This window comes from Butyricimonas sp. Marseille-P3923 (genome assembly GCF_900184685.1).
In the GTDB taxonomy this organism is placed as follows: domain Bacteria; phylum Bacteroidota; class Bacteroidia; order Bacteroidales; family Marinifilaceae; genus Butyricimonas; species Butyricimonas muris.
This window is the reverse complement of record NZ_FXXL01000007.1, coordinates 807,401-865,071: the sequence shown is the minus strand read 5'-3', so window position 1 is coordinate 865,071 and position 57,671 is coordinate 807,401. Positions and strand designations below refer to the sequence as shown.

47 protein-coding genes and 3 tRNA genes (2 of these 50 running past the window's edge) are annotated in these 57,671 nt (G+C 41.7%); 37 read left to right on the top strand and 13 right to left on the bottom strand.

The annotated features are described in order from the left end of the window. Together CS948_RS15225 and CS948_RS15220 are read right to left on the bottom strand one after the other, a co-directional pair. Positions 1-2,238, bottom strand: the 5' portion of a protein-coding gene (locus tag CS948_RS15225; protein WP_099292549.1) for an efflux RND transporter permease subunit. The gene continues 936 nt to the left of window position 1, outside the view; the window shows 2,238 of its 3,174 coding nt (coding positions 1-2,238); its start codon is at positions 2,236-2,238; its stop codon lies off the left edge, out of view. Positions 2,239-2,266: 28 nt separating this feature from the next. Continuing rightward, positions 2,267-3,457: an efflux RND transporter periplasmic adaptor subunit gene (locus tag CS948_RS15220; protein ID WP_176555075.1), complete on the bottom strand. Its 1,191-nt coding sequence runs from the start codon at positions 3,455-3,457 to the stop codon at positions 2,267-2,269. A 239-nt stretch (positions 3,458-3,696) separates the two neighbouring features. Between CS948_RS15220 and CS948_RS15215 the strand changes: the two genes are divergently transcribed. Beyond that, a complete protein-coding gene (locus CS948_RS15215) occupies positions 3,697-4,227 on the top strand; it encodes a GNAT family N-acetyltransferase (protein ID WP_099292547.1) in 531 nt (176 codons plus the stop codon). A gap of 100 nt (positions 4,228-4,327) precedes the next feature. Beyond that, positions 4,328-5,302: a hypothetical protein gene (locus CS948_RS15210; RefSeq protein WP_141560964.1), complete on the top strand. Its 975-nt coding sequence runs from the start codon at positions 4,328-4,330 to the stop codon at positions 5,300-5,302. Between the two features lie 39 nt (positions 5,303-5,341). Here CS948_RS15210 and CS948_RS15205 read toward each other — a convergent pair whose 3' ends face one another. From CS948_RS15205 to CS948_RS15185, 5 genes are all read right to left on the bottom strand, one after another. Further along, the gene (locus CS948_RS15205; protein WP_099292545.1) at positions 5,342-6,373 is read right to left on the bottom strand and encodes a hypothetical protein; all 1,032 of its coding nucleotides are present in this window, start codon (positions 6,371-6,373) and stop codon (positions 5,342-5,344) included. 88 nt (positions 6,374-6,461) lie between these two features. Continuing rightward, positions 6,462-6,534, bottom strand: a tRNA-Met gene (locus CS948_RS15200). Between the two features lie 168 nt (positions 6,535-6,702). Then, positions 6,703-8,733, bottom strand: coding sequence for a transketolase (locus CS948_RS15195; protein ID WP_099294563.1), 2,031 nt, complete (start codon positions 8,731-8,733; stop codon positions 6,703-6,705). A gap of 214 nt (positions 8,734-8,947) precedes the next feature. Beyond that, positions 8,948-9,430: a CYTH domain-containing protein gene (locus tag CS948_RS15190; protein WP_099292544.1), complete on the bottom strand. Its 483-nt coding sequence runs from the start codon at positions 9,428-9,430 to the stop codon at positions 8,948-8,950. A 64-nt stretch (positions 9,431-9,494) separates the two neighbouring features. After that, positions 9,495-12,044: a prolyl oligopeptidase family serine peptidase gene (locus CS948_RS15185; protein ID WP_255302030.1), complete on the bottom strand. Its 2,550-nt coding sequence runs from the start codon at positions 12,042-12,044 to the stop codon at positions 9,495-9,497. Between the two features lie 470 nt (positions 12,045-12,514). On the opposite strand from CS948_RS15185, the gene CS948_RS15180 reads away from it, so the two are divergent. The 7 genes from CS948_RS15180 (at position 12,515) to CS948_RS15150 (ending at position 22,219) form a co-directional block, all read left to right on the top strand. Then, entirely contained in the window at positions 12,515-13,699 is a 1,185-nt protein-coding gene (locus CS948_RS15180) for a FecR family protein (RefSeq protein WP_099292542.1), read from the top strand. 88 nt (positions 13,700-13,787) lie between these two features. Continuing rightward, positions 13,788-17,114 (top strand): SusC/RagA family TonB-linked outer membrane protein, encoded by a 3,327-nt coding sequence (locus tag CS948_RS15175; RefSeq protein WP_099292541.1) that lies wholly within the window; start codon positions 13,788-13,790, stop codon positions 17,112-17,114. A 17-nt stretch (positions 17,115-17,131) separates the two neighbouring features. Beyond that, entirely contained in the window at positions 17,132-18,622 is a 1,491-nt protein-coding gene (locus tag CS948_RS15170) for a RagB/SusD family nutrient uptake outer membrane protein (protein WP_099292540.1), read from the top strand. Between the two features lie 6 nt (positions 18,623-18,628). Continuing rightward, positions 18,629-19,444 carry a DUF4843 domain-containing protein gene (locus CS948_RS15165; protein WP_099292539.1) on the top strand — a complete coding sequence of 272 codons (816 nt, stop codon included), beginning with the start codon at positions 18,629-18,631 and terminating at the stop codon, positions 19,442-19,444. A gap of 16 nt (positions 19,445-19,460) precedes the next feature. Next, positions 19,461-21,056 (top strand): PKD-like family lipoprotein, encoded by a 1,596-nt coding sequence (locus tag CS948_RS15160; RefSeq protein WP_176555074.1) that lies wholly within the window; start codon positions 19,461-19,463, stop codon positions 21,054-21,056. A gap of 84 nt (positions 21,057-21,140) precedes the next feature. Continuing rightward, positions 21,141-21,497 (top strand): DUF4369 domain-containing protein, encoded by a 357-nt coding sequence (locus CS948_RS15155; RefSeq protein ID WP_141560963.1) that lies wholly within the window; start codon positions 21,141-21,143, stop codon positions 21,495-21,497. A gap of 14 nt (positions 21,498-21,511) precedes the next feature. Beyond that, positions 21,512-22,219: a peroxiredoxin gene (locus tag CS948_RS15150; RefSeq protein WP_099292536.1), complete on the top strand. Its 708-nt coding sequence runs from the start codon at positions 21,512-21,514 to the stop codon at positions 22,217-22,219. Positions 22,220-22,368: 149 nt separating this feature from the next. Here CS948_RS15150 and CS948_RS15145 read toward each other — a convergent pair whose 3' ends face one another. Further along, positions 22,369-22,917, bottom strand: a complete 549-nt coding sequence (locus CS948_RS15145; RefSeq protein ID WP_099292535.1) for an RNA polymerase sigma-70 factor — start codon at positions 22,915-22,917, stop codon at positions 22,369-22,371. Positions 22,918-23,272: 355 nt separating this feature from the next. Here CS948_RS15145 and CS948_RS15140 point away from each other — a divergent pair, with 355 nt between their 5' ends. Then, positions 23,273-23,728 carry an SPOR domain-containing protein gene (locus tag CS948_RS15140; protein WP_099292534.1) on the top strand — a complete coding sequence of 152 codons (456 nt, stop codon included), beginning with the start codon at positions 23,273-23,275 and terminating at the stop codon, positions 23,726-23,728. A 63-nt stretch (positions 23,729-23,791) separates the two neighbouring features. Here CS948_RS15140 and CS948_RS15135 read toward each other — a convergent pair whose 3' ends face one another. The 4 genes from CS948_RS15135 to CS948_RS15120 form a co-directional block, all read right to left on the bottom strand. Next, on the bottom strand, positions 23,792-27,040 hold the full coding sequence (locus CS948_RS15135) for a S41 family peptidase (protein ID WP_099292533.1): 3,249 nt from the start codon (positions 27,038-27,040) through the stop codon (positions 23,792-23,794). A 10-nt stretch (positions 27,041-27,050) separates the two neighbouring features. Then, on the bottom strand, positions 27,051-27,926 hold the full coding sequence (locus CS948_RS15130) for a cell division ATP-binding protein FtsE (protein ID WP_099292532.1): 876 nt from the start codon (positions 27,924-27,926) through the stop codon (positions 27,051-27,053). A 61-nt stretch (positions 27,927-27,987) separates the two neighbouring features. Next, a complete protein-coding gene (rpe, locus tag CS948_RS15125; protein WP_099292531.1) occupies positions 27,988-28,647 on the bottom strand; it encodes a ribulose-phosphate 3-epimerase in 660 nt (219 codons plus the stop codon). A gap of 68 nt (positions 28,648-28,715) precedes the next feature. Beyond that, the gene (locus CS948_RS15120; RefSeq protein WP_099292530.1) at positions 28,716-29,228 is read right to left on the bottom strand and encodes a gamma carbonic anhydrase family protein; all 513 of its coding nucleotides are present in this window, start codon (positions 29,226-29,228) and stop codon (positions 28,716-28,718) included. 211 nt (positions 29,229-29,439) lie between these two features. Here CS948_RS15120 and CS948_RS15115 point away from each other — a divergent pair, with 211 nt between their 5' ends. The 6 genes from CS948_RS15115 (at position 29,440) to CS948_RS15090 (ending at position 31,839) form a co-directional block, all read left to right on the top strand. Next, entirely contained in the window at positions 29,440-29,871 is a 432-nt protein-coding gene (locus CS948_RS15115; protein WP_176555073.1) for an Hsp20/alpha crystallin family protein, read from the top strand. 133 nt (positions 29,872-30,004) lie between these two features. Further along, positions 30,005-30,077 (top strand) — tRNA-Gly (locus CS948_RS15110). A 9-nt stretch (positions 30,078-30,086) separates the two neighbouring features. Beyond that, positions 30,087-30,159 (top strand) — tRNA-Gly (locus CS948_RS15105). Between the two features lie 158 nt (positions 30,160-30,317). Then, positions 30,318-30,521, top strand: coding sequence for a helix-turn-helix transcriptional regulator (locus CS948_RS15100; protein ID WP_099294559.1), 204 nt, complete (start codon positions 30,318-30,320; stop codon positions 30,519-30,521). After that, the gene (locus tag CS948_RS15095; RefSeq protein WP_099292529.1) at positions 30,518-30,838 is read left to right on the top strand and encodes a HipA N-terminal domain-containing protein; all 321 of its coding nucleotides are present in this window, start codon (positions 30,518-30,520) and stop codon (positions 30,836-30,838) included. The genes CS948_RS15100 and CS948_RS15095 overlap by 4 nt, the downstream gene beginning before the upstream one ends. Then, a complete protein-coding gene (locus CS948_RS15090; protein WP_099292528.1) occupies positions 30,835-31,839 on the top strand; it encodes a type II toxin-antitoxin system HipA family toxin in 1,005 nt (334 codons plus the stop codon). The genes CS948_RS15095 and CS948_RS15090 overlap by 4 nt, the downstream gene beginning before the upstream one ends. Here CS948_RS15090 and CS948_RS15085 read toward each other — a convergent pair. Beyond that, a complete protein-coding gene (locus tag CS948_RS15085) occupies positions 31,836-32,138 on the bottom strand; it encodes a Dabb family protein (protein ID WP_099292527.1) in 303 nt (100 codons plus the stop codon). The two genes, CS948_RS15090 and CS948_RS15085, sit on opposite strands and share 4 nt — an antisense overlap. 118 nt (positions 32,139-32,256) lie before the next feature. Here CS948_RS15085 and CS948_RS15080 point away from each other — a divergent pair, with 118 nt between their 5' ends. The 21 genes from CS948_RS15080 to CS948_RS14980 all read left to right on the top strand — a co-directional run. Further along, the gene (locus CS948_RS15080; RefSeq protein WP_099292526.1) at positions 32,257-35,706 is read left to right on the top strand and encodes an AAA family ATPase; all 3,450 of its coding nucleotides are present in this window, start codon (positions 32,257-32,259) and stop codon (positions 35,704-35,706) included. Then, positions 35,703-37,019: an MATE family efflux transporter gene (locus CS948_RS15075; protein WP_099292525.1), complete on the top strand. Its 1,317-nt coding sequence runs from the start codon at positions 35,703-35,705 to the stop codon at positions 37,017-37,019. The genes CS948_RS15080 and CS948_RS15075 overlap by 4 nt, the downstream gene beginning before the upstream one ends. Positions 37,020-37,599: 580 nt before the next feature. Next, on the top strand, positions 37,600-38,130 hold the full coding sequence (locus CS948_RS15070; protein ID WP_099292524.1) for a UpxY family transcription antiterminator: 531 nt from the start codon (positions 37,600-37,602) through the stop codon (positions 38,128-38,130). A 93-nt stretch (positions 38,131-38,223) separates the two neighbouring features. Continuing rightward, positions 38,224-38,976, top strand: a complete 753-nt coding sequence (locus CS948_RS15065) for a hypothetical protein (protein ID WP_099292523.1) — start codon at positions 38,224-38,226, stop codon at positions 38,974-38,976. Between the two features lie 232 nt (positions 38,977-39,208). Continuing rightward, positions 39,209-39,979 (top strand): polysaccharide biosynthesis/export family protein, encoded by a 771-nt coding sequence (locus tag CS948_RS15060; protein ID WP_255302029.1) that lies wholly within the window; start codon positions 39,209-39,211, stop codon positions 39,977-39,979. Between the two features lie 17 nt (positions 39,980-39,996). After that, positions 39,997-42,303, top strand: a complete 2,307-nt coding sequence (locus tag CS948_RS15055; protein ID WP_255302028.1) for a polysaccharide biosynthesis tyrosine autokinase — start codon at positions 39,997-39,999, stop codon at positions 42,301-42,303. A gap of 9 nt (positions 42,304-42,312) precedes the next feature. Beyond that, positions 42,313-42,990: a tyrosine-protein phosphatase gene (locus CS948_RS15050; protein WP_099292522.1), complete on the top strand. Its 678-nt coding sequence runs from the start codon at positions 42,313-42,315 to the stop codon at positions 42,988-42,990. Positions 42,991-42,997: 7 nt separating this feature from the next. After that, the gene (locus CS948_RS15045) at positions 42,998-43,966 is read left to right on the top strand and encodes an SDR family oxidoreductase (protein ID WP_099292521.1); all 969 of its coding nucleotides are present in this window, start codon (positions 42,998-43,000) and stop codon (positions 43,964-43,966) included. Between the two features lie 14 nt (positions 43,967-43,980). Beyond that, positions 43,981-45,246, top strand: coding sequence for a nucleotide sugar dehydrogenase (locus CS948_RS15040; RefSeq protein ID WP_099292520.1), 1,266 nt, complete (start codon positions 43,981-43,983; stop codon positions 45,244-45,246). 101 nt (positions 45,247-45,347) lie between these two features. Further along, positions 45,348-46,319, top strand: coding sequence for an acyltransferase family protein (locus CS948_RS15035; protein ID WP_099292519.1), 972 nt, complete (start codon positions 45,348-45,350; stop codon positions 46,317-46,319). Positions 46,320-46,343: 24 nt separating this feature from the next. Continuing rightward, the gene (locus CS948_RS15030) at positions 46,344-47,822 is read left to right on the top strand and encodes an oligosaccharide flippase family protein (protein WP_099292518.1); all 1,479 of its coding nucleotides are present in this window, start codon (positions 46,344-46,346) and stop codon (positions 47,820-47,822) included. Beyond that, entirely contained in the window at positions 47,822-49,066 is a 1,245-nt protein-coding gene (locus tag CS948_RS15025) for an EpsG family protein (protein ID WP_099292517.1), read from the top strand. Before CS948_RS15030 ends, CS948_RS15025 begins: the two co-directional genes overlap by 1 nt. Before the next feature lie 7 nt (positions 49,067-49,073). After that, positions 49,074-50,201: a hypothetical protein gene (locus CS948_RS15020; RefSeq protein WP_099292516.1), complete on the top strand. Its 1,128-nt coding sequence runs from the start codon at positions 49,074-49,076 to the stop codon at positions 50,199-50,201. A gap of 37 nt (positions 50,202-50,238) precedes the next feature. Beyond that, a complete protein-coding gene (locus CS948_RS15015) occupies positions 50,239-51,156 on the top strand; it encodes an ATP-grasp fold amidoligase family protein (RefSeq protein ID WP_099292515.1) in 918 nt (305 codons plus the stop codon). Between the two features lie 4 nt (positions 51,157-51,160). Continuing rightward, positions 51,161-52,288 (top strand): hypothetical protein, encoded by a 1,128-nt coding sequence (locus CS948_RS15010; protein ID WP_099292514.1) that lies wholly within the window; start codon positions 51,161-51,163, stop codon positions 52,286-52,288. Further along, a complete protein-coding gene (locus tag CS948_RS15005) occupies positions 52,288-53,370 on the top strand; it encodes a glycosyltransferase (protein WP_099292513.1) in 1,083 nt (360 codons plus the stop codon). The genes CS948_RS15010 and CS948_RS15005 overlap by 1 nt, the downstream gene beginning before the upstream one ends. Next, positions 53,370-54,281 carry a hypothetical protein gene (locus CS948_RS15000; protein WP_099292512.1) on the top strand — a complete coding sequence of 304 codons (912 nt, stop codon included), beginning with the start codon at positions 53,370-53,372 and terminating at the stop codon, positions 54,279-54,281. Before CS948_RS15005 ends, CS948_RS15000 begins: the two co-directional genes overlap by 1 nt. A gap of 152 nt (positions 54,282-54,433) precedes the next feature. Further along, complete coding sequence (locus CS948_RS14995) at positions 54,434-55,120, top strand: acyltransferase (protein ID WP_099292511.1); 687 nt, start codon at positions 54,434-54,436, stop codon at positions 55,118-55,120. 31 nt (positions 55,121-55,151) lie between these two features. Continuing rightward, entirely contained in the window at positions 55,152-56,465 is a 1,314-nt protein-coding gene (locus CS948_RS14990; RefSeq protein WP_099292510.1) for a UDP-glucose/GDP-mannose dehydrogenase family protein, read from the top strand. Continuing rightward, a complete protein-coding gene (locus CS948_RS14985) occupies positions 56,465-57,601 on the top strand; it encodes a glycosyltransferase family 4 protein (protein ID WP_099292509.1) in 1,137 nt (378 codons plus the stop codon). Before CS948_RS14990 ends, CS948_RS14985 begins: the two co-directional genes overlap by 1 nt. A gap of 5 nt (positions 57,602-57,606) precedes the next feature. Continuing rightward, on the top strand, positions 57,607-57,671 hold the 5' end (the start) of the coding sequence (locus CS948_RS14980) for a sugar transferase (RefSeq protein WP_099292508.1). It continues 550 nt past the right edge of the window; 65 of the gene's 615 nt are visible here — the first part of the coding sequence; its start codon is at positions 57,607-57,609; the stop codon falls past the right edge of the window.

Here is a 57,671-nt window from a genome sequence, read left to right as displayed (position 1 = left end):
TAGTAACATATTCGGGGTTAGTCCCGCTTCTTTACATTTGGCTACGTCGATGTCTACCATATACTGGGGATAGTTCGGGTTGAAAGAGGTACGTGCGGTGGCTATTTCCGGACGTTCATTCAATTTTTCGAGGAAGTTTTGTGCTACACTATAAAAGTCGTCCAGACTACCTCCGGTTTTATCCTGCAGGTTGAACTCGAAACCGTTCGTGATACTGTAACCCGGAATCATGGGAGGTGCGAATAGAAGTACCCGTGCATCCTTTATCAAACCTTGCGTTTGCATGTAGAGTTGTCCGATAATACTATTAATATCTTCGCCTTTACCGCGCTCGTCCCAAGGTTTCAACCGGCATATAAATGTTCCGTAGGAACTACCTTGCCCGGCAATGAAACTATAACCGGCAACTTCCGTGCGTCCGTCGACAGCCGGGTTGCTTGCAATCAAACTGTCCACTTGAGCCAGTGCTGCCCGTGTTCTTTCCAAAGAAGTGGCAGGAGGGAGGTCTACAATAGCAAAGAAGGTTCCGGTATCTTCGTTAGGTACTAAACCTGATGGGGTAGACCTCATCAAGAGAATCAATATAACAATACTTACGGCAACACTTATAAAGCTGATAACCTTGTGGTTGATAAAGAAATTGACACCTTTTTTGTATTTCTCGAGAGTTACGTCGTAAGCGGTATTGAATGCCGCATGGAAACGATTGATCAATCCTTTTTTATGCCCTTGTTTATTTTTATCATGCGGTTTCAGAAATATGGCACACAAGGCAGGACTCAATGTCAGTGCGTTGATTGCCGACAAACCGATAGCAACAGCCATGGTCAGACCGAACTGACGATAAAAAGTTCCGGAAGTACCTGTCATGAAACTCACCGGGATAAACACGGCCATCATCACGAGGGTAATGGATACGATAGCACCGGAGATTTCACTCATGGCATCGATAGAAGCTTTAAGAGATGATTTATACCCTTGGTCGAGCTTGGCATGTACCGCTTCAACGACGACGATAGCATCATCGACGACTATGGCGATGGCCAACACGAGCGCGCAAAGAGTCAGCAAGTTCATACTGAACCCGATTAATTGTAACACGAAGAACGTACCGATTAACGCCACGGGTATCGCTATGGCAGGGATTAACGTGGAACGGAAGTCCTGCAAGAAGATGAATACAACGAGGAATACCAAGATGAATGCTTCGATCAAGGTTTTCAGCACTTCGTGGATGGAGGCAAACAGGAAATCATTTGCGTTCAACAGAATACTGTATTCCACACCCGGGGGAAAATCCTTGGAGGCATCTTTCAGTAAGGCCTCGATATTATTGATAATTTCCGTGGCGTTTGAACCTGCAGTTTGGAAAATCATACCCGTTACTCCCGGGTGCCCGTTTGAACGGGTGGCAAAACCATAACTCAAACCTCCCAGTTCGATGCGGGCTATATCTTTCAGTCGAAGGATTTCTCCGTCGGACGTGGCACGAATTACGATATCTTCAAATTCTTCGGTCGTTTGTAGACGACCTTTGTATTTCATGATATATTGAAAAGATTGATCTCCATTTTCTCCGAACTGCCCCGGGGCTGCTTCGATGTTCTGTTCTGCCAGAACGGCGGTTACATCCGAAGGCATCAGTTTGTATTGAGCCATCACGTCCGGCTTCAACCAGATACGCATGGAGTAATCGGCTCCCAGCACCATGGCGTCACCCACACCGGGTACACGTTGAATCTGGGGGATTAGATTAATCTTCACGTAGTTTTGTAGAAAGGTTTCATCGAATTTATCATCCGAGCTAAAGACAGTAAATCCCAGCAACATACTCGTTTGCCGCTTGCTCGTGATAACTCCGACTTGAGTAACTTCGGCAGGCAGGAATCCCTGTGCTTTCGCTACGCGGTTCTGCACGTTCACTGCCGCCATATCGGAGTCCGTACCTTGTTTGAAATACACGTCAATAGTAGCTTCTCCGGTGTTGGTGGCGGTGGATGTCATGTACATCATGTTTTCTACACCGTTGATTTGTTCTTCCAACGGGGCTATGACACTGTTCAGTACCGTTTGGGCATTTGCGCCCGTGTAAGTAGTGCTCACGTGTATCGTGGGGGGAGCGATATCCGGGTATTGGGTTACGGGAATGGATACCAACCCCAGTATACCCAAGATCACGATGATAATGGATATAACCGTAGAGAGTACGGGACGTTTTATAAATCTATCTAATTTCATAATTTCTCATTCATTTTAGTGCGTGGTTCTAGTGCTTGGAGCCTTGTTGGGCGATAACCTGCTGACGTTTAGCGGTGGCCTCTGCCACGGTAATGGGTTTTACGGTCATTCCGTCTCTCACGGTTGTTCCGACTCCTTCTACCACGATACGGTCTCCCGTGTTAAGCCCCGAGGTTACCACGTAAGTTTTTCCGTCGTTCACGGGAAGGATTTTTATCTCTGTCATTTTCACGATAGAACTGTCGTTTACCACGAACACGAATTTCTTGTCTTGTATTTCCATGGTTGCTTTTTGGGGAATAATAATGGCCTTGTCATCTTCTTCGGGTAACAAAATTACTCCAGACCCTCCGCTACGCAATATGCCGTTCGGGTTCGGGAAAGTAGCTCGCACGCTGGCTGCTCCGGTTGTCTGGTCGATAACTCCGCTTAAAGTTTCGATTTTACCTTTTTCATTGTAAATAGAACCGTCGACCAATTGAAGTTCCACTGCCGGCATTTGATTCAAGGCACCTTGAGTAGCCCCGTTGCTTTCACGCGTCAATTTGAGGATATCTTTTTCATTCATGGAGAAGTAGACATACATTTCCGAGTTGTCGGAAACCGTTGTCAAGGCTGTAACAGAACTCGGGCTTACAAGACTTCCCACGCGGAAAGGTATTTTCCCGACAACCCCGTTAGAAGGACTCGTCACGTTCGTGTAAGAGAGGTTTTTCTCCGCGTTGATTAATTGAGCTTCCGTTTGGGCTAGGGCAGCTTTTTGTGAGGCGAGCGTGTTGTTCGCCATTTGCAGTTCGTACAAACTGATAATATTTTTCTCTGCCAGTTTCTCTTTGTTTTTCGCTGTTAATTCCGCGGTTGCCACGTTTGCCTTGGCTACGTTCACTGCCGCACGAGCTACATTGACAGCTTCTTCGTATTGAACGGGGTCAATGACAAACAGGGTTTGCCCTTTTTTCACTACCGCTCCTTCATCCACGCATAATTTCGTGATGAATCCACTCACGTTCGGACGAATTTCCACGTCTTGACGTCCTTTGATTGTTGCCGGATAAGCGTTGTTCAACTTAGACACGCTTGTTTCAATGGTCATTACGGCGTATTCCGGTGCTCCGGCTTGTTGACCTTGCTGTTGACCTCCACAAGCAAAAAGGGTTATCCCCAATGCGATTCCAAAGAATCGTTGAGATAAAGTAATCATTGACTTTTGCATTTTCATATACTGTCTTTATTTAATTGTGTTCAATCTTGTATATATTTTGCGCTAAATAGGCAAACGCCGTACCAAATTGATGTGATAAAAAATTATTTTTTGCTCTTTTTGCGAAAAAGGCCTGCAGAAGAGGGCAGTTAAATATTTTTACACATTGATGATACGTGATAACATAAAATCGGGTTCGGGAAATTTAAACTTGATAGAGAATTATTATATTTGTAAATATTTTATATGGAAACGTGATGATGAACTTGATAAGAATAACAGAACCCGGGGATATCCGGTTACAAAGATTGATACCGCTTTACGAGGAGGCTTTCCCGGAAAATGAAAGAAGGGATATCAAGCAATTGCAATGCTTGATTCTTGAAAAACCGGAGATGCATTTCAACGCGATAGAGTGTGACGATACGCTGGCAGGATTGTTTATTTATTGGGACTTGCATGATTTTTATTACATGGAGCATCTTGCCGTGTTTAGCCAAATGCGTAACCTGAAAGTCGGACAGCAGGTGCTGGATTATATTGCGGAACATTTGAGCGGTTTACGTTTGCTTGAAGTGGAACCCACCATGGATGAAATGACCACCCGTCGGGTGAAATATTACGAGCGAAATGGTTACGAGATACTGGATAAATCTTATATACAGCCGTCATACCGGGATGAGCGTGATGCCGGTAATTTATGGATTATGGGGAATCACCGGACAGAGCGTTTGCAGGAATTTATCGAACGGATAAAACAGGTGATTTATAGGGACAATTATAGATGATATTAGTTAGGGTGATGTAAAACGGTGTTTAAAAGAGTATTTGTAGCTATTACATTAATAATCAAATGAAAATGAAATAGTATGAATTAATAGTCGGATTATGAAAAGAGTACTTGTCTTCGTTTTTCTTTTAGTGTGTATTCATGTAAGTGCCCAAATAACAAAAGTTGGGGATTGTAAAGTATCTCCCGATGGTAAAATGATAGCTTTTATATGTTATATGGGAATGCAACAAGATATTTTTCTTTATAGTTTACAGCGGGATACTTTAATTCAATTAACACATTCGGCGAATTTGGATTTTGATGCACAATATAAAAAATCGTTGAATTGGCTAGATGATCATCGGATTTTATTTTTATCAAAACATAACGGCTTGGTACAGCAGTATATATTGGATATTTTAACAAATACATTAAAGACAAACGGTTCATCGGCTTCTCATGAGTATTGGTTGAAGTATTCGGGGGTGAATGACGAGGTGTATTATATTTCATCACGTAGAGGTAGTCAACCGGCTGTGTTTAGAAAAAAAATGAATGCCGAGAAAGAAATGAAAGTTTCGAAAGGTAATATTAATTGTATTCTAAGTTCTATATCTCCCAATGGAGAATATTTGACGTACAAGGAGATGCCATTGGGGAAAACGGTTTTAGTATCCTTGAAAGACAATAAAATTATCAAATCAAAACTGCCTGTGAAAAATACGAATGTGCTTGCTTGGGCTCCGTCCTCGGAAGAGTTCATATATACGCATGGAACTTTCGTGGATGATGATGTCGTTAAGATAGAGCTGGTGCTTTATAATATAGTTACTCAAGTTAGTGAAACTATTGTAAAAGATGCAGATTACATATCGGGATGTGTATGGGCTCCATCTAAAGATAAGTATTTATATACTTTATTGAAGAAGTCTTATTTAGTCGATCATAAATCCAAGGAAACAAAAGAATATGACGTTTTTGGAGCCCCGAAAATTTGGTTGCGGGATGAGAAATCTATTTTGTTTGTTCAGGATGCGAGAGCCTATATTTTTAATTTATCAGATAAAAGTATCAAGCGAATAATAAATTAAGTTGATGAGGATTAATGTATTTTTATTTCAAGAAGAGGATTAATTTGTTTTTATAAAGTGTATGTAGATTTCATTAGGAACGACTTCTATAAAACCATATTGTTCTTCGGTATTGGTGGTATTGTGTTCATAATCAGAACCGAATAATTCAAACGAATTTACCGTAAAAAAACGATATAGTTGATATTTATTTGCTATTTGTTGCTGAAGCTCCGGATAAATATGAATCCCAAGAGCGAGAATTTTATGGAGTTTATTATCTCTAAATTCGGTAAAGCAGGTACTGTTTTGATAAAAGCACATATGGAGGAGTTTGTTTTTATGGATGAAAGAAGCGACAGGTACTGGATTATCCCAATAGAATAATGTGTTCATCCCTTGTCGGGAGTTCGTTTCATTCATATTATAGCTTTGTTCATTCCTATTTGTATCAGATAATAACATTTTTCGGGGATTCGGTATTTCAATAACAGCGGAGGCACCATTGCCATGTGGCATGAAATAAGTTATGTAATATTTGCCATTCATTTTGTTGACGATTGTGGTATAATTTGTCCAGCCTTCATATCTCAATCCTGTGGCTTTATCTCGAAAAAATACAGTACCACCGAATTCTCCACTAACACTCGTCGTAACCCGATAATCTTTATCTTCATAGATTGGGAATGTAAATGGTTTTACTAACTCCCATTTAAAATTATTCTGGTTAAATAATAACATTGTTTTATAGAATTCATTTATGGCTATAATGCTGTCATTTTGTACGTGTAACTTGACGTTATGAGTGAAATGTTCGGGAGCTATTGATTGATGAATAATATTAAAATTTGAATCTGTTATAACAATGTAGGGTTCATCATTTGCTCTGTAATTGTATTTTGCAGATAGAAAATAATAATTTCCAGCATATTTAACAATAGACTCTATGCGACCTTTTATATCTAATTCTAATGTGTCTATCTTGATTGATACGTGGGAAGTATTAATTTGATAAATCTGTTTTTGAGATGGAATATCCCGGCATCCATTACAGATAACAATAGCTACTATAAAAGCGGACAAAACTCTCATAAGTATACATTATAGGTTATCTTGTAAAAGTAAGGAAAATGAATTAGGAATAAAAGAAAAAGGATCGATTTCTCGATCCTTTATTTTGTAGCGGGAGCCTGACTCGAACAGACGACCTTTGGGTTATGAGCCCAACGAGCTACCAACTGCTCCATCCCGCAATGTTAGTCAAAACTATTACCGTTTTGCGTGTGCAAAGATAGTATGTTTTTATTAGACATGCAAGTGTTTCTGCTTTTTTTTAGAATAAATAAAATTAAAAGGAAGGAATGAGGTATAAAAAAAGGAATAGTTCAAACTATTCCTTTTGATATTGAGAGGATTGTGGGTTATTTGCCCAACATTTCGCAAATCTCGTTGAACACGTATTCTCCCGTGAACCCGAATTTCTCGTCGAGTACTTTCGCGGGTGCGGAATACCCGAAGTGATTTACACCGTGGATACGACCGTTGCAACCGACCAATCCTTCCAGTGTAACGGATAATCCTGCTGTCAAGCCGAATTTAGGTTTGTCAGCGGGGATTACTTGTTCTTGGTATGATTTATCCTGATGACGGAACAATCCTTCCGAAATCACGGATACGACACGTGAAGTGATACCCTTGCGCTCTTGGAGTAGTTTTGCACCCTCAACCAAAGTAGAAACTTCAGAACCGGAAGCGATTAGTACCACGTCGGGGTTCTCGGCAGTCGCACATACCACGTAAGCACCTTTCTCGGCTTGTAAAGCCTCATCGTAACGGTCTTTCCCCGGGAGATCGGTAATATTCTGACGGGAAAGAATCAACGCGGTAGGAGTGGAGGTGTTTTCCATGGCCATTTTCCATGCAACAGAGGTTTCGGCAGCGTCAGCCGGACGTAATGCCAGTAAACTCATTTTACCGGAATGGTTATCCATTTTCTCCATCAAGCGCAATTGTGCTTCATGCTCTATCGGTTGATGTGTCGGTCCGTCTTCTCCCACGCGGAAGGCATCGTGCGACCATACGTATTTTACCGGTAATTCCATTAATGCGGCAAGACGTACAGCCGGTTTCATGTAATCGGAGAACACGAAGAAAGTTCCGCAAGCCACGTGTATCCCGCCGTGGAGAGCGATACCGTTGCAAATAACAGCCATCGTCAACTCGGCAACACCCGCTTGTAAGAAGGCTCCGCTGAAATCGCCTTTCACGAGGTCACGTGCACCACCCTTGATAAACCCGTCCGTCTTGTCCGAGTTGCTCAAGTCTGCGGATGATACAATCATGTTTTCCACCTGTTGAGCCAATGCTACCAGTACATCTGCTGATGCGGCACGAGTGGCGATATTGGGTTTGTGTTGAATAGCTTTGTAATCAATCTCGGGAGCCGCACCGGATAAGAATTTATGCAATTTAGTTGCCAGTTCCGGGTTTGCTTTTTCCCATGCTGCTTGTTCTGCTTTCTTTGCTTTCGCGTAAGCCCGTTTCTCGTCAAGTACTTTAGCGTAGAACTCGGCTACTTCCGGGAATATCACGAATGGATTTTGAGGATCACCGCCCAAGTTCTCGATTGTCTTTTCGATAGAAGCTCCCGCACCCGTTAAAGGTTGCCCGTGAGTGGATACTTTATCGGAGAAATCTTCCCCATTGGGTCCCATGGCACCTTTACCCATCAAGGTTTTACCGATAATCAGCGTGGGACGCTCTTTTTCTTCATTAGCGGCTTTCAGTGCGGCTATAATTTCCCCAGCGTTGTTCCCGTTAATCGTGAGCACGTTCCAGCCCCAAGCCTTGTATTTGGCGGCAGTATCCTCGCAAGTCACTTCGTTCACGCGGGTGGATAATTGTACCTCGTTGGCGTCGTAGAACATGATTAAGTTGGACAATCCCAGCGTTCCGGCAATACGTCCGGCACCTTGAGATATCTCTTCTTGGATACCCCCGTCGGAGATAAACGCGTAAGTCTTGTGAGCCATCCATTCCCCGAAACGGGCAACCAGAAAACGCTCTGCAATAGCGGCACCTACAGCCATGGCATGACCTTGACCGAGAGGTCCGGAAGTATTCTCCACGCCTCGTTTGTGGTCCACTTCCGGGTGACCGGGAGTCACGCTGCCCCATTGACGGAAGTTTTTCAAATCTTCCATGCTGTACGTGCCAATCAAGCTTAACATGGAATACAACATTGGCGACATATGTCCCGGGTCAAGGAAGAACCTGTCACGGTTTGCCCATGTCATATCATCCGGGTCGAAGTTTAAGAATTGAGAATACAACACGTTAATGTAATCAGCACCACCCATGGCTCCGCCCGGGTGACCCGATTTAGCTTTTTCAACCATAGAAGCTGAAAGAACGCGGATATTGTCCGCTGCTCGATTAAGGATTTTCTCCATGCCTGTATTTTTTTGATGATAATTTTTAATTTTCGGCAAAGGTATGTTTTTCACTTGGGAATTCAAAGTCTTATAGTTCATAAAGTTCATAAGGTTTGTAAGGTTTAAAAGGTTTATAGACCCCCGCAGGGCGCTTTGTCTACGGCAGCTTTTTTTGCCGATAAAATCACCCGTAATTCTTATAACTTTATGAACCTTATGAACCTTATAAACTTTATGAACCTAACGTATTCCACTTCGTGTAAGGATTTTTACTCAACATGGCATTGTAATATCTTTCGTCGCCGGTAACTTCTTCGCCTAACCATGCGGGGTGTTCGAAATGCTCGCTTTCGTTTGCCAGTTCAATTTCCGCGAGTACCAATCCGGCATTTGCCCCGTGAAATTCATCGACTTCGAAAAGATGATTCCCGTGGGGAACGAGATAGCGGGTTTTGTCGATGATTCCCGGTTCACAAAGTTGCAATAATTCTTTTGCTTCTTCCGCGGGGATTTCCTTTTCCCACTCGTATCGGCTGGCTCCGGATTCATTTCCGGCGCCTTTGACGGTAAGGTATCCTTTATCCCCCTTGAGCCTCACACGTACGGTACGCTCCGGAACCGAGGAGAGATACCCTTGCGTGATTCGGGAAGATTTTGACGCGTCGGTCTTGTAATCTCCTTTTACCAGAAACTTGCGTTCTATTTCTAATCCCATTTTATTCATTATTTAATAGAAAGATTCGGTGATTGCCAAATCGACAATCACCGAATCACGGAATTTATAAATTCTTGTCCTTGTACATGTTTTCCCACCACGCGGGTTCGCCTTTCAGGTATTTGGCGAAATACGCCATGATAGTGTTACCCCAGATGATGCGTTGGTTGTAGTCAACCACGGCATGGTCGGCGTTTTTGATTAGCACCAACTCGGCATCTTTGCCCAAGAGTTTCAATGCCGTGTAGAACTGGATACTTTCGCCCGTGGGTACATTCACGTCGGCAGTACCGTGTAATAACAGGATAGGGGTATTTACTTTGTCCGCATTGAACAAGGGGCTTTGGTCCACGTAGATATCCTTGCGGTTCCACGGGAAGGAATGTCCCGATGCATTTGTGCTGTAACTGTATCCCCAGTATCCTTCCCCCCAGTAACTTGACACGGATGAAATGCCGGCGTGAGAGATGGCACAGGCGAAGATATCCGTGCGGGTCTGCAAATACATGGTCGTGAAACCACCGTAGGAAGCACCCATGCATCCCACCCGCTTGGAGTCCACGAAAGGATGTGCTTTCATGAAAGCTTTGGTGCAGGCGATGATTTCGTCGGCGGTGATTTTACCCCAGTTGTTCTGGTGGCGTGCGGAAAATTCTTGCCCGAATCCGGTACTACCAGAGGGTTGCATCACGTAAACAACATAGCCATTCGCTGCGTACAGGTTGAAAGGCCATCTTCCGCCGAAAGTTCTTTCCACGGGGGATGTACCACCGTAATAATATACAATCATCGGGTATTTCTTGTTCGGGTCAAAATCGGCGGGCAGGTAGTAACGACCGTCGATGGTGGTACCTTTCTTGTAGACGTAATCCCAGTCTTTCACTTGCCCGAATTCAATATTCTTGTATTGCTCGCCTTGCGGGTTAGCCCATTCCCGTGCTTTCAGGTCTGTCAGGTTCAGCGTGTAAACCCGTGTCGGGTAACTCTCGTCGGAAGCGGTATATACCCCGGTATTGCCGTCTTCTGCCAGACTGATTCTTTGCACGAGGTCACCCGGGCAATTTATTTTCGTTATCTTGCCGTCTTGCCCGTGGCGGAACAGGTGGACGTAGTCCGTGTCCTCGGCAACGATGTAAATATTACCGTCCTTGTGCCAAACGTAATTCGTCACGTTCGGGTTGAAATCTCTCGTGATAGGGGTTACCTCTTTGGTCTTCAAGTCGTAAATGAACAATTGGGTATCGTACCCGTTGACCATTTGTCCTTTGGCGATATTCACGCCGAGTTTGCCGAAAGCGTCGGCAGAACCACTGATTAACAATCGGGAATCGTCCGGCGAGAATGAACATTGTATATCTTGCAAACGGTTTTCCCAAAGCGTGTCCACCTCGAAAGTGCGGGCATTCAGCATGTACACGGATTGTTTCCGGTAGGGATACTCGTTGTAATCCGGTCTGCTCGTGCCAATCAGGATATAATCCCCGTTGTGGCTGATATCCATCATAGAGGTCGTTTGGTTACCCCAAGTCATACGGGTGTGTATGCCCGTACCGAGGTCATATTTGCACAGGAAGTAACGGTTACGGTAGTATGCCTGTCTATCCTCGATACCGTCTAATTTACGCAATTCCCACTCTTTTTCCGTGTAGTTTTCGGTTTTGTAATATACCAGATAGCTACGGTCGGGCGACCAGTTGTAGGAACTGATATTCCGGTCCGCCTTGAACAGGCGTTTTTGTTCACGGGATTCGATATCGTAGGTATAGAGGGAATTACCGTTTCCTTCTTTCAACAGGAACGAGAGTTTGTCCTGTCCGGGAATCCAAGTCAGCGAGGACGCGTCATTCCCGTAGAACGAGTACACGACTTCCTTGTCGGCAAGGCGGTACACGTTCGTCATGCGACTGTTTTTACCGTTGATGATATCGTTTTCCGACATCAGGAGATATTTCCCGCTGGGAGAAATTTGAATTCTCTCTACCCGTTTCCCGTTCAGCACGTCCAAGATATTTTTACCTCTTTTCGGGGAGAGGGTAAAATGAACCGGGGCTTCCGAGAAAGCGGCGTCGGCGGTGTAGCTGGCAGAGAAGAGTTTATCGTTATTGCCGGTAGCGAGGCTTTTCACGATGATGACGTGCTTGCCCGGAACCCATTCAAGGGAACAATCCCGTTTCGCGGCTTCCGTGCCGTTGTGTCCCGTGTAAGTGATTTTTTTCACCCCGTCGACATACACTTCGGCATCCCCGTGAAAATTGAATTCCAGTTTCCCGCTCATCCATTGCGTGTTGGCGGCATAAACAGCACTTACGACGATTGCCGGGGTATTGCCCGTGTACCCGGAAGTTACCACGCCTTCGTTCACCACGGCTTCTTGCCATACCAACGAGTGGAATTGCAATTCCCGGGAATCGGCTTCCGGCGTGAAATTCTCGATATTAAACACGGATGATGTCAATAATTTTGACGACGTGAATGTTTTGCCTTCCACGTTCTTCACGCTCCCGAATGCAGGCATCTCCACGGGAACGGGCGGGAGAGCCAGCCATTCCCCGATAGTCTGCGCCTGCAAACGGAACGAGCAGACTATCATGAACAAAAAGATTAATTTTCTCATTTTATCGTATTTGGTTATTTTGAACTCGTTCGTGCAAAAGTATGGAATAGATTTTAAATATTAGATTTATGATTCCAGATTTATGATTTTCATCGCGTGAATCATCAAAATAGGATACATGGGCGATAATATCCCTTGATTATCAACGGACACATCCCTATGCTCCCGTGTTCACTGTCGATTGATTGTTTAAAGGTACAGGAGAAAAGGGGATTATGGAGGTTAAATTTACTTATACTTCGTTAAAACGTGGGCGATGAGTGGGCTAAGTGTGGGCTATAAGTAGGCGAAGCCGCCTAATAGTCGCCCAAAAGTCTGGCAAAACTCACCCGTGAAGGTAGGAATAGGATAGTAGTGGGATTTATAAACACTTGATAATTTGTGGTTAATAAAAAAACTTTGAAAAAAGTCACTTTTTTTATTACACCAAACGCGTATGAAATCGCTTTAGTTATAAAAGCGAAAATAATATGCTGAAGAGAGAAGAACATATTGCACGATTAATATTCCTGCACATCCGAGGATTAGCGGATGAGATACAGGAAAAAGAATTGACCGAATGGAGGGCGGAATCCTCCCGGCGCGAGGCTCTTTTTCAACGTATGTTGTCGGGGGAACATATCGAGAAGAGTTTATCCCGTTTCGTGAAGACGGAAGAAGAGAATGCACGTGATTGGCAGATTTTACAAGAAGAAATGAAGAAACGGCGTGGGATGGAACCTGTAAAACGGGTGAAGTGGTTTTACAGGGTGGCATGTGCCATTATATTGCTGTTGTCGGTCGGAGGGCTTGCTTTATATTACGCGGGGGATAAGTCCGGTTCGGGGAACGAGGTTACATTGGCGAATAATGACTTTACACAACCGGGTTCCCGGGCTATTCTGATATTGCCGGATGGCAGCAAGGTAGATTTGGAAAACGAAAATTCACGCCATGAATTGGTCAAGACCAATGAATCTTTGTCGGTGAGCGATGAATCGTTGACTTACGGGAATGTTTTAGAACGGGATACCGCGGAGATTTATCATACTTTGGTGATTCCGAGAGGGGGAGAGTATGTACTTACGTTGTCGGATAGCACGGTCGTGTACCTGAACGCAGATTCCCGGTTGACTTATCCGGTAAATTTCAAGGGAGATAAACGTAAGGTATTGTTGGCGGGAGAGGCTTATTTCCAAGTAAAGAGAGATGAGAAAAAGCCATTTATCGTGGAGGCACAACAAATGGAGGTACTCGTGTTGGGAACTACTTTCGGGGTAAGGGCATACGAGGATGAAAAAGAGATACAAACCACGCTGGAAAGTGGCAAGGTACTCGTGAGTGCCGGGGAACATAAGGTGAATCTAGTCCCGAATGAACAAGCCCGGTTTGATAAGTCGAAGTCCGTGCTATCGGTGGAGGATGTAGATATTGATCTGTATCTGGCGTGGAAAGACGGACGATTGATGTATGATAATTGCCCGCTAGAGAAGATTCTGAATGATTTGGGGAGATGGTACGCGTTTGATGTCTTTTATAGTCGGGAGGAAGCACGTTCATACCAATTCTCGGTGAACATGAAAAAACACGAGGTGTTTACTCGGGTTTTGGAGTTGATAGAGAAAACGGGGGATGTAAAGTTTGAAATAAAAGGAAAAACGGTGCTTGTAAAATAAAAAAAGCAGCGCTGCTAACGCTACTTTTTACGTTCACACTCTGCTGCTGACAGAGCGTGAGGAATTGTTGAATTCTAAATACAAAGTTATGAAGAAAATTTTTAATGTCGCAGGGAAGAGGCGGTTTTTATTCCTCCTTTTCTTGGTGTTTACCACTCAAATTAGTCTGAACGCGTATTCGCAGGACAAAAGTTTGACTTTCAGTCTGAAAAACGCAACACTTAAAGAGATTATTAATGAAATCAGGAAACTTTCCGACTATGATTTTGTGTACCGGGACGTGAATCTGGAAGCTTTTAAAAGGCGTGATGTATCTTATAAAGATGCCGCTATTGATGCCGTGCTGACCGATTGTTTGAGAGGCACGGGACTGACTTACGAGATTAACGGGAAAACGATCATTATCAGGAAAGAGAGTCCCAAGGAAGTGAATCAAAAAATGAAGACCGTCACGGGAAAGGTTACGGATGAGAGAGGAGAGGTTTTGCCCGGCGTGACGATCATGATTAAAGGAACGGCTCTGGGAACGGCAACAGATGCGGACGGGAATTATAAATTGAATGTTCCGGCGGAGGGAGAGCAAGTGTTGTCATTCTCGTTCGTGGGTATGAAGACACGGGAGATTGCTGTCGCCGACAAGACAAAGATTGACGTGAAAATGGAAGAGGATTCCGAAACTTTGGATGACGTGGTGGTTACGGGAATCTTCACGAAGGCGAAGGAAAGTTACACGGGTGCCGTGACGTCCGTGTCTGCCAAGGAATTGAAGATGTACAAGGGACAGAATCTTCTCGCTACGTTAAGGAATATAGACCCGTCGATTAACGTGGTGATGAATAACGCGTTGGGAAGTAACCCGAACGTGGTACCTGAAATCAATATCCGGGGGAATTCGTCTTTGCCGATGAGCGTGAAGGAATTGAATCAACAAGCATCCAAGCAGTTGAACGCCCCCTTAGTTATAATGGATGGCTTCGAGATATCATTGGAGAAATTAATGGATTTCAACGACGAGGAAATAGAAAGTATTAATATTCTGAAGGATGCCTCAGCCACGGCGATTTACGGCTCCAGAGGGGCAAACGGTGTCATCGTGGTAACGACAAAAGCTCCTCAAGGGGGAAAATTAAAAATTTATGCCCAAGGGGGGATTAATATCGAGATACCGGATTTGTCTTCTTATGATATGCTGAATGCCCGGGATAAATTGGAACTGGAACGAATCGTGGGATTGTATGACGACGAGAAGGATGTTACGCGTGACAGGAAGCTGAAAGAGTTGTACAACACGCTATACTCGGATGTGTTACGCGGCGTGGATACTTATTGGTTGAGCGAACCCGTGAGAACCGGAATCGGTCAAAAATATAATTTACGGCTTGAAGGAGGTGGTGATGCTTTCCGCTGGGGGGCTAATTTATCCTATAACACGATTCAAGGAGCGATGAAGGCTTCCGAAAGAAACACTTTCAGCGGTAGCGTGACGCTTTCTTATACCTTGAAAAATGTTATTTTCAAGAATCAGACCATTGTTGATATCAATAAAGGGGTGGAAAGTAAATACGGAACGTTTTACAATTACGTGAACATGAATCCTTATTACAGGACGAAAGATGAAAACGGGCAATACATTAAAAGATATAAAGAGAAAGGGTTTAATATACCTAATCCGTTGTATAACGCTAATTTGAATACCATTGACGAGAAGAAGTATACCACGATCACGAATAATTTCTCGATCGAATGGAATATTGCCGACGCGTTAAAATTAAGGGCTCAACTGGGATTACAAAAGCAAACGAATACTTCGGACTATTATCTTCCGGCTGACCATACTAGCTTTGACACGTATAACGGTAGTGACAGCTATTTCCGGAAAGGTGAATATGTTTACGGGACCGGGGAGGATATAAATATAGATGGAAACGCGACGCTTAGTTATTCTAAGGTTTTCGCGGAAAAGCATCAAGTGTACGCCGGATTTGACTATTCTATTTCACAGCGGAAAAATCATTTCTACAAGTTTACCGTGGAAGGGTTCTCTGATGAAAAACTTGATTTCTTGTCTAACGCGCTACAATATGAAAAGAATGGGGTGCCGAAGGGAACGGAAGAACTTTCCCGGCGTGTTGGTTTTACCGGGAACGTGAATTATATTTATGACAATCGTTATTTTGCCGATTTCTCTTATCGTGTGGACGGTTCTTCTTTGTTTGGTACTAAAAATAAGTTTGCTCCTTTCTGGAGTGCCGGAATCGGGTGGAACGTGCATAACGAATCATTCCTTCGGGATCATCGGGTGGTGAATACCCTTAGGGTGCGCGGCTCGTACGGGGAAACCGGTTCTCAACAATTCTCGTCTTATCAGGCGTTGTCCACGTTTAATTACTATACCGGGAAAAGGTATATTATTTGGAATGGTGCGGAATTGATGGGACTTGGTAACGAAAAATTGAAATGGCAGGTAACGAAGCAAATCAATGGGGGTGTTGAAGTGGGGCTTTTCGATAACAGGGTTTCCGCTTCGTTTGACATGTATAACAAGAAGACGTCAAACTTGCTTTCACAGATGGATTTACCTCTGGCGAACGGGTTCAGTTCATACGTGGATAACGTGGGCGAGGTGAAGAATGTCGGTTACGAGGTGATGTTGAGCGGTTATTTGATGAGGAACACCCAACGGGAGATCATATGGTCGGTGACAACGAAATTAGCGTATAATAAAGATGAAATCACGAAACTGTCCGCCGCGATAAAACAGCAAACGGAGCTTTACAAGGCACAGGATACGGATGTGAATCAGTTGTTGTACGAGGGATATTCCAAAAATTCGATTTGGGCTGTACCTTCTTTGGGGATTGACCCGAGCACGGGAGCTGAGATATTTCTGGATAAAAACGGAAACATCACGGGGAAATGGAATCCTTCCGATAAACGTTATTTCGGGGTTAGTGAGCCGAAGTATCGCGGGAACCTGAGTTCTTTATTCTCTTGGAAAGATTTGTCTGTAAACCTTTCTTTCGCTTTTCAATGGGGTGGGCAACAGTATAATGAAACTTTGTTGAGCAAGGTGGAAGTAACCGATGCCACGATAGATAGAAATAACGTGGACAAGAGGGTTTACAAGAACAGATGGCAAAAAGCCGGTGATATCAAGGAGTTTAAAGGATACGGCTCATCCAAGACCAGATCGTCGTCCAGATTCGTGATGGACGATAAAGTGTTCCAATTCCAGAGTGCGAGCGTGCAGTATCGTTGGCATTCGGATTATTTGCTAAAAAAATGGAGTATTGAAACTATAAATATCGGTGCCAATATGTCGGATATATTTTACATATCTTCCATCAAACGGGAACGGGGTACTTCTTATCCGTTCGCGAGACGGGTGGCGCTGACTCTTTCATTAATGTTCTAATTTAAAGTTTTATTATCATGAGAAATATATTGATATACGTAACGCTCTTTCTGGCTTGGTCGTTGTCCTCGTGCAATGATTGGCTGGATGTGAAACCGGAAATGGAGAGGGACGAGGAAGAGATGTTTGATTCCCCCAACGGTTTTAAGAATGCCCTGACGGCTTGTTACATTAAGATGAACTCCGTGAACTTGTACGGGAAACGATTGACGGTGACTGATATTGAGTTTATGGCTCAGCATTGGACATGGAGTGAAAGTAATTACAGGAATGAAAGAAAACTTAAGGATTTCAATTACGAGGAAGACTACCCGAAAAATTTTTTCTCGGCTGTTTACGGGGAATTGTATAATATTATAGCGCAGGCAAATATTATATTGAAAAATATACCGGAGAAGAAAGAGGTTATCGTGAACGAGGATGTACGTGCTTTGGTGGAAGGGGAAGCGTTGGCTATACGGGCTTTTTGCCACATGGAGATTTTGCGTTTGTTCGGACAAATACCTCAAAACGCGACGAAACAGGTTTCTTTACCTTACGCTAAAACCGTTTCGACGGAAGCGATTCCGTATTACGCGTTTTCGGATTTCGTGAATCTTATCGTTCAGGATATAGATGCGGCGGAAGCTTTGTTCAAGGATAGGGATCCGTTGTTTGAATACACTTACGAGGAGTTGGATAATTTTTCCAACACGAAAGAGTATGACGTGACTTTAGATGATGACTTTTTAGGATACAGGCGTTTCCGTTTTAATTATTATGCCATGAAAGCGATGAAGGCGAGATTGTACATGTACACGGGGGATAAGGGGAAGGCTTATGCGGCTGCCATGGAAGTGATTAATGCAGTGGATAAGAAGGGCAATAAGGTGTTGACGTTAGCGGGTACCGCGGATATCAATAAGAAAAATTACGCATTGCCTTCCGAATGTATTCTTGCTTTGAGTAATTACGAGTTGGAAGAGAATGTTACAGAATTATTTCGCGATTTCAATCCTTCAAGGTTATATGTGACGGACAAGCAGTTCACGCAAGATATTTTTGCCGGTCAATCGACTTCTATTAATAATAGAACTGAAGTTTGGAATACGATTCCTGATAATCAAGGAAATATAAAACCGACTCCCCGGAAGTACAATCAACCGACGATTGACGATAACACGGATATCGGGGAGCTGGCTTCTCAAAAGCAAGTTATTCCTTTGATTCGCTTGTCGGAAATGTATTTGATCGCCATAGAATCAGCAACTTCTTTATCCGATGCGAATCTCCTTTACACCGAGTACATGAGGGCGAGAGGCGTAGCGGCTAACCCGTTGACAGAGGAACAGGTGATGATAGAGATTGTTCGCGAGTATCGCCGGGAGTTTTTCGCCGAAGGACAAATGTTTTATACTTACAAACGTCTGGGAACAAAGAATATGTTGTGGAAAACCGATCGGGAAGTCGGGGAACAGGATTATGTTGCGCCTCTTCCTACCACGGAATATAATGCTAATCAAAAATAGAGAGTTATGAAAAAATTGATGAAATATACCATGTTGTTATTGCCTGTCTTCGTCTTGTTCGCTTGCGAGGACGAGGTGGATGTGTACAAGGAGAGCACGAATCGACTGAATTTCGTGTACGCGGCAAACACGAAATCGGATACATTGATTCCCCGTACTTTTGTTTACGACCCGGAAACAAAAGTGTTTGATACCGTGTGGCTGGAAGTGACGACGATGGGCTACATCGCGGATCAGGAGCGTAAATTCGTTTTGGAACAAGTGAGCACGGGGGAAAATCAAGCCGAAGCGGATGTGCATTACATAGCGTTTGATAATTCACTAGTGGAAGGGCTTTACGTGATTCCTGCCGGGAAGAACGAAGCTCGTGTTCCGGTTATTCTGAAACGCGATCCTTCCTTGAAAGATAAAGAGGTGACGTTGAGAATCAAAATTGGTAGTAATGAGAATTTTGAACCGGGATATCCAACATTGCAAGAGAAGGTGATTACCATCACGGATTTATTGACTCAACCTCAATATTGGAATTTTTATGCAACTTATTACTTTGCCGGGAAATATGGAAAAGTGAAACATCAGTTCATGATTGATGCCACTGCCGACAGGGGAATCAAGGTGAACGACGATTTCTTTTACTCGCTGGTAGGGGATCCCAGTAAGGTGGATATGGGGTTGACTGATTATTGGTACTATTTCTTTACCAGAAAGTTGGCGGAGGAGAATGCCCGTCGGGCAGAGGATGGCTTGGGGCCGTTGCGTGAAGCCCCGAAACCCGGAGAAACGGAAGGAACGTTAGTTAGATTCTCTCGATATGAAATGTAATAAAATGAATACGGTTATGAAAAAGAAAATCAGCTATATATTAACCCTTTGGGTACTTGTCGTATTTGCTTCATCATGTTACGAGGATAAAGGGAATTACGATTATGTCGAAATTAGTGAGGTTACGACGACCGGTTTGGAAGAGAGCTATTCCAAGATTGCTTTTCAAGATGTGTTGCATATAGAACCTACCGTTACTTCTGACCGTGCCGGTGATGAGTTCGAGTATTTGTGGACATTGAATCTGACGAAAGGTTCTGGTACAACATCGGATATAATAGAGCTCAAGTTGGATACGATTGGTTATGAACGCGTGTTGGATTTTCCGGTAAACCTGAAGCAAGGTTATTATGACTTGACTCTTCGGATCACGAATAAGGGAAATGGGGTGGATGTCTATCACGTGATGTCGTTGTCGGTAATTACCACGTTCTCGGAAGGTTTTTATTTACTTAAAGATATGGGTAATTCGACGGACATTGATTTACACACGTGGGACAATAGTAAAATTACCGACATCTTACAGAAAAAGGATGGGGAAGCTCTCCCTGCAAGTCCGGTTAGTTTGGGCATTGATCCGGTGTATTGCTTTCTTGACGAGTCAACCGGAGAATATGTTATTACCAAAGCTTTGACGATTTGTACGGATAATGATGTACGGATAATGAATATAGAGGATATGAGTACGATTTACACGCATAACACGATGTTTCATAATGGAGAGGTCCCGGAAGAAAAACCCTATTACGTGTGGCGGAATGTGAATGGCGTCGGGTATATATCTGATCAAGGTGCCTATTTCTCGGCACAGCTAGCTACCCAGCAATTATTAGGTACAGGGAAATTTGGGTTTCCGGCTATGGTGGATGAAGAAGACTCGAAACCGAATAAGAATGGCAGTGTGTCTACGGGAGCCTATTATTTCTATTTTGATGAGTTGAAAGACAGATTTCTTTGCTTGGATTATAATGGTGGTTTGAAAGCTTTAGCGAATAAACCAAAAGATAGCGAAGAGGAAGCAAAGTATGTTCCTAACGGGATCAAGCATAAATTAAAAGCTTTTGTCCGGAATTATGTAGGGAATGTCGATGCCGGGTTCGCTCTCTTTGAAGATGCGGATGTTGCCGGGAAACATTATTTGTATAGTATGGCGTTGGATTATGACGATAATCCCACCACCTATAATCCGATTAAAAAAGTAACGGAAATAGCTTCGGACTCCAAGTTGAATACTGCCACGTTGTATGCTTCCAATGAATTAACGGCGAAGGTTATCTATTTTGTTAATAGCAATAAGTTATACATGTATGATACAGAGTTAAACACGGAAGAAGAACTACAACTGCAGGATTTCGCGATAGGGGAAGAAATCACTTATGTAAGTAATCGTTATTGGACGTGGACGGACGATAAAGAGCATAATTTTGATTATTTGGTAATAGCTACTCATAAAACCGGCAAATATAAAGTATATCTTTACGAGGTGTTGGGTGGAAAAGCCTACGGGAAACCGAAGTACGTTTTTGAAGGGGATGGAAAGGTAGTGAAAATGCAATATGTTTCTCCTAAAATGTCCGATAAAACTTTAAACTATTTTCCGAGATCTTTTTGATAAAATAAATTCGTAAGTAACTATGTTGGTGGGGGATATTCATGGGAACGTGTGATATCCCCTTTAATTTCTAATAATTGTGCCATGAGAATTATATGTTTTGGCTTGTTGAGCATGTTGGGGGTAGCTTGTACTTCCCCGAATTATACATTGAGTGGAAAGTTGCCCGAAGCAAGTATCGGGAAAGAGGTGTTGCTTCTCACCCGTGACGGGCGTGGAGCGGACACGTTAGCCCGTCGTGTAGTGACGGAAGACCGGAGCTTCAAAATCGAAGGCGAGGATACGGATCAGGTATTGTATCTGAAAATAGGAGAGCGGGGACAAGCTATTCCTTTTTATCCCGAAAACGGGGAATATTATTGGGAACAGCGGGGAGAACATGAAATATATTTTCAAAGAATCCAAGAACGGGACAGTCCCGTCTGTCTGAACATTTATTAAAGTTGGATAGTAATATGCTGGAGATACAACTCTTGCAGCAAAAATATCGGGATGCTAAGAATGAAGAGGATACGCAATTGGTGATGAGAGAGAACGAGTTGTTGTGGCGGAAAGGAAACGATTTGTTTGTAGACGCTGTTAAGGAGTTCGAGGGAACGAATATCGCCGTGATGCTGGTGCGGGAGAATATGTGGAAGATTGAACAGGAGTTTAAAGTGTTTAAACGAGTTGTCGAGGTGATGGGGACGGTGCCTGAATCCGAGGATAAGGAAGAAATCATGAAAAAATACAAGGAGTTGGAAAGTAAACAATTGACAGGGCAAGCCCCGGATTTTAAATTGCCGGACGTGAAAGGAAATATCGTGGCTTTATCGGACTACAAGGGAAAATACCTGTTGGTGGACTTTTGGGCTTCTTGGTGTGCCCCCTGCCGGGCAAAAGCCAAAGTGTTGAAAAAGGAGTACCCTCGATTACAAGAGTTAGGTGTGGAAGTGGTCGGGATTTCTTGTGATAAAAAGAAAGACCAGTGGCTGAAAGCCATTGAGGAGGATAAACCCTTGTGGCGGCAGTTGCTCGTTGACAAAGAGATTAATGGTAGCGACACGAGCGACGATTATAAGGTGGAATTTATCCCGACATTGTATTTGATTTCACCGGATGGGGCGGTGCTGGAAAAGAACCCGAGTTTGGAGGAGATTGAAATGTTGGTGAAACAGATATAATAAAATGAATAATGAAAACACGAAAATTATGAATATCAATTTTTTATAATTAATGGCTCTCCCTAAAATGAAATAAATTCAGAGAAATTGGTTATTCATTTTTTCGTGTTTTTATAAAGATAAAAATGTTTTGCATGCATTCGTGAAATTCAAATGTATAATAATATAGATAATATGTGCTTCAGTTGTTCTCGCATGTAATGGTTGGCGTTGTTTTTGTGTTTTTTTATCGTGTTGGTGGAGATATTGAGTAAATGGGAGATTTCCTCGTGTGATTTTCCTTGAAGGCTTAATTGATAGACTTCACGACAAGCAGGGGAGAGTTGATTGAATGCCGTTTGAATCATCTGGAAAACTTCGGATTCTATAATATTCTCTAGAAAGAAATCGTAATCTTCTTCTTCACGGATGATACGTTCTGCATACCTGTTGGCTATATTTCTGCGGCGTATGGTGTCAACCGAGAAACTACGCACGATTTTGTACAGGTATGCTTTTATGGTATTTTCTGTTTTGAATTCTTGGCGTTTTTCCCAGAGATTGAGAAAGGCATCTTGAATTACGTCTTCAATAATCGTATCATCTTCGATGTATTTTGCAGCAAAATAGCGCAAAGTAGTGGCATATTTGGTGTATAAATAATGAAATACTTTATCATTATTTAGATCTAAAGTGTTGATATTGAACTCCTCTCTCATACAAATGCCGTATCTTTAAACCAACGATTAATAACACCTATCTTCTTGATTCTTTTATGATAACAAAATCATTAAGATATTTAGGCGTTCTTGCTTGTGAATAAAAATATTAGATAAAAAATAATTTTAAGTAAAAGTTTCCAGATATCTTTTATATTTGTAGTGTTATTAATCGTTGGTTTTTTGAAACTTTTGGGTATAAAGAAATTATACTTTATTTGATTAGCGATACTCATGAAGGTTTGAGGGCGGAGAATAGAAAAATATTTCAAAAATGTATCGGAGTGTTGTTATTATCATTAATTTTGTTTTTTCAAAGACAGAAAAAATTGGATAACATTTAAAATTGGGAAAAATGAAAATTATTGTATCTGTAATATTACTGGCATTTATAACTGTCAGTTGCGGTACGAACAAACGTGTGTACGCACCACCTTTCGAGGAGGAGGAAACTGAAAATGTTGTTGTGAAAGAGGATGTGCAAGCCACAACCCAAACTACGACCACCAAGAAAGAGAACACGAAACCGGTTGTTTCGAAAGAGGAGAAGGTAACCATGACGCACGGGGATGTTTTGAAACGTTATAACGTGATAGTGGGAAGTTTTGGAGATCAAAATAACGCTATCAATTTGCGGAATAAACTGAACGGAATGGGATATACCAGTATCATTATGCGGAACGAAGCCGGAATGAGTCGGGTGAGTATCGCCGGATTTGACGAGGAGGCTCCCGCTCGGGCTGAATTGTTGCGGATTCGTGAGCAATACCCGGAATTCGCAGATGCTTGGTTGTTGATTTCTAAAAAGTAGTAATACCCTTATAAAAAGAGTGGCGGAGAAGATTCCCCGCCACTTTTTTTATTTATAAGCATGTCATTTAATTTGCTTCAACAAATCTTTCACGGCAGCTTCAACTTGTAAATCACGTCCTTGCATTGCACTTGCAGGATCATTAGACACTTTAATGTCCGGTTCCAGTTGCATGTTTTCGAGAATGCGACCTTGGTTATCTTTCATACCCACCTGTGGAATACCGAATGTGACATTATTGATCATGGTTTCCCACCACACGGCAGTCATTGTTCCCGGGACAGGCATACCGATCAGTTTACCCAATCCCAGTTCTTTGTAAGCCCATGGGAATCCATGTGCGTTACTGTAATTGCTTTCGCTAATCAGCACGGCTGAAGGTTTTGTCCATTGCGCGAACGGATCGATACCGATAAATTGTCCGCGGGGAACAAATTCCGCATATTGTTTACCACTTAACAGATGCAGCAAATCCTCGTGCAACCAGCCGCCCCCGTTATACCGGGTGTCGATGATAACCGCTTTCCGGTTCCGGTAGCGACCTAATAATTCAGAATATGTTTTCCGGAAACTGCGACTATCCATAGAGGCAACGTGAATGTAACCGATTTGCCCGTTTGACAGGCTGTCTACCATGTGTTGGCGTTGTTTCACCCACCGTTGATATAATAATTGATTCAACATGCCGGCGGAAATAGGTTTCACGTATTCTTCCCACTCTTTTTTCTTTATCGGGTCGTAGATAGTTAGCATCGTGCGTTTTCCTGCTTTGCCTTCCAGTAAAGCGAAGTAATCTTCACCCTTCTTGATATCCTGATTGTCAATCTTCCGGATGATCATGCCAGCCGTAATCTTGTCCCCGGATAAATCCAGCGGTCCCCGTTCAATAATTTCGCTGATTTTTAAACCGTCACCGTTGAACTGCTGGTCGAAGAATACACCGAAGTTAGCCGTAGCCGCACGATTTGAGCGGGCGTAATACCGGGCACCCGTGTGCGAGGCGTTCAATTCTCCCAGCATCTCACCCAAAAGTTCGGCAAAATCATAATCATTGTTGATATGCGGCAGAAAACGTTCGTAGGCTTTTTTATAAAATGGCCAATCAACTCCTTTGAAGTCTTTATCATAGAATTTATCTGTCACTTGCTGCCACACGTGATTATACAGACTTGCACGTTCTTCTGTCGGTTTCCACTCGAAATCAGCCTTGTAATTCAATTGTTTCAGTTGCCCGTTGCTTTGATTTACCGTGAAAATCTGTCCGCCGGATAATAAATAAAGGGTACGCCCGTCTTTCGACAGTTCTAACGCTCCGCGGCGTCCCGTTTTTGATAAGATGCGGGTCGTGTTATTCTCGAAATCGTGCACCCATAAATCGTGACCACCTTCAAATGCAGCCAGATAATACAGCTTGTTTCCGTCATTGGATAATATGGCATCCCCTAAGTTGGAGGAGTGAATTGTCATACGAATCATCCGGTCTTCCAAGTTTTGCAAGTTGAAATTCAGTTCAAGAAGGGCGGGGGATTCTTTGCTTTTCTTCGTGTCTTTGCCTTGTTTATCGTTTTTCTTCAAGGTATCGGTCTTTTCTTTTTTAGCTTGTTGGGCTTTCAGTTCTTGAGCCAATGCCCGTTCTTCCTTGCTCATGATGAAATGGTCATAAGCATCGGTATCCAAGAAAAGTCCGTAGATATCACCTTGTGCTCCCCAGCTGCCGTGGCTGCGTAAACCTTGGCGGTCCGTGTACCAGATAATAGCTTTGCCACCCATCACCCAACGGGGATTGGCATCGGTGTAACCACTATTCGTCAGATTGTGTATTTCTCCTTTGCCATCCGCTTTCACGAGGGCGATGTCCGGGTGTTGCCAACCGCCTTCCTCGAAGAATTGTGCCAGAATCCAACGTCCGTCCGGTGACCATTCAAAGGATTGATCCCCGTCGGCGTAAGAATAATTGTATTTAGCCGGTAAAACGGTTCTCGATTTTTTACTTTTTAAATCAAGTACCTTGATTTCGGTTCTGTTTTCGAGATAGGCAACTTCTTTCCCGTCCGGGGAGAATTGAGGCTGAAAACAAGCCTGTCCGCCTTTCGTGAGTTGTTCTTCTTCAATTTCACGAGCGTAAACAAAAGATTGGTCATCAGCGTTTTTGATACGGGAAATGTAGAGATTCCATTGTCCGTCACGTTCGGACGCGTACACGAGGGAACGTCCGTCCGGCGAGAAGTTCACGTTGCGCTCTTGGGCGGCAGTGTTCGTGACGCGTTTGGTGGTACCGAATTCAGCGTTGGCAACAAAAATATCACCGCGGATGACAACGGCAAATTCTTTCCCGTTCGGGGATACGGCAACTTCTCTCGCTCCGTTGGACCAACTCATTTTACTGACAGCCGGGACGGGGTCGTCCATCACTATATTGATGTTCACTTTTTTGGGTTGTTTGCCGGGAGCCATGGTATAGATTTCCCCGTCAAAGAAGAAACACAATACATCTTCATTCGAGCGGGTAAGGAAACGAACCGGGTGTTTGGTGAATTTCGTTACTTGTTCAATCGTTCGCGGGTTGTCTAAAGACATTTTGCACACGTTGAAACTACCGTAACGTTCACTTAGGAAATACAGCGTGTTATCGTTTGTCGCCAACACGGGATTACGGTCTTCTACCTGTTTGTTTGTCAGGTTTTTAAATTCTCCGTTTTTCAAATCATACTCCCAAATGTCGCGGCACACGGAAGAAGTATGGTGCTTTCTCCATTCGTCCTCGTATCCTTTCAAGTCATGGTAGTACATTTTATTACCATCTTTCGAGAAACAGATATCGTAGGCTTCAAAAGTCAATACCTGTTTCGGACGACCTCCGGTCACGGGTACTGAATATACTTGTCCTCCCGATGGGAATTGCCCGTATTTTTGATCCGGTAAAAGGGAGCCGCGGAAAAGAATATTTTTCCCGTCATTCGTAAAGCATTCCGGGGTAGCACTGCCGGAAAACGTCGTCAGACGGGTAGGGGTTCCGCCATTTACCGGTACCGTGTAAAGATCCATCCCCCCGTCACGTCCGGATGTGAACGCGATAGTTTTGCTATCCGGCGACCATATCGGATGGTAATCATAGCCGGGATGGGTTGTCAACTGTGTTGCTTTACCTCCGGCAGCGTCTACAAGGAAAATATCTCCTTTGTAGCAGAAAGCGATTGTCTTTCCGTCGGGCGCTATGGACGGGTAACGCATCCATAGAGGATGTTCCTGCGCGGACAAGTTTGAAAATAACAGCAAACTTGTCCAAATCAGAATAAGTTTAATAAAATTCATATTTAACAGATTAAATTAATTCAAACCCAACGATATCCGAATCGTTATCATCATCTTTTTTCTTGTCCTTTTCGGGGGTCTTTTCCGGTTCGTTTATAACCTCGGCATCAATACTTACTTCTACTTTTATCTCCATTTCTGTTTCCGTTTCTTCGATTTCGGTAAGGATTTCTGTTTCTGCTTCTGTTTCCGGTATTATGACAGGGGGAAGGGCAAAAGAAAAATCTTCGTGCAATGTTCCGTTTTCACACCGGAAGACTCGTCCGGGGAAGTGATGGATTAAATCGTATTGATGCGTGGCGATGATTACCGTTTTTCCGCTATCACAGATGTCTTTCAAGAGTTCTACCAATTGATAGGCTGTTTCCGGATCAATATTACCTGTCGGCTCGTCGGCTAGAATGATGGGGGGGGCGTTAAGTAATGCCCGGGCAAGAACTACGCGTTGTTGTTCCCCGCCGGACAATTGGTGAGGGAATTTATCCCGTTTGTCGGGCAAACCGACTTTTTCCAACACTTCATTAATTCTTTCGCGAATCGCTTTCCTATCTTTCCATCCCGTGGCTTTTAGAACAAACTCCAAATTGGCGTAAACATTCCTGTCGGTCAGTAACTTGAAGTCCTGAAATACGATACCGCATTTGCGGCGCAAATAAGCAACCTGTGACTTTTTTAATTTATTCAATTTGTAGCCCGCTATTTCACCATTACCGTATTTCAAGGGGAGTTCGGCATACAGAGTTTTTAGTAAGGACGTTTTTCCACTACCTACTCTACCTACCAGATACACGAATTCCCCTTCGGCAATCTCTAACGAGACTTCTTTCAATATGGTATTTTGTTGTTGGCGGATGACCGCGTTTTCAAGTTTTATGATTGCTTCCACGTTGTAATTTTAGATTTATGATTTACGATTTATGATGCATTTTGTAATCTAAAATCTGCAATCAAGAAATCGTTAATTCTTTCAGTCCTTTGATATTTGCCATCGGATCGGGGGAGTTGAAAACGAAACTTCCCGCAACCAAAGCATCCGCGCCTGCATCTACCAGACGTTGTCCGGTTTCGAAGTTTACACCGCCATCAATTTCGATTAAAGTTTTCGCACCTGTTTCCCGGATTAATTTCTTTAATTTAATGACTTTATTGATGGTTTCCTCGATAAAACTCTGGCCACCGAAACCGGGGTTTACGCTCATGAGTAATACCACGTCGATATCCCGGATGACATCCTCCAGAAGCATAACGGGAGTGTGGGGATTAAGGGAAACTCCTGCTTTCATTCCCTGTGCTTTTATCTGTTGAATTGTCCGGTGGAGGTGGGTACAGGCTTCATAATGCACGGTTAAAATATCGGCTCCGGCTTTCTGGAATGCTTCCACGTATCTTTCGGGTTGCACGATCATCAAATGTACATCCAGAGGTTTTTGGGCTGCTTTCTTGATTTGAGCCACTACCGGAAGACCGTACGAGATGTTCGGTACGAAAACGCCGTCCATGATATCCAGATGAAACCAATCGGCTTCACTTTGATTTACCATTTCAATATCTTTGGAAAGATGCAGAAAATCTGCAGATAATAACGAGGGAGAAACAATAACGCTCATTTTTTGAAATTTAGAATTTAAAATTTAGAATGGAGAATCTTTCATTTTCAATTCTCCATTTTCAATTATTATTTGTACCAGCTGGCATACATAGCGTAGGAGTTGACAATGCGCTCCACTTCATTATGTAATAATTCCGGTCCCATTTGTTTGAGTTTTTTGGCAGGAGCACCCGCGTATACCCATCCGGATTCAACTACAGTTCCTTTGGTAACCACGCTTCCGGCTGCCACGATTGAGTTGCTTTCGATAATAGCGTTGTCCAGCACGATGGCGCCCATTCCGATAAGTACGTTATCGTGGATCGTGCACCCGTGTACAACCGCGTTATGGGCGATAGATACGTTATTCCCTATATTGGTCGGGGATTTCTGGTAAGTAGCGTGTATTGTCGCGTTATCCTGAATATTGACGTTATTTCCTATTTTTATATAGTGTACATCGCCTCTTAAAACAGCACCGTACCATACACTGCAATCGTCGCCCATTTCTACTTCACCGATAATGGCGGCATTTTCTGCCAAGAAACAATTTTTCCCGAATTTCGGGGTGTGTCCGTTTAGTTCTCTAATAATTGCCATAATTTAATTGAAAAATTGAAAACTGAAGATTGAAAATGATATCAATATTCAATTTTACGGTTCATAACTTTTTTGACGAGTCGAAATTACGAAATATACGGCAGAAAACAAGTCACCGGACGGATTATTACGTATTCTTTTTGAAACCGGATGCTCGGGGAAGACGTATAATGGCATATAATTTCTAAACTAAATAACAGGAGAATTATTTATGAGTATCGTAAAAAGAAACAATGATTTAAGGCCTTTCTATTCATCTTTACTGGATGATTTTATATGGCCTTACGGGGAGACGACAGAGCAGAGGAGGTTACCGGCTCTTAACGTGAAGGAGAACGAGAAAACTTTGACATTGGATCTTCAAGTTCCGGGAATGAACAAGGATGACATTAAGTTGGAGTACAAGGACGGTTATTTGACGATTTCGTGCGAGAAGAGGGAGGAGAAAGAGGAGAAGGATAAAGATCAAAAATTTCTGAGAAAAGAATTTTCTTCCGTTTCTTTTCATCGTACGGTAGAGCTGCCCGAAGACAAGTATAACGTGGGGAAGGCTGAAGCTTCGTACAAGGATGGTATTCTGGAAATTACAATGCCGAAGAACGAGGAGAAGAGTAAAATAAGCAGAACGATTCAGGTTAAGTAGATAATTAGTACGTGGAGTTTTGACCGATTTCTCTAAAAAAAATCGGTCATTTTTTTTTGCTTTTAGAAAAAAGGTATTACTTTTGTATCGCAATCGAGGAACACCTCACGAGAGTTCTGAAGTTAGTTTGAATGCGAAAATAGCTCAGTTGGTAGAGCATAACCTTGCCAAGGTTAGGGTCGCGGGTTCGAGTCCCGTTTTTCGCTCACTTTCATGCGAAAGTAGCTCAGTTGGTAGAGCACGACCTTCCCAAGGTCGGGGTCGCGGGTTCGAGCCCCGTTTTTCGCTCCCCCGAAAAGAGAGATTCGAAATTAGTTTGAATCTCTCTTTTTTTTTATTCTGTTTCGGGGTGCAGGAGCGTGTTCAGGTGAAATATAATGCACTATTCGTTTGTTTTGTCAAATAAAAATATTATTTTTGTTGGTAAAAGGCAAAATAATGCACCTATGATTTTTTATTCAATTATAAAAGAACGTCGGGCTTTGTTGGGATTGACTCAGCAAGATTTGGCAGATTATTCCGGAGTAAGCCTGCGGATAATCAAAAGTATAGAGACAGGCAAAGGCAATCCTTCTGTTCGTACGCTGACTAAAATCGCGGATACACTGGGGTTGGAATTATTACTGAAAGTGAAGGAGGTAATTAAATGAGACAAGCGGAAGTTTACGCTAATGGTGTGTTGGCCGGAACGTTGACAGAAACAGAGCATGGAGTATATATTTTTCGTTATGATGATGCGTTCTTGCTTGACAAGGAGCAAACAGCAATCAGTCTGTCATTTCCGAAAAGCCAACGTGAATTTTTGTCGAAAGAACTTTTTCCGTTCTTTTATAATATGCTTTCGGAGGGGACAAATAAAGCCATCCAATGTCAGACTCTGAAAATTGACGAGAACGATGCTTTCGGGTTATTATTAGCAACGGCTCACACTGACACGATAGGGGCCATAACGGTAAAAAAGATATGATAAATATTGAAGTTTGTCCCGGCAATTTGATTCCGGGGTTCGACACGTATAGCCCTGCTTGTCGGAAAAATCTATTTAACGGGAAAAAGGTTTCACCCGTGCTGGATTTCAATTATGATGCGGATTGCTTGGATGTTGCCGAAAGCATTAATCAAATATCCGTATCGGGAGTGCAAGAGAAACTTTCGGCTATTGTGGAGAATGGGAAAATTATACTTACCCCGACCGGACAGCAGGGGCGATATATAATTAAGCCTATGCCGAACTACAAGTATTTGCGTTTTCGTAACTTTATTCCTGCCAATGAACACTTGACCATGCAAATAGCCAAGCAAGTCTACAAGATAAATGTTGCCGAAAACGGACTACTCTTTTTTGCAAACGGGGATGCGGCATATATTACCAAGCGTTTTGACTTTGATATTAATGGTAATAAAATCAAGCAGGAAGATTTTTCATCATTGGCACAAAAAACAACTTTCACTCATGGCAAGGATTACAAATACACGGGAAGCTACGAGGATGTAGCTACACTATTGAAAGCCAACGTGTCGGCGTGGCAGGTGGAAATGAGCAAGTTATTTACGCTCCTTATATTTAACTATCTGTTTGCCAATGGCGATGCTCATTTGAAAAACTTTTCATTGCAACAATCTGCTAACGGTGACTACCTATTATCTCCCGCTTATGACTTGATGAATACATCCATTCACGTGCGGGACGAGGATTTTGCACTGCAAGGTGGTCTGATGCCGGAAAGTGAACATTCTGAGGTTTACCACAATAGCGGTCACCCGTGCAAAGAAGATTTTATCACATTTGCCAACCGGACAGGTGTATTACCTAAAAAACGGGATGCAATTATCAAGATGTTCTCGGATAACAATCCACTGGTTGATAAGTTGATAGACCATTCGTTTTTGGACGATAAAATCAAGCGGATGTATAGACGTTCCTATCAGGAACGTCTGAGCAGGTTCTTGAGGCAGAGTGTAATTTAATCGGTAAAATCCACGAAAACCCGGCTTTCACGGATCTTTTTACAATAATCGCTTACTTTCACGTGTTCCGGGTGGACTTTGTAGCGGGCGAGTGCATCAGCATCTTCAAAGGTCGAGATAAGAACGGCATCGTATGCCATATCGGAATTTTTCTCGTTGATACCGACTTGCAGCGATTTGATTTCCGGAACGATGCCTACGAGTCTTTCCAGACTTTCTTTCATGATGATTGCGTTTTCCACTTTTGTTTTTCCTTCGGCAAACTCCTTGAGTTTCCACATGACGATATGTTTTAGCATACTTTTTGATTTTAAATAAAACGATGCAAAAATAGTCTTTTGTCAAAAATAAAGCTAATTTTGGAAGCGAAGAGAAGCGGAGGGGATGACAGAGTAATAAAAATGTAAATAAACGATTATGGCAGGGAAAGCAAAAAGCACAAAAGTGTCGAGAGATCAAGCTGCTACAGATATAAATTTTAAATTCAAAAGTATTCGCACGAGTTGTAGCGGGAGCATTGATTTCGCCGGGAACAAGCGTTATCGCACGGTTTTCCGGTTGAACGAGGTGGAGAGGTTGTACGTGGATACGGAAATAATAAATAAACAATTTGATGAAAAGGCATGGGATGCGGAGATTGTTGCCGCTCTCGTGTATATGAACGGGGAGCAACCTGTGCTCGTGGCGCAAAAGGGGGGAAAGGTTACCATTCCGGAGGTGGAACCTGTTTTCCGGTTTTCGACCGATTTCTCTACTGAAGACTTCACCGGTTTTACTCTTAAAGAGGGTGTTTACCGGGTGCAAATGATTATCAACGGGCAGGCGGGCTTGTCCGATGAAATACATCTGTTGGAATCGCACGATCTGTATCGTGATTATTTCCAATTATTGGATATCGGTTTGGATAAATGCGTGGAGGAGGCTCCCGATGTACAACGACCTCATTCATTTCGGGCTTTTGCCGGGGAAGGGTTGACAGACGTGCGTTTCTATCTCGTGGCGGAGAATTTCTTGTCCGACGAATGGACGTATGAATTCATGATAAATATTTTTGACTCGAGCGGGATGTTGAAAGCGAATCGGGTAGCTAAAGGAAATTACTATATCCCGAACCGGGAGGGAAAGCGTTTGCTTTGTTTCGCCTTGGATCTGGGAGCCGGGCTGGAGAATTTCTGGGAGGAAGGAGAATACTGGGTAGAAGTATCGTGCTTCGATCAACCCGTGATTCAACTGGAGTTTGCCATCGGAGAACAGGATGTGCCCTATAATTTCGCCGACGAAATAGCCGCGGTGAACGGTCAGGTGCACGAGGCGGCGGGTATGTCGTCAACACCCCAAGATAAGGAGGAGGCATTGTCCCGTTTGTACCAACTGGTCGGGTTACGTAAGGTAAAAGAAGAAATTACCCGTGTTTACGAGTTGGCGGAGTTCGTGAAGATGCGGCAGGAGAACGGCTTCAGTGATAAACTTCCTCTGATGAACATGATCTTTATGGGTAACCCGGGAACCGGTAAACACACGGTTGCCGGGATCGTGGGAGAGATTCTCTACCATTCGGGTGTTTTGGCGAACGGGAAAATACATCAATATAAACGGGAAGATTTTTCCCGTCCGGGGATGGCGGTGGAAGAACAATTAATTCGGGAAGCCATCGCGAAGAGTACGGGTGGAATCCTTTACATAGAGGATGCTGACGAATTGTACCCGACGAATGACCCGAACGATCCGGCGATGCGTATTTTTACCGTGTTGTTGGGAATACTGGAACAGGAACAACCGCCTCTGGTGGTGGTCATGGCGGGTGACGGGATGCCTTTGCAGGCTATTTCCGATGGAATCCCGGGTATGAAGAAATGTTTCCCTTACCAGTTTATCTTTGACGATTATTCGGCGGATGAATTGATGGAGATTACCCGCCAGATGCTGGAGAAAAGGCAATTCAAGTTTACGCCGGAGGCGGAGAACAAATTCTTTAATATGCTGAAGGATTGTTGTGCCGTGAAAGATTCGGGATTCGATAACGGCAGGTTTATAGAGGAACGATTGAACGATGCCGCGAACCGGATGGCAAAGCGCTTGATGTCGAATCACAAGGGTACTCGCTCGAAAGAGGATATGATGTTGCTCAAGGTAGAGGATATCGAAACCCTCGAGCAGCCCGATCCGAATAAATCGGTAGACGCGTTTAACGAGATGATCGGCTCGAAGGAATTGAAAAACAGCTTGATCAGCTATATCAATTATATTTATTTTATCCGGGAAAGACAGAAACACGGTTATGCCGATGTGATTCCGCCTCTGCACATGTTGTTTACCGGGAACCGGGGAACGGGAAAAACTACCGTGGCACGTATGCTCGGGGAGATATTCGAGTCCGCGGGGATATTGCAAACGTCCATGGTAACGGTCAGGAGCAGGGGGGAACTTATCGGCGACGGTTCTATTCCGCCTCAACAGATTGCCATGTACGTGTTTGAACAGGCGAGGGGTGGTATCCTTTTCTTGGAAGACGCTCATACATTATTCCAAGACAGCGCAGGAGCTTCGGCATTAAGCGTTATTTTCGGGCAATTGTCGCCCGCGGATAACGGGGATACCATCGTGATATTGAGTGGCGATCCGGATGAAATGGACAAGGCGCTTGCCGGGAACCCGAGAGTGAAGACGCTTTTCCCGTATCACTTCCATTTTGCCGATTACACGCCGGAAGAGTTGCTGGAAATAGCCGTCCAGAAGATAACCGAGAAGAATTACACTTTGCACCCGAAGGCGAAAGAGGCATTCCATGCTTTGGTCACACAGGTATGCAAAGAACATGATAAATATTTCGGGAATGCTCTATTTGTCGATAAGATGGTGGATAAAGCCATTCACAACCTGTCTGCCCGCACCATGAAGATTAGAAAAGAGAGGGAACTTACCCGGAAAGAGATCACGACGTTGATGGCAGCGGATATACCCACTGCAACTTCCGAGCTTCCCAATTCCTACAAGGATACTTTTGACGAGAAGTCAATCACCGCGGCCTTGAAGGATTTGGATCACATGATAGGACAAGAGAAGCTTAAAAAACAAATTCATGATTTCGTGGATCTGGCTCGTCATTACAATCAACAAGGGATCAAGCTAAATACCCGTCTGTCCCTGCAATGGTGTTTTACCGGTAATTCCGGTATGGGAAAGGGTACGGTTGCACGTATTATCGCCCGTATTTATAAGGCCATGGGAATTATAGACAAGAGCGAGGTGACCAGCTTTAAGGTGGAACGTTTGATCGGGTTGACGGAGGAGGATGCCGTGCAGAGTATCGGTGTTGCCTTGTTGCAATCCAAAGGGGGACTGTTCTTCTTCGACGAAGATTCCAGTAGCCTGAATGAAATCTCCGGTTTCCGGGATCGGGTAAGGGCTATACTCGTGAACCAGTTGGCGACTCAACCGGGGGCTTATAACGTGATTTACGCCAAACAGGACCCGCCCCGTCAGATTATTAACGACGAGGTGGAGAAGGTTTCCGATATGATTAATATTCTTGTTTTCGAGGACTACACGGAGGAGGAGTTAATGGAAATACTCAAACGGGATCTGGCGACGGACAATACCCGTATGACCCGGACGGCACAACAGCATATGGCTCAGTTTATTTCCTATATCGTGAACAACAAGAAACGAAGTCACGCGAGTGCCCGTTTGATAAAACTGGTCGCGGAAATGATGATTCGTAACCGGATACAACGTTTGGCAAAGAATGGAAAGATTAATGGTACGGAGCATACTTATTCAATTGTAAAGCAGGACGTGGAGATGTTCACCCCGCAAATGTTGGATAGTATGATTTCGGAACGGCAGACAATCGGGTACAAGCAATGAATCGTAGAATACTTCGTCTTGCTATTCCTTCTATCGTGTCAAATATCACCGTTCCTTTGTTGGGATTGGTGGACGTGACGATCGTGGGGCATTTGGGGGCTACCGCCTTTATCGGTGCTATCGCGGTGGGGGGATTATTGTTTAATATTTTGTACTGGAATTTCGGTTTTCTGCGGATGGGAACCAGTGGACTGACCTCACAGGCATACGGGCGAAAAGACCAAGACGCGGAAACGCGGGTTCTCGTGCAGGCGGTGAGCGTGGGACTGATTTCCGCCGTGCTGATGCTGATTCTTCAATATCCCATAGAACGCTTGGCTTTCAGGTTATTGGACACGAGTGCGGAAGTAGAACGATACGCCGTTACTTATTTTCGGATATGCATTTGGGGGGCACCTGCCGTGCTGGCACAATACGGATTCACGGGGTGGTTTATCGGGATGCAAAATTCCCGCTACCCGATGTATATCGCTATCGTGATGAACGTGATCAATATCTTGTGCAGCGCGTGTCTGGTTTTCGTGTTCGGGATGAAAGTCGAGGGGGTGGCGTTGGGAACAGTGATAGCCCAGTACAGCGGGGTATTTATGGCTGCCGGACTTTGGTGGTTTAATTTTAAGGAGTTACGACCTCTTATCAAATTCAAGGGGAGTCTTCAGTTGTTTGCCATGCGCAGATTCTTTGCCGTGAACCGGGATATTTTCTTGCGTACCTTGTGCCTGATCGGGGTAACTACATTTTTCACTTCCACGGGAGCAAGACAGGGGGATGTGATTCTGGCTGTCAATACTTTGTTAATGCAGTTGTTTACCTTATTCTCCTATATCATGGATGGCTTTGCTTACGCGGGAGAGGCTCTTGCCGGACGTTACGTGGGGGCTTGTGATCTTCGCCGATTGCGACAGGCTGTACGGGCTTTATTCGGCTGGGGCGTGGGATTATCCTTGGTATTTACCATTTTATACGTAGTCGGGGGAGAAGGTTTTCTTGCTTTGCTCACGAATGACGGGGAAGTGATTCAAACGGCAAGCCATTATTTTTACTGGGTTCTGGCAATTCCCTTGGCAGGATTTGCCGCTTTTCTATGGGACGGTATTTTGATAGGAGCCACGGCTACCCGATACATGTTGTGGGCGATGTTGGTTGCTGCCGGGGCTTTCTTCCTTATATATTATACCTGTTCCGGGGCCACGAACAATCACATGTTATGGCTTTCGTTTCTTGTTTATCTGGCTTTACGGGGAATCATGCAGACCGTATGGAGCCGCCGGATATTCTCGGAGGGGTATTTGCAGAAGATGAAGGACTCGTAGTATATCTTTTCGCCATACTAAGTCTATCGATACCTAACCTCAAGTTCGAATCATGAACGAATCATGAACGTAGCATAGACGTAAATTTGCGTTTATGCTATATTTATGATGTGTATATGCAGGATTTTTGTGGTTAGGCAATGATTGTGCAATGATCATTCAAATGTTTACAAGAAGTCGTTGTATCTATTTGATAATTTGTTATTTCATTAATTGATTTATGAATTAATAAATGATCGTTTAATGCAGTGCAAATATACATCATTTTTATTTTCCGCAAACTTTTTTGATTGGTTTTTTTATTCTCGCAACTAGATATTTAGTTTTTTGGCGATTATTCGCAAGCGTTCTTTTTGGTCGTATTATTAATCGATGGTTTTTTGATATAAAATATTGTTTAGTGAAACAGCTTTCGTGCGTCTATAATACATAGCACTGTTTAAGTGGGGTGCGTGAAACACATGGCAATAAATCAGGACCGGTAATAGGGTTAGTGCGCGAAGCGCATCCGGGTGCTTCCTTTCGGAAAAATGTCAATGTGTCGGGGCGATATTTGTAAGGAAGGTGAATTAGCAATAACATGATTAGGGAAAAGAAAATACACTGGTATGTCGCTTACACGCGAGTAAACCAGGAATTATTTATTAAGAAAAAACTGGACGAACTGGGGATCGAAAACTTTCTCCCGCGTGAGGAGCAAGTACGGGATACACCGCTTGGGCGGAGGACCATTCGGGTACTTTTGATTCACGGTATGATTTTTATCCGTACGGACAAGGTGACGAGTTTCTCCTTGATTAATGAACATTCATTGAATATCGTTTACTTGAAAGATATAGAAGGGCGTCGTTCCTTGATCGTTCCTGACAAGCAAATGGAGGACTTCATGTTCCTGTTGGATTTTTCGCCTGCCGGCATTGAGATATTGAACAAAGACCTCAAGCGGGGAGATAGGGTCCGAGTGATCAAAGGACCGTTACTAGGATTGGAGGGGGAATTGGTGCGTTTGCGAGGTCACAAGCGGGTGGTGATCCGCCTGGAGGGGGTGGCATCAATAGCTACGTCTTATATCCCGGGTTCTTTTCTGGAAAAGATAGAGAGAAACAATTAATTTAAGATTTATGAATTACGATTTACGATTAAATAAAGAGTCAAGAAGTACAATTAAAATCATAAATCTAAAATCGTAAATCAAGAAATAGAGATGGAAAAAGGTTTATTTCACGATTTGTACAAGCGATTGGGCATGCTTGATCTCCGGTCGTATCCCCCGGCGCGATTGTCGGGTTTGTTACACGGTTACCTGACGGTGTACTCTATGGTACGGGTATACCCGTGGTTGGAGAATGATTTCGGCACCCCTGGTGATATTCACGAGCGAGCGAAATCGATCGTTCACTTGTACCCGGGGCAGTTGAACGGGGATGTTTCTGTTGATACCCGCGCCGGTTACGCGGCGGACAAGATGGATGTCTATCAGGTGTACTCGGACTTGAGTTACTTGAAAAACGGTTTGGATGCGGCGTACCGGATTCTTTCGGCACGGGGGAACGGCAAGATCTCGTTGCCTTGTCGTACGCCGAATATTTGCCGTTTGTTGTGCAATTGTTACTATTTCGCCGGAGATGATGAGTGTGGAGAACTTGCCGGACGGTTGGTGACAGAGGCGTTGGGATATACCCGGGGCAGTAGCAGTGACGTGTTGTTGCCGTGGTGGGATAGCATTTGCCTGTACAGCGATGTGGTTGGCACGATGGAGTTACCCGAAGGTGAACGGGAACGACTGGGCGAGGAACGGGTTCGTTTGGACGTTCGCGTGAAACAACTTGAAGACGAAAAAATCAAGCAGTTGCATCACGCTGAAAGCGAGGGTGATATTGGTTTGCTTGGGGATATATTCAAGATACTGGCAAAGCGGGAGATGGAAAAAATATTTCATATCTCTAATTCACACTAAAAATCTCACTACCGGGTTACGCGACTCCCGGTAAACAGCGTTCCCTTGACGGTACCTCATAGCCGGATCAAACTATTAATACCGGAGGGGACGCTTCTTTTCTGTGATTATATAAAATAAAAAACTCAATTCATACTATATAATCATTTGTGCGAAAAGAAGAAGTACGTGAATTTTCGGGCGAGCCTTTGTCACGCTTCTTTTCGCCGATGATTTTAATAATTTACAGGTAATGATGGAAACTATAAGGATGTTTTTTACCGGTATGCTGTTTTGTCTGTTGGGGGCTTGCGCTTCTCCCAGGGACGTGGTGTACTTGCAGGACGCGAAGATTAACTCGAGAGTGAAAGCGGAGTTACAGTACCGGACGGTAATCCACGTGGATGACTTGTTGTCGATCGTGGTTTCTTGCGACGATATAGAGGCGGCACTTCCTTTTAACACGCCGATGATCGGCTTGGGGCAGAGTAATACCAGAGCAAATACAGACCAACTTTACGGGTACCTGGTGGACACGGACGGGACGATCGATTTCCCGGTGCTGGGTAAGATCAAGGTCGAGGGGTTGTCCCGCACCGAGCTTGCCGCCGAGTTGAAAGAGAAACTGAGCGGTTACTTGAAGAACCCGATCGTGACGATACAATACTTGAATTTTAAGGTAACGGTACTGGGTGAGGTGAAGACTCCCGGTAGCTACAAGGTGAATAGCGAGCGGATTTCCATATTTGACGCGTTAGGCATGGCGGGCGATTTACAGATTAACGGGAAGCGTAAAAACGTGCTGGTGATGCGGGAAGACGGGGACGAGAAGGTCTTCGCGCAAATGGATCTCACCTCCGAGAACATCATCCATTCGCCTTTTTTCTACTTGCAACAGAATGATGTGGTTTACGTGGAGCCCAATAGAGCCCGGATTATCGGGGGAAATGCCGGGGCGTTCCTGCCTTACGTTTTGTCGAGTATCTCCACGTTGGTAGCTATCTTGGCCATCGCGATACGCTAATATAGAACAGGAATAACATGGAATTGAACGATTTGAACAAAGAAAACGGGAGTGCTCCCGAGGGTATGGATATAAAAATCCTAACGGAGAAATTCATTTCTCGTTGGCGTTGGTTTGCCATCTCGATACCCTTGTGCCTGGTAATCGCTTTTCTGGTTTGCCAGAGCCGGGTTCCCGTTTATAACGTGACGGGAAAAGTGATGATCAGTGACTCCAAAAAAGGAGAGTTGGGGACGAACCTGATGATGAAAGAACTGGGACTTGGTGCCGCAGACATGTTCGTGGAAAACGAGATCGTGGAATTGCAATCCAAGAACCTGATGCGGGAAGTGGTAGAAGAACTGGATTTGAATATCCGTTACGTTCGTGAAGGTTTCTTGCGGGACAGGGAACTTTATGACTCTTCGCCGGTAAAAGTGTTAGTGGATAATCCCGATGGGATCAGGGATACTTCTTTTCATGTCATGCTGGACACGACAAATTTGGTGATACTGCTGGATCTTGACGGGAAAAAAATCTGGAGCGGGCATTACTCGGAAAGCGTTCCCATGGGGGATTATCATATATCGATAGAACAGAACGGGAAAGTTTTCTCCCGGGAGAAAATCCGGGTGGACTTGTCCACTTACCGGGAAACAACAGATCGTTTTTCAAAAAATCTGAACGTGCAGATTCTGGTAAAGAATACAAATTCCGTGCTGGTGTCTTTAAAGGATGCCGTCCCGGACAGGGGTATTGCCGTTATTAACGCTTTGGTCAAGCGTTATAACCAGAACGGGATTGATAATAAAAGGATCGTTTCGGAAGCCACGGTCGAGTTCATTAACGAGCGTCTGGACGTGATTAACAAAGAATTAGGCTCGATCGAGCGTAGCGCGGAGGATTTCAAGAAGACCAACCGTTTAACGGATATTACCTCTGATGCCGCTTTCGTGATGGAACGCAAGAAACAGGCAGAAGCCGAATTGTTGAAATTACAGACCGAGTTGGATGTATTACGGAGTATCCGTGCCGCGATCACGCAGAAACGGGCGGACGAATTCGCCTTGTTGCCGGAAAACCTGGGACTCTCGGACGAGGGTTTAAATTCCGGTATCGCCCGTTATAACGAGATGGTATTACGGCGGGGTAAGTTACTGCAAAGTGCCAGCGAGAGTAACCCTATCGTGACGGGATTGAACACGCAGTTGCGGGAGTTGAAAAAGAACATACAGGAGACGATCGCTAACGTGGAAAGCAGCTTGTTGATTAAGTTAAAGAGCGTGGAAAAGGAAAACGTGTCCGTGAACGAGATGTTGACCTCCGTTCCCACGCAAGAGAAGCAATACCGGGCTATCGCCCGTCAACAGGAACTGAAAGAGAACCTTTTCCTTTTCTTGATGCAGAAGCGGGAGGAGGCGGAGATCGCAAAATTGATTTACGTGGCGACGGCGAAGATTATAGAGGACCCGTCGGCGGGCAATTCTCCAGTGGAACCTAAAAAAGCCTTGATCATGCTCGTGGGATTGATGTTCGGTATCGGGCTCCCGGCAGGGGGTATATTCCTCTTGGAAACGTTGAACGATAAAGTTCGTTCCGTCGAGGAGGTGAAAAGGGCTCTCCCGTTTCCCGTGCTGGGAGATATTCCCGAGTTAACCAAGGAGGAAACGACTTTGTTACGAGAGAATTTTTCCGTGTCGGAGTCTATGCAGGTCGTGCGTGAAAAGTTAAATTATATGTTAGGCGAGAAAGCCGGTTCGGTGCTTTTGGTGACTTCCGGGGTACCGGGTGAAGGAAAGACCTTGGTTGCCGCGCATTTGGCACAAGCTTATGCCAAGGCAGGTAAAAAGACGTTACTGGTCGGGTGTGACTTGCGTAACCCGCAATTGCACTCGTACCTCCACAAGAATTATTCCCGTGGTATATCCGCTTATCTGGCGGGGATGGAACCGGAGTGGAAAACTTTGGTACATTCTCTCGGCGATCATTTGGATGTCCTGTTCGGTGGAGATGTTCCTCCTAACCCGATTGCTTTACTTTCCGGCGAGAGGTTTGTAAAATTGTTGGCGGAGCTAAGAAAACAGTACGACTGTGTTGTTTTGGATACACCTCCAGTAGGGCTTCTGGCAGACGCTCTGACGATGATAAAACAGGCAGATGCTTGTATCTGCGTGACTCGCTTGAACGTGTTGCCGCGAGGTATGTTATCTTCCTTGCGAGCCTTGGAGAGTGAGCATCACGTGAAGAATTGCGGTATTGTGGTCAACGGGGTATCCCGGAGAATCCATTATTACAAGTACGGATACGGTTATGGAGGTTATTATAACAAGCAAAACAGGGGATAGAGAGTGAGCATGTGGTGGTATCGAAAGCGGGATAAAGTGCGTTTTGATTACACGCGCGACATTCATTCGCACATCCTTCCGGGTGTGGATGACGGGGTTAGGACTTATGATGAGGCACTTGTCGTGTTGAAGGGATTAGCCGGGCTGGGGGTGAAACGGGTGACGAGTACTTCCCATGTTTATTTTCCCTCCTTGATGAATGGACGTGAGAATCTTTATCCCCTGTTGGAAAATCTTCGAGCTGGTTTGCGAAAGGAAGGGATCGGGATAGAGTTGGACCTGGGAGCCGAGTATTGCGTGGGCGAGTACATGTTGGGTTTGATTGAACGGGGAGAGATCTTGTCCGGGGACGAAAATCGGGTACTGGTGGAACACAACTTTTTATCCCCATCGCCTTTTTTTGATCGGGTGGTGTTCGAGTTACAGACTAAGGGGTACGAGGTCGTGTTGGCTCACCCGGAACGTTACGCCTTTTTGGCGGATGACATTGTTCGCCACGGAAAAGAATTAAAAAACAGGAATTGCCATTTGCAGGTAAATATCCTCTCGTTTGCCGGGTATTACGGCAAGAAAGCTCAACAGGGAGCGGAGAAATTGCACGCGGCGGGATTGATCGATTATTATGCGGGGGATGTACACGGGATGAGACACGTGGAGGTGATCAGAAAATATATATCAAATTCATAGATAAAAAATGAAAATATTAGTTACTGGAGGAGCTGGGTTTATCGGTTCTAATCTTTGTGAGTATTTGTTACAAGCAGGCCATGAAGTTCGTTGCCTGGATAATTTTGCGACGGGAAAAATTGAAAATATACTTCCTTTAACAGAACGTTACCCGATGATGTTCAAGTTGATCGTGGGAGATATTCGTCAAATGGAGGATTGTCAAAAAGCGGTGGAGGGAATGGAGTATGTTTTGCATGAAGCTGCATTGGGGTCTGTTCCTCGCAGTATTAAAGATCCGATTACAAGTAATGAAGTTAATATAAGCGGTTTCTTGAACATGCTGGTTGCTTCCCGGGATGCCGGGGTGAAACGTTTCGTTTTTGCAGCGAGCTCTTCCACTTACGGGGATAGTCAATCTTTACCCAAAGTAGAAAATGTAATAGGTAGACCACTTTCTCCTTATGCTATAACGAAATACGTGAACGAGCTTTACGCTGACGTTTTCGCTCGGACATATGGTATGGAATATATTGGATTGCGTTATTTTAACGTGTTTGGGAGAAGACAAGATCCTTTCGGGGCTTATGCGGCAGTAATTCCCTTGTTCGTGAAGCAGTTGATGCGACACGAAAGCCCGGTGATCAACGGGGACGGGGAGTACAGCAGGGATTTCACGTATATTGATAACGTGATACAGATGAATGAACTGGCCTTGACCACGGCAAATGCGGATGCGGTGAATCAAATTTACAACACGGCGTTTGGGGAGCGGACGACGTTGAACCAGCTGGTGGGTTACTTGAAAGAATTCTTGGGAGAATTTGACGGAGAAATAAGAAACATCAAGGTATTACACGGGCCGAACCGGGTGGGAGATATCCCTCATTCTTTGGCAAGCATTGACAAAGCGAAATCGTTATTGGGATACACCCCGCAATACAGCATGAGGCAAGGGTTGCAGGAAGCGGTGAAATGGTACTGGAATAATCTATAATAAAACGAATTACTATGCAAGACGTCAGAATTTGCGTGATCGGACTGGGATACGTGGGCTTACCCCTTGCCCGGTTGTTTTCAACAAGATATAAAACGATAGGCTTTGACATGAACCAAAGGCGGGTGGATGCCTTGATGGCGGGACATGACGCAACCCTGGAAGTGAGTGACGAATTGTTGCAATCGGCAATCGCTAACGGTTTCGTTTGCACATCAAGTATCGAGGATATTCGGGATTGCAATTTTTACGTGGTGGCGGTGCCGACACCCGTGGATAAAAATAATAATCCGGATTTAACACCCTTGTATGGGGCGAGTACCACGGTGGGGAAGGTCATTTCCAAGGGAGATATCGTTGTTTACGAGTCAACGGTTTATCCCGGGGTAACGGAAGAGGAGTGCATACCCGTGGTGGAAAAAGTGTCGGGGTTGAAATTCAACGAAGACTTTTTTGCCGGTTATTCCCCGGAACGAATCAACCCAGGAGATAAATTGCACACGGTGGAGAAAATCAAGAAAGTAACCTCCGGCTCGACTCCCGAGATTGGCCAAAAAGTAAACGAGATTTATGCTTCCGTTATTTTGGCAGGGACACACCTTGCCCCGAGTATCAAGGTGGCGGAAGCTGCCAAGGTGATCGAGAACTCGCAACGGGATATCAATATCGCTTTCGTGAACGAATTATCTAAGATCTTTAATAAACTTGGAATTGACACGCAGGATGTACTTGAAGCTGCCTCCACGAAGTGGAACTTTTTACCCTTCAAACCGGGATTAGTCGGAGGACATTGTATAGGTGTGGATCCTTATTACCTGGCTCAATGTGCCCAACGGCACGGGTATAATCCCGAGATTATTTTGGCCGGACGTCGGATGAACGACGGGATGGGGGAACACGTGGCGAATGAGGTAATTAAGTTAATGTTAAAGAAAGGCATTCAAGTATTGAGTTCTAAGGTTTTGATCATGGGATTCACGTTCAAGGAAAATTGTCCGGATGTTCGGAATACCAAAGTAATTGATATATACAAGGCATTGAAGGAGTATAATCTTGATATTACGGTTTTTGATCCGTGGGCAAATCTGGAGATTGTGCGACATGAATATGGTGTTGATATAGAGAATAAATTGCACATTGAAAAATATGATGCGGTCATTATGGCTGTCGCTCATTCCCTATTCGAGGGGATGGATGTTCTATCTTTATTGAAAGAGCAACATGTGGTTTTTGATGTGAAAGGAGTTTTGGAAAAAGATATTATTGATAGTAGATTATAATTTTTGAATGTAAATTCACAGAGTCATTGTAGATTATTATAGCCTAGGTTCTTGCTTCTATTTAAACTTCCAATAGAGTATGTTTTTTTTAATAATATTATATGATATTTAAATCTAAGCAATTAAATGAAATCATTTTTCTGCGTCCAGTATTAATAGTTGGTGTTATAATTGGCCATTGCTTTGCTATTTATAGTGGCGCATGGGAAAATACTATTGGAATAGAGTCTGTTTATTTTTATCAGTTTTTGAATCCATTCTTTATTCATTTAGGAGCATTTGTGATGGTTTCGGGTTATTTATTCGCATATAAAAAAGATAAATATTTAGCGTCTTCTACATGGAATTTTATTTTTATGAAGTTTAAACGAATCTATTTTCCATGTTTTATTTTTAGTATTTTATACATTGTGATTTTACAGCCAGAATTGTTAGTTGATGTAAAAACAGTCATTGCAAATTTATTGAAAGGGACTGGTCACTTGTGGTTTTTGCCGGTGATATTCGCTAACTTTTGTTTGCTAAAAATATTCCAACCAATGATAGATAGATTGCCGATAACTAGTTTTATTTGTAGTTTGGCTCTATTGGTGGTTGTTCGAGTATTAGACATTACATTTTTGAATGTTGTGTTTCATTACCTTCCTTTTATCATTTTAGGATATCTTCTTTATGGAAAAACTAATATTATTGAAAAGTATTCATTACTACTTTTATTTTTATGGTTTTGTGTATTTATTGTTTATCTTTTTGATGTAAACAGAATTGTATCGATACCTTTGATTGGAACTTTTTCCTCTTTTTTGGCGGGAATTGCTTTGCTTGGAGTAGCGTTAAAAATTTCGAGAAATTATACTCCAATTAAATTTGTAAACAAATTAAACGATGAATGTTATGGTGCTTATATTTTTCAACAAATAATTATCATGTTGATATTATATCATACGCCATTATACTTGTATTGTAGTACATATTTTCTTCCATGGGTCATTGCTGTTATTTCAATATCTCTATCTTTTTTATGTAGTAAACTACTCCTAATGACAAAAGTGGGTAAGTTTTTAATTGGGTAGGATTAATGTCATTTTTAATGTTTTATGATAAACAATAAGAGTAATATACATCAAGCCTTTTGGTTAGGTATTAGTTCTATCTCAAGTATATTTGTTTCGCTTGTAAGTGCTGCCATTTTGTCCCGATTTTTTGATAAGGTAGAATACGGAACTTATAAACAGATTATGTTCGTTTATAGTACATTGTTAGTTATATTTGAGGCAGGTCTTCCAAGTGTATTTTCTTATTTTTTGCCTAGGTATTCTTTAGCAGAGGGTAAGTATATCGTAAAAAGAATTAATCAAATTCTTTTTTTTTCCGGAGGATTATTATCTATAACACTATTTTTTTCTGCAGAACCTATAGCTCAATTTTTAAATAACCCGGAGTTAGCAAAAGGATTGAAATTGTTTTCACCTTTCCCCTTTTTCACGTTGCCTACATTGGGATTGGAAGGAATTTATATTGTTAATAAAAATACAAAATATGTAGCAATATATAATACGATTACAAGGATTTTAATGCTTGTTTGTATCGTACTACCTGTACTTTTATATCGAAATTCCTATGAAGTTGCTATTGTAGGTTGGGGATTTGCAGCCGTGATTGCATTTTTTGTCGCCTTATATTTAAAGAATCGGCCTTATTGTAATGTGAATGAATTAATTAAAGTGCCGAGAATTATGAAAAAAGTATTAAGCTATTCTTTGCCGATATTGGGTTCTAGTTGTATATTACTTTTTTATAATTCGATTAATCAGGTTTTGATTAGTAGAAATTTTGGAACAGAAGCTTTTGCTGAATTTGCTAATGGATTTTTACCATTGCCTTTTATTGGTATTATAGTTACTCCTGTACGGAAGATGTTGATCCCCTTGTTTTCTAAAAGCAAAAATGAAAATTGTTTGGATGAAAGTGTTGTGTTTTTTAACAAAGCGATTTATGAAATGGGATTGATTATTATACCTCTATGTATATTTTGTTTTTCTTTTTCTAAAGAGATCATGTTATTGTTATATGGTGAACAATATACAACTTCTTATGTATTTTTTCAAATTAATTTAATTTATAACTTGAGTGAAATAATACCATTACAAGTGATGTTAGTTGGTATAGGTAAAACAAAGGTATTGTTCATATTTGATTTTATATGTACTTTGTTATTACTGTTCATAAATGCTTTGCTATTTTATTTAAATGTAAGTTCTCCTGTAATGATTGCCTTTGTTTTTGTGATGATGCAAGTATTTTTACGTAACATTTGTCCATATATCTATTTACGTTATAAAGAAAGGGTGATTATTATTTCAAAATCTGCTATAGTAGGCCTTTTGAGAATTGTACTACACGTTTTTGTTGTAATTATCTTTGTTTTTTGGTGTAGTAGATTTTATGATAATATATCCACAACATTTTTGCGATTGATAATATCTGGAATTTTGTTCTATGTTTTACTTGTAGGAAGTGGAATCATTTTGAGAATAAGTTATCTAAACTCATTAAAGCAGTTAATTCAAAGGTAATGTCTGAGATTTTGACAAAACGATATATTGCGAGTGTTTTATTAACATTGTTATATCCATTGGGAGGGGTAGTGTATTCTATAAAACATTTGAATTGGGACAAATCAGAAAAATTGTTCTTTCTTTTCTGTATTTATTTTGGTTTAGCATTTATTTATTTCTCAGAAGGAGGTGGTTTATTAGGAGATGGTGCCGACTCTGAACGTTATGCTCTTTATTTGATGCAGGCTTATGATATGCCTCATATTTCTTTGAGTGATTATTTAGCTCTTAGAGGAGAGCGTTTTGATTATTATGCTTCATTTTTACTATATGTTGTATCTCGTTTTACAGGAAATCCTCAAATATTTTTTTGTGTTGTGGCGACTGTGATGGGTTTTTTTTATGCTAAGGTAGCTTGGTTAATTATAAGACTCTGTAAAACGAATGATTTTTACGTGAAAATTCTAATTGTATTTTTAATATTAATAGCTCCGATTTGGAAAATAAACGGAGTACGTTGGTGGACGGCGTTATATATTTTTTTATATGGAGTATTATCTTATATCTATTGTCGAAAATGGTATTATTTGATATATTGTTTTTGCAGTTTTTTAATTCATTATACTTTTTTGTATCCTATATTTGTCGCCTTTTTAGGTTTGTTTTTGCCATCTCGCAAAATTTTACCTTATCTTATATTATTCTTGGGGATAAATTTACTTAACAATTTTGATCTTACTATCTTGGAAAGGTTTCTAGCAAAAATATTGCCAGAAAATTATGCTGAAAATACGATTGGTTATTTGACATTTGAATATAAAGCATCTCGTAATTGGTTTGCTGATTCTGGTAAATATGTAACAATGGGATTGAATGTTTTTTTTGTTTTACTGTTTTATATAAAAGGAAAACAACGGATTGAAAGTTCTGCTTTTTTAAGGCGTTTTTTTGTAGTGTCACTTCTGTTAGCTTCTTTGTGTTTAATTATTAATATGGCTCCTTGGGGTGTTCGTTTTTTAGATCTAGGAAATTTTTGTTTATATGCATTGTTTTGTCTGTTATTATCGGATCAGATTATAAATAGTAGAACGAGGTATTGGATAAAGTATAGTATTCCTTTTTTATTGTATGTTATTTTGTTTCAAATAAGAGAAGGATTTTATGCTATCGGAATATTTAATTTGTTGTGTGGAAATTTTTTTACCGTTTTCTTCATGAATGATAATTATCCTATTATAAAATATATTGATTTATTAATGTAAGTGAATTATGCTGACACTAAAGCGGAAGTTAGCTAAAAATTATGTGAATGCTAGAGGGTGGAGTTCCAAGAGAAAGCTTGTTGTTATAGAGAGTGATGACTGGGGGAGTATCCGGATGCCCTCTCGAAAGGTATATGAGTGCTTGTTAAAGGAAGGATTGGAAGTTGATAATTCATATTTTGACAAATATGATTCTTTGGAAAGTGCAGAAGATTTTACGGCATTATTTGATGTATTATCTTCCGTGAAAGATCGTAATGGGCATTCGGCTGTAATCACTCCCTGTACTGTTGTGGCAAATCCGGATTTTGATAAAATAGAGGCATCAGATAGACAAGTTTATCACTATGAATTGATAAGTGACACTTATAAGCGTTATTCTTATCAAGATAATATGATGTCTTTATGGAGAGAAGGAATAGAAAATCGAATTTTTTATCCACAATTTCATGGTCGAGAACATATAAACGTGAGAAGATGGATGAAGGCAATTAATGTTTCAATAGAGAAAGAACAAATGGCTTTCGAGAAAAGAGCTGTGATAAGTTCTGAAATGAAAAATTCGATGAAAGTTTATCCTTTAAATTATTTTGCCGCTTTTGATTATGATAGTGAAGAGCATCAAAGAGAGTTGAATGTTATTGTGCAAGATGGATTACAACAGTTTGAAAAGTTGTTTGGTTTTCAGTCCGTTTCATTTGTTCCTTGTTGTGGAATTTGCGGAAATGAATTGAGTGAAGAACTTGCGAAACAAGGAGTAGATTTTTTGCAGTGTGGTCAGCAATTTTTACCACAAGGTGGTGGTCGTTTGAAACTTCAAAATCATTTTTGGGGGTATCGTAATCCTTGGGGACAACTTTATTGGCGTCGTAATTGTACATTTGAGCCTTCCCGGAATCAAAGTTTTGATTGGGTGGATCTGTGTTTGACTGAGATAAAAATTGCTTTTCGTTGGGGAAAACCTGCTGCAATAAATTCTCATCGGGTGAATTTTATAGGTGGTATATTTCCGGAAAACAGAGATAAAAGTTTGAAAAAGTTAAAATATTTGTTGCAAGAAATATTGAAACATTGGCCGGATGTTGAGTTCGTAAATAGCGAGCAATTAGGATATATAATTTCTGGGAGTAGATAATTGTAATTTGATATTTATTTATAAAAGATTGGATGATATGCAGCGAGATTCGAATATTGTTTGTTTTTGTTCGATGAAATTAAAGAAGATTTATCGTTTTTTTAAATATCATTTATGGTCGGATGAGTTTTATGTAAAAAGAAATTTTTATAAATCGCATGGATATAAGTTAGATTTGAATAATCCGCAAACATTGTGTGAGAAAATTCAATGGCTAAAATTGCATGATAGACGTGATTTTAATACGTTGTGTGCAGACAAATATTTAGCCCCTCGATATATTGGGGAAAAATTCGGTCAAGATTGTATTGTCCCCATACTTTTTTCAACAGATAATTGTAAGGATATTTGTTTTGAAAATATGCCGGATATTCCCTTTATAATCAAATCCAATCATGCTTCGGGGCAGTATTATATAGTGAAAGATAAACGTGATGTGAAGGATTGGAGAAAGATACAATTAATGTGCCGTAAATGGTTAGATGTTAATTATTATTGGTTTGATAAAGAATGGCAATATAAGAATATACAGCGTAGAATTATTGTAGAAAAACTATTACTTACTTCTAAAGGCGAAATTCCAAACGATTATAAATTACATTGTATCAATGGTAAAGTTCAATTTATCTATGTTGCGGCACAACGTCAGAAGCTAGGGTGTAAGCATCGACTTATGTATAGTCCTAAGTGGGAGCCATTGATGTTTGCTTGGGATGGTAAAAATGTAAATGTGGCAGAATTACGAGGGGAAGAAATAGAGTTCCCTCAATCTCTTTCTAGGATGATCGAGATTGCGGAAGGAGTTGCTCAAAATTTTAGATATGTACGTGTAGATTTTTATGATGTGGATGGGAAGCCTTATTTTGGAGAGATAACGTTGCATGATGGAGGAGGAAATGATGTTATCGAACCCGAAGAATGGGATTTGAAGTGGGGTAAAATGTTGAAATTGTAAGGAAATGTCAGTAAAACAACAAATAATACATTATCTGATTCAATTATTGGGGTGGAGGACTAGACGAAAAATTGTTATCATTGAAAGTGATGATTGGGGTAGCATCCGTATGCCATCTAAAGAAATATATAAAAAACTTTTAGATGATGGTTTTCATGTTGATCGTTGTCCTTTTTCGATGTATGATTCTTTGGAAAGGAGTGAAGATTTATCCGCATTATTTGACGTGTTACTTTCTGTACGGGATAAAAATGGAAAGCCTGCCGTTGTGACGGCTAATAGTGTTGTGGCTAATCCTGATTTTGAGCGCATAAAAAATAGTGGTTTTACGGAATATTATTACGAGGAAGTGACGAATACATTCAAAAAATATAAAGGGTGTGAGAATAGTTTTGGGATGTTAAAACAGGGAATAAACTCAAAGGTATGGCATCCTCAATTTCATGGAAGAGAGCATTTGAATGTTATTCGCTGGATGAAAGCTTTGCAACAAAAAGATGATGTGACGATGTTGTCTTTTAATCAGCAACATTTCGGATTATCTGATAAAGTAACACCGAAACTAAAAGTACGGTATATGGATGCTTTGGGGAATGTTGGAAAAGACTCATTGAAAGAAGAAGGGAGAAGCATAGAAGAAGGAACTCGATTGTTCGAGAAGTTATATGGATATAAATCAAAATCTTTTATAGCTCCTTGTTATACTTGGCGTAAAGAGATAGAATCCATATTGGCATATAACGGCTTGAAATATTTACAAGGTCTTGCTTTTCAGCAAATTCCGGTACAAGAGGAGCCATTGAAATTTAAGAGTTGTTATCACTATGTGGGGGAGAAAAATAGATTCGGACAATATTATATAGTTCGTAATGCTTTTTTTGAACCATATAAAGGAGGTTCGGTAGATTATGTCGGGGAGTGTTTAAACCGAATAAATATTGCATTTCAGTGTCATAAGCCAGCTATAATAAGTAGTCATCGGGTTAATTTCATTGGGACATTGGATGAAAGACATCGGGATAAAAATCTTGGTTTATTGAAGGAGTTGTTAAAGAAGATTATTCAAAAATGGCCTGATGTTGAATTCTTGACAAGTGATCAATTAGGTGATTTGATTGCATCAAAATTGTAATGGAAAAGCAAAAAACTATTTGTATCGTGGCCCCATCTTTGCAAAGCGGAGGAATTGAGCGTGCATTATCTATTTTATCGTCTCATTTTGTGAAGAAAGGACATAAAGTGATTTATATCGCTTGTCGGAAAGGACAACATTTTTATGAATTGGACCCGGAAGTGATATTTGAAGAACCAAATTTTTTACATACAACTTCATTTGTTCGTAAATTATTTAGTTATTGGAATACGATAGCTTTTGTTCGTAAACAATTGAAAAAGTATTGTCCTGATACAATTTTATCATTCGGAGATATTATTAATCCTGTAGCTTTATTGGCAAATTGGGGATTGAATAATCCCATTTATATTTCGGATCGAATTAGTCCTAAACAACGATTAAGTCTGTTTAAAAGACTATTTAAACGTTTGACTTATCCTAGAGCAACGGGTGTTATAGCTCAAACATGTCAAGCAGCAGAATACAAGAAGAAGGTTTTTGGTGATCATCTGAATATGGTGATTATACCTAATTCGTTACGTGATATAGGGGTGTATGCTGTGGAGAAGAAAAATTGGGTTATAGGTGTTGGACGACTTTCTTTTGAAAAGGGATTTGATCGTTTGTTACAAGCGTTTGCAAAAATTGAAGGACATAAAGAATGGAGTTTGGTGTTGGTGGGAGATGGACCGGAAAGAGAACGTTTGAAAATTTTAGCTGCAGATTTATCAATAGCAGATCGAGTTGTTTTTTTAGGGTTGAGGAAAGATGTTGATCGGTTATTGGCAGAGAGTAAAATTTTTGTTATTCCTTCCCGTTGCGAGGGTTTCCCTAATGCTCTTTGTGAAGCAATGGCTTCGCCATTGTCGTGTATATCTTTTGACAGTATTGCCGCCTCTGATATAATAGAAAATAGAGTTAGTGGTGTGGTGCTTCCGGATGGGGATATAGAGGCTCTTGCTCGGGAGATTGTTATTTTGATGGAAGATGAGGAATTGAGAAATAAATATGCTCAAAATGCTTATGTTATTAGAGAGCATTTGAACAAGGATAAGGTTGGGGATATGTTTTTAAAATTTATATTGGAAAGTAAATTGTAATGAATCGTTGGTATAAATTCTATTTTGCCTTACCGGATGATCATGCTTTGGGAATTATCGGCAAAGCGATTAATCGAATGGTAGCAAGATTAGTGAAAAAAAGACTGGAAAAAAGTTTTCCTATTCATTGTGTTAAGCATCCGGTTGATTTTGGGATAAATAAGGATGAAGTAAGAGATAGAAAATTGGTATGTTCATTGACGTCCTTTCCTGCTCGGATAGATGAGATTTGGAAAAGTATAGAAACTATTTTTCGACAGAGTTATAAAGCGGATGAGGTGATACTTTGGTTAGCTACTCCTCAATTTCCCGACCACAAATTACCGGAATCTATACATGAATTGCAAAAAAGAGGATTGACGATTCGTTGGTGTGATGAAGATTTGCGTTCTCATAAGAAATATTTTTATGTACTTCAAGAGAACTTGGATGCAGATGTTGTTCTATTGGATGATGACCTTTATTATCCGGATCGTTTACTTGAAAATCTAGTGAAAATGGCCAAAAAGAATCCGGAGTGTATTTGTGCAACACGAGTACATAAAATGACATATACTTGCGGGAAGCTTAATTCTTATAAACGATGGTATCATAATTTCAATAAATGGAGAGGAAATTCAAGTGATTTGTTCTTTACTTCCGGGGCTGGAACGTTAATTCCGGTGGGGATAATGCCACAAGATACATTTAATAAAGAAGTATTTAAAGATATCTGTTTTTTTGCTGATGATGTGTGGTTAAATTTTCAAGCTCGTAAAAAGGAAATAAAAGTGATAACCAACAATTTTTATAATAAAGATGAAATCAGTGTAGGAAAGACGCAGCGAGTGAAACTCGTTCAGCAAAATGTATTGGTAGGAGGGAATGATAAGCAAATAGATGCAGTAAAGAATTATTTAAAATTTGAATAATGAAAGAATTTTTGGTATCATGTGGTATTGTTGTTTTCAGTTTTTTCCAAGTTCAACATTTCTACTTGTCGGGAGAGTATCGAAAAAATGAGAGTTGGTGTTGCAAACATTGGTGGGCATCCTGCTGAATTGATAAAATCAAGAATAGAGAAATGAAAAGGAAGTCATTAAAAATAAAAATGCTTAATTCTTCAATTTATCCTATTATTACTAAGATGTATAGGTTATTAGGATTAAAAAGGAAGATAAGAGGCGCAAGAAATGTTCTTGAAATAAATTCTGGAGTTCTATTTCGTAAGAGTTTAATTCTTGTAAAAGGAGATAATAATAAAATCAGAATTGGTCACAGATGTCGTTTTCGTAATTTAGTAGTTGAAATATACGGGAATGATAATGAGCTTTTTTTAGATGAAAGGGTATTGTTTTATGAAAAAGGATACATTTCAATAAAGGGGAATAATTGTAAATGTCGGTTAGGATGTCAAACAACTGTAGGAAGTGCTTCTTTATTTTTAGAGGAAAGTGATACTGAGATTACAATTGGTAAAGATTGTATGTTAGGAAGAAGAGTGTCATTATCAACAACAGATTTTCATTCAATCATTGATATTAATAATGGGAATAGAATAAACAGGGCTGCTAGTGTCGCTATTGGGGATCATGTTTGGATAGGAACGGGCGTTGATATCGAAAAGGATGTAAATATTGCAAATGATTGTGTCGTGGGAGCTCATGCGGTTGTTACAAAAAAGTTTTTGGATGAACATATCGTTATTGCTGGGGTACCGGCTAAAATAGTTAAGACGGGAATTAGTTGGTCTAGAGAAAAGTTAGAATAGTTTGACGAAAATACGTTTAAATTTATAAGATATGAATATAGCAATTGTAGGCACAGGCTATGTAGGATTAGTTTCAGGCACTTGCTTTGCGGAAATGGGGATTAATGTTACTTGTGTTGATATCAATGAAAAGAAAATCAATTCGTTGTTAAATGGTCAGATCCCTATTTATGAGCCCGGGTTAGAAGAGATGGTACTTCGTAATTGTCGGGAAGGGCGTCTTAAATTTGCAACAAATTTGAAGGCTTGTTTGAGTGATGTTGATATTGTATTTAGTGCGGTGGGTACTCCGCCGGATGAAGACGGAAGTGCTGATTTACAATATGTTTTGGCTGTTGCTCAAGAGTTCGGGCAAAATATAAATAAATATACGATTTTAGTAACAAAATCGACGGTTCCTGTTGGTACCGCGAAGAAAGTTAAAGCTACAATTCAGGAAGAGTTGTGTAAACGTGGAGTGGATATTCCATTTGATGTGGCAAGTAATCCGGAATTTCTGAAAGAAGGAGCTGCGATAAAAGATTTTATGTCTCCTGATCGTGTTGTGGTTGGGGTTGAAAGTGAAAAGGCAAAGGAATTGATGACAAAGTTGTATCGTCCTTTCCTGTTGAATAATTTTAGGGTCATATTTACAGATATACCTTCAGCCGAAATGATCAAGTATGCGGCAAACTCCATGTTGGCAACTCGTATCAGTTTTATGAATGACATTGCAAATTTGTGTGAGTTGGTTGGTGCAGATGTGAATATGGTGCGTAAAGGAATAGGGGCGGATGGCCGTATTGGTAGTAAATTTTTATATTCCGGCTGCGGTTATGGTGGCTCTTGTTTCCCCAAAGATGTGAAAGCTTTGATAAAGACGGCAGAAAAAGAAGGCTATGATATGCGTGTTCTGAAAGCTGTGGAAGAAGTAAATGAACAACAAAAGCGTATTTTATTTGAAAAATTGAAATGTTATTATAATGGGGATTTGCAAGGTAAAACAATAGCTTTATGGGGATTGGCTTTTAAACCAGAAACTGACGATATGCGTGAAGCCACGGCGTTGATCATGATTGATTTATTGACCAAAGCAGGATGTAAAGTAAAAGTGTTTGATCCGGTTGCAATGAAGGAGTGTCAACGTCGTGTAGGAGATTTGGTAGAATATGCCAATGATATGTATGATGCCGTGCTTAATGCGGATGCTTTGGTGTTGCTCACTGAGTGGAAACAGTTCCGTCTCCCGAGTTGGGGAGTTATAAGAAAATCGATGAATCAAGCCGTTGTTTTTGATGGAAGAAATATTTATGATATCGGTGAAATAACGGAATTAGGTTTTAAATATTTTGCAATAGGTAGATAATGAGTAATAAGAAACTTATCGTGGGAATAACTATTCCCGGAAGTGTCGGATTGCTTAAGGGACAACTTAAATATTTCAAGGAGCAGGGATACGATACATATCTATTGACTCAACATGATGAAAGATCTTTGAATTATTGCCGTCGTGAAGAGTGTAAATGTTTGAATGTTAGTATTATGCGAAACATTTCCTTGAAAGACGATATTAAAACGTTATTAGCTCTTATCAAAATTTTTAAAAAGGAAAAACCAGATATTGTTAATGTTGGGACGCCTAAAATGGGAATGTTGGGAATGATGGCGGCATGGTGGTGTCGGGTTCCTAATAGAATATATACTTGTAGAGGGTTTCGTTATGAACATGAAAGAGGTTCGTTGAAATATATTCTTAAATTTTGCGAATGGCTAGCGGGATTTTGTGCTCAAAAAATTATTTGTATCAGCCCGTCTGTGAAAACTCTAGGAGTGAAAGATGGTGTCTTTAAGGAGAAAAAATGTGTGGTTATCCATAAAGGTAGTAGTAATGGGATTGATCCAAATTATTTTAACAGGAAAAATGTAGAATCAAGAGATACAGAAATACTTCGTAAAAAATTAGGTTTGGAGGGACGGTTTGTTTATGGTTTTTTGGGACGTATTGTTGATCGAAAAGGAATTCGAGAACTCTATGAGGCTTTTGGCAAAGTTTATGAACAAGATAAAAATTGTAGATTGTTGATTGTCGGGCCTTGGGAATTTTCTCAAATTACGGATAAAACTCTTTATGACAAAATGTTGGCACATGAGGGGATAATAATACCAGGCAGAACGGACGATGTTCCTTTACATCTTACGGCAATGGATGTGTTTGTTCTTCCTGCTTGGTGGGAAGGTTTTGGTAATGTGGTTGTACAAGCTGCTGATATGGGACTTCCTGTTATTGGCTCTAAGGGTACTGGTGTTTGTGATGCTGTATGTGACGGTTTTAACGGTGTTAATGTTGAACCTAAAAATAGTTTGGCTCTTTATGATGCAATGATTAAAATGAAAGATGATAGGGAATTGCGGGAAAGATTTGCAGCTAATGGACCAATATGGGGACAAAATTTTAAAAGCGAGATTATTTGGGCGGGAATGAATGAGTTGTATAAAACTTGATCCGAATGTATAAATTTTTTTTTAAAAGAGTGATTGATTTCACAATTGTGTTGATCGTGTTGATTTGTAT

Bases quoted from the DNA above. Each gene is read 5' to 3' on its own strand.
- CS948_RS15055 (WP_255302028.1), top strand. From the start codon at position 39,997: ATGGAATTGAACGATTTGAACAAAGAAAACGGGAGTGCTCCCGAGGGT.
- CS948_RS15190 (WP_099292544.1), bottom strand. From the start codon at position 9,430: ATGGGATTAGAAATAGAACGCAAGTTTCTGGTAAAAGGAGATTACAAG.
- CS948_RS15100 (WP_099294559.1), top strand. From the start codon at position 30,318: ATGATTTTTTATTCAATTATAAAAGAACGTCGGGCTTTGTTGGGATTG.
- CS948_RS15205 (WP_099292545.1), bottom strand. From the start codon at position 6,373: ATGAGAGTTTTGTCCGCTTTTATAGTAGCTATTGTTATCTGTAATGGA.
- CS948_RS15090 (WP_099292528.1), top strand. From the start codon at position 30,835: ATGATAAATATTGAAGTTTGTCCCGGCAATTTGATTCCGGGGTTCGAC.
- CS948_RS15050 (WP_099292522.1), top strand. From the start codon at position 42,313: ATGTGGTGGTATCGAAAGCGGGATAAAGTGCGTTTTGATTACACGCGC.
- CS948_RS15175 (WP_099292541.1), top strand. From the start codon at position 13,788: ATGAAGAAAATTTTTAATGTCGCAGGGAAGAGGCGGTTTTTATTCCTC.
- CS948_RS15030 (WP_099292518.1), top strand. From the start codon at position 46,344: ATGATAAACAATAAGAGTAATATACATCAAGCCTTTTGGTTAGGTATT.
- CS948_RS15000 (WP_099292512.1), top strand. From the start codon at position 53,370: ATGAATCGTTGGTATAAATTCTATTTTGCCTTACCGGATGATCATGCT.
- CS948_RS15060 (WP_255302029.1), top strand. From the start codon at position 39,209: ATGATGGAAACTATAAGGATGTTTTTTACCGGTATGCTGTTTTGTCTG.
- CS948_RS15195 (WP_099294563.1), bottom strand. From the start codon at position 8,733: ATGGAGAAAATCCTTAATCGAGCAGCGGACAATATCCGCGTTCTTTCA.
- CS948_RS15065 (WP_099292523.1), top strand. From the start codon at position 38,224: ATGGAAAAAGGTTTATTTCACGATTTGTACAAGCGATTGGGCATGCTT.
- CS948_RS15040 (WP_099292520.1), top strand. From the start codon at position 43,981: ATGCAAGACGTCAGAATTTGCGTGATCGGACTGGGATACGTGGGCTTA.
- CS948_RS15170 (WP_099292540.1), top strand. From the start codon at position 17,132: ATGAGAAATATATTGATATACGTAACGCTCTTTCTGGCTTGGTCGTTG.
- CS948_RS15160 (WP_176555074.1), top strand. From the start codon at position 19,461: ATGAAAAAGAAAATCAGCTATATATTAACCCTTTGGGTACTTGTCGTA.
- CS948_RS15215 (WP_099292547.1), top strand. From the start codon at position 3,697: ATGATGAACTTGATAAGAATAACAGAACCCGGGGATATCCGGTTACAA.
- CS948_RS15180 (WP_099292542.1), top strand. From the start codon at position 12,515: ATGCTGAAGAGAGAAGAACATATTGCACGATTAATATTCCTGCACATC.
- CS948_RS15220 (WP_176555075.1), bottom strand. From the start codon at position 3,457: ATGAAAATGCAAAAGTCAATGATTACTTTATCTCAACGATTCTTTGGA.
- CS948_RS15080 (WP_099292526.1), top strand. From the start codon at position 32,257: ATGGCAGGGAAAGCAAAAAGCACAAAAGTGTCGAGAGATCAAGCTGCT.
- CS948_RS15045 (WP_099292521.1), top strand. From the start codon at position 42,998: ATGAAAATATTAGTTACTGGAGGAGCTGGGTTTATCGGTTCTAATCTT.
- CS948_RS15025 (WP_099292517.1), top strand. From the start codon at position 47,822: ATGTCTGAGATTTTGACAAAACGATATATTGCGAGTGTTTTATTAACA.
- CS948_RS15210 (WP_141560964.1), top strand. From the start codon at position 4,328: ATGAAAAGAGTACTTGTCTTCGTTTTTCTTTTAGTGTGTATTCATGTA.
- rpe (WP_099292531.1), bottom strand. From the start codon at position 28,647: ATGAGCGTTATTGTTTCTCCCTCGTTATTATCTGCAGATTTTCTGCAT.
- CS948_RS15135 (WP_099292533.1), bottom strand. From the start codon at position 27,040: ATGAATTTTATTAAACTTATTCTGATTTGGACAAGTTTGCTGTTATTT.
- CS948_RS15075 (WP_099292525.1), top strand. From the start codon at position 35,703: ATGAATCGTAGAATACTTCGTCTTGCTATTCCTTCTATCGTGTCAAAT.
- CS948_RS15145 (WP_099292535.1), bottom strand. From the start codon at position 22,917: ATGAGAGAGGAGTTCAATATCAACACTTTAGATCTAAATAATGATAAA.
- CS948_RS15005 (WP_099292513.1), top strand. From the start codon at position 52,288: ATGGAAAAGCAAAAAACTATTTGTATCGTGGCCCCATCTTTGCAAAGC.
- CS948_RS15185 (WP_255302030.1), bottom strand. From the start codon at position 12,044: ATGAGAAAATTAATCTTTTTGTTCATGATAGTCTGCTCGTTCCGTTTG.
- CS948_RS15010 (WP_099292514.1), top strand. From the start codon at position 51,161: ATGTCAGTAAAACAACAAATAATACATTATCTGATTCAATTATTGGGG.
- CS948_RS15070 (WP_099292524.1), top strand. From the start codon at position 37,600: ATGATTAGGGAAAAGAAAATACACTGGTATGTCGCTTACACGCGAGTA.
- CS948_RS15115 (WP_176555073.1), top strand. From the start codon at position 29,440: ATGAGTATCGTAAAAAGAAACAATGATTTAAGGCCTTTCTATTCATCT.
- CS948_RS15140 (WP_099292534.1), top strand. From the start codon at position 23,273: ATGAAAATTATTGTATCTGTAATATTACTGGCATTTATAACTGTCAGT.
- CS948_RS15165 (WP_099292539.1), top strand. From the start codon at position 18,629: ATGAAAAAATTGATGAAATATACCATGTTGTTATTGCCTGTCTTCGTC.
- CS948_RS15095 (WP_099292529.1), top strand. From the start codon at position 30,518: ATGAGACAAGCGGAAGTTTACGCTAATGGTGTGTTGGCCGGAACGTTG.
- CS948_RS15085 (WP_099292527.1), bottom strand. From the start codon at position 32,138: ATGCTAAAACATATCGTCATGTGGAAACTCAAGGAGTTTGCCGAAGGA.
- CS948_RS14985 (WP_099292509.1), top strand. From the start codon at position 56,465: ATGAGTAATAAGAAACTTATCGTGGGAATAACTATTCCCGGAAGTGTC.
- CS948_RS15035 (WP_099292519.1), top strand. From the start codon at position 45,348: ATGATATTTAAATCTAAGCAATTAAATGAAATCATTTTTCTGCGTCCA.
- CS948_RS14995 (WP_099292511.1), top strand. From the start codon at position 54,434: ATGAAAAGGAAGTCATTAAAAATAAAAATGCTTAATTCTTCAATTTAT.
- CS948_RS15150 (WP_099292536.1), top strand. From the start codon at position 21,512: ATGCTGGAGATACAACTCTTGCAGCAAAAATATCGGGATGCTAAGAAT.
- CS948_RS15120 (WP_099292530.1), bottom strand. From the start codon at position 29,228: ATGGCAATTATTAGAGAACTAAACGGACACACCCCGAAATTCGGGAAA.
- CS948_RS14990 (WP_099292510.1), top strand. From the start codon at position 55,152: ATGAATATAGCAATTGTAGGCACAGGCTATGTAGGATTAGTTTCAGGC.
- CS948_RS15020 (WP_099292516.1), top strand. From the start codon at position 49,074: ATGCTGACACTAAAGCGGAAGTTAGCTAAAAATTATGTGAATGCTAGA.
- CS948_RS15015 (WP_099292515.1), top strand. From the start codon at position 50,239: ATGCAGCGAGATTCGAATATTGTTTGTTTTTGTTCGATGAAATTAAAG.
- CS948_RS15155 (WP_141560963.1), top strand. From the start codon at position 21,141: ATGAGAATTATATGTTTTGGCTTGTTGAGCATGTTGGGGGTAGCTTGT.